Origin of the sequence: Shewanella sp. SM101 (assembly GCF_025654465.1) — a bacterium.
GTDB classification, from domain to species: Bacteria; Pseudomonadota; Gammaproteobacteria; order Enterobacterales; family Shewanellaceae; genus Shewanella; species Shewanella oncorhynchi.
In genome coordinates, this window is the sequence record NZ_JAKKRH010000004.1 from 57,672 (window position 1) to 115,342 (window position 57,671).

The 57,671-nt window shown below is 46.1% G+C and carries 43 protein-coding genes, 1 pseudogene and 1 riboswitch (2 of these 45 cut by a window edge); of the genes and pseudogenes, 17 read left to right on the forward strand and 27 right to left on the reverse strand.

The genetic code is table 11. From position 1 onward, the window contains the following. The 3 genes from L5M38_RS03310 to L5M38_RS03320 form a co-directional block, all read left to right on the forward strand. Positions 1-955, forward strand: partial view of an amino acid aminotransferase gene (locus L5M38_RS03310; protein ID WP_263178343.1) — the 3' portion only. 236 nt of this gene lie to the left of the window's left edge; the window shows 955 of its 1,191 coding nt (coding positions 237-1,191); the start codon falls outside the window, past its left edge; the stop codon is at positions 953-955. Positions 956-1,330: 375 nt separating this feature from the next. Next, positions 1,331-2,881 carry a YjjI family glycine radical enzyme gene (locus L5M38_RS03315; protein ID WP_263178344.1) on the forward strand — a complete coding sequence of 517 codons (1,551 nt, stop codon included), beginning with the start codon at positions 1,331-1,333 and terminating at the stop codon, positions 2,879-2,881. Next, positions 2,853-3,749 carry a YjjW family glycine radical enzyme activase gene (locus L5M38_RS03320; protein ID WP_263178345.1) on the forward strand — a complete coding sequence of 299 codons (897 nt, stop codon included), beginning with the start codon at positions 2,853-2,855 and terminating at the stop codon, positions 3,747-3,749. The genes L5M38_RS03315 and L5M38_RS03320 overlap by 29 nt, the downstream gene beginning before the upstream one ends. On the opposite strand, the gene L5M38_RS03325 is transcribed toward L5M38_RS03320, so the two are convergent. The 3 genes from L5M38_RS03325 to gyrA form a co-directional block, all read right to left on the reverse strand. After that, a complete protein-coding gene (locus L5M38_RS03325) occupies positions 3,746-4,666 on the reverse strand; it encodes a LysR family transcriptional regulator (RefSeq protein WP_263178346.1) in 921 nt (306 codons plus the stop codon). The genes L5M38_RS03320 and L5M38_RS03325 overlap by 4 nt on opposite strands. 357 nt (positions 4,667-5,023) lie before the next feature. Continuing rightward, positions 5,024-6,115: a 3-phosphoserine/phosphohydroxythreonine transaminase gene (gene serC, locus L5M38_RS03330; protein WP_105252556.1), complete on the reverse strand. Its 1,092-nt coding sequence runs from the start codon at positions 6,113-6,115 to the stop codon at positions 5,024-5,026. A 135-nt stretch (positions 6,116-6,250) separates the two neighbouring features. Further along, positions 6,251-9,001 (reverse strand): DNA gyrase subunit A, encoded by a 2,751-nt coding sequence (gyrA, locus tag L5M38_RS03335; RefSeq protein WP_028759867.1) that lies wholly within the window; start codon positions 8,999-9,001, stop codon positions 6,251-6,253. Between the two features lie 385 nt (positions 9,002-9,386). On the opposite strand from gyrA, the gene ubiG reads away from it, so the two are divergent. The 5 genes from ubiG to yfaE all read left to right on the forward strand — a co-directional run bounded on the left by ubiG (position 9,387) and on the right by yfaE (position 15,249). Then, entirely contained in the window at positions 9,387-10,097 is a 711-nt protein-coding gene (gene ubiG / locus L5M38_RS03340) for a bifunctional 2-polyprenyl-6-hydroxyphenol methylase/3-demethylubiquinol 3-O-methyltransferase UbiG (protein ID WP_263167338.1), read from the forward strand. Position 10,098: 1 nt separating this feature from the next. Next, on the forward strand, positions 10,099-10,770 hold the full coding sequence (locus tag L5M38_RS03345) for an HAD family hydrolase (protein ID WP_212600984.1): 672 nt from the start codon (positions 10,099-10,101) through the stop codon (positions 10,768-10,770). 502 nt (positions 10,771-11,272) lie between these two features. Further along, positions 11,273-13,561: a class 1a ribonucleoside-diphosphate reductase subunit alpha gene (nrdA, locus tag L5M38_RS03350; RefSeq protein WP_263178347.1), complete on the forward strand. Its 2,289-nt coding sequence runs from the start codon at positions 11,273-11,275 to the stop codon at positions 13,559-13,561. An 80-nt stretch (positions 13,562-13,641) separates the two neighbouring features. Next, positions 13,642-14,772, forward strand: coding sequence for a class Ia ribonucleoside-diphosphate reductase subunit beta (gene nrdB, locus L5M38_RS03355; protein WP_028759863.1), 1,131 nt, complete (start codon positions 13,642-13,644; stop codon positions 14,770-14,772). 48 nt (positions 14,773-14,820) lie between these two features. Next, positions 14,821-15,249: a class I ribonucleotide reductase maintenance protein YfaE gene (gene yfaE, locus L5M38_RS03360; RefSeq protein WP_263178348.1), complete on the forward strand. Its 429-nt coding sequence runs from the start codon at positions 14,821-14,823 to the stop codon at positions 15,247-15,249. Positions 15,250-15,551: 302 nt separating this feature from the next. On the opposite strand, the gene L5M38_RS03365 is transcribed toward yfaE, so the two are convergent. After that, positions 15,552-17,570 carry an NADPH-dependent 2,4-dienoyl-CoA reductase gene (locus L5M38_RS03365; protein ID WP_263178350.1) on the reverse strand — a complete coding sequence of 673 codons (2,019 nt, stop codon included), beginning with the start codon at positions 17,568-17,570 and terminating at the stop codon, positions 15,552-15,554. Between the two features lie 165 nt (positions 17,571-17,735). Between L5M38_RS03365 and sppA the strand changes: the two genes are divergently transcribed. Further along, complete coding sequence (gene sppA, locus L5M38_RS03370; RefSeq protein WP_263167333.1) at positions 17,736-19,583, forward strand: signal peptide peptidase SppA; 1,848 nt, start codon at positions 17,736-17,738, stop codon at positions 19,581-19,583. A 137-nt stretch (positions 19,584-19,720) separates the two neighbouring features. Continuing rightward, a complete protein-coding gene (gene ansA / locus L5M38_RS03375) occupies positions 19,721-20,734 on the forward strand; it encodes an asparaginase (protein ID WP_006086774.1) in 1,014 nt (337 codons plus the stop codon). A gap of 305 nt (positions 20,735-21,039) precedes the next feature. Here ansA and L5M38_RS03380 read toward each other — a convergent pair whose 3' ends face one another. The 11 genes from L5M38_RS03380 to L5M38_RS03430 all read right to left on the reverse strand — a co-directional run bounded on the left by L5M38_RS03380 (position 21,040) and on the right by L5M38_RS03430 (position 35,622). Beyond that, positions 21,040-21,321: a YeaC family protein gene (locus L5M38_RS03380; RefSeq protein ID WP_263178353.1), complete on the reverse strand. Its 282-nt coding sequence runs from the start codon at positions 21,319-21,321 to the stop codon at positions 21,040-21,042. Next, a complete protein-coding gene (locus tag L5M38_RS03385) occupies positions 21,318-21,635 on the reverse strand; it encodes a zinc ribbon domain-containing protein (RefSeq protein ID WP_263167331.1) in 318 nt (105 codons plus the stop codon). Before L5M38_RS03385 ends, L5M38_RS03380 begins: the two co-directional genes overlap by 4 nt. A gap of 12 nt (positions 21,636-21,647) precedes the next feature. Beyond that, positions 21,648-22,775, reverse strand: a complete 1,128-nt coding sequence (locus L5M38_RS03390; RefSeq protein ID WP_263167330.1) for a M14-type cytosolic carboxypeptidase — start codon at positions 22,773-22,775, stop codon at positions 21,648-21,650. Positions 22,776-23,000: 225 nt separating this feature from the next. After that, complete coding sequence (locus L5M38_RS03395; RefSeq protein WP_028759856.1) at positions 23,001-23,681, reverse strand: response regulator transcription factor; 681 nt, start codon at positions 23,679-23,681, stop codon at positions 23,001-23,003. A 223-nt stretch (positions 23,682-23,904) separates the two neighbouring features. Next, the gene (locus L5M38_RS03400; RefSeq protein WP_263167328.1) at positions 23,905-26,466 is read right to left on the reverse strand and encodes a TonB-dependent receptor plug domain-containing protein; all 2,562 of its coding nucleotides are present in this window, start codon (positions 26,464-26,466) and stop codon (positions 23,905-23,907) included. A 1,000-nt stretch (positions 26,467-27,466) separates the two neighbouring features. Continuing rightward, entirely contained in the window at positions 27,467-28,471 is a 1,005-nt protein-coding gene (gene ruvB / locus L5M38_RS03405) for a Holliday junction branch migration DNA helicase RuvB (protein ID WP_028759854.1), read from the reverse strand. 47 nt (positions 28,472-28,518) lie between these two features. Then, complete coding sequence (gene ruvA / locus L5M38_RS03410; protein WP_006081742.1) at positions 28,519-29,136, reverse strand: Holliday junction branch migration protein RuvA; 618 nt, start codon at positions 29,134-29,136, stop codon at positions 28,519-28,521. Beyond that, positions 29,133-29,654, reverse strand: coding sequence for a crossover junction endodeoxyribonuclease RuvC (gene ruvC, locus L5M38_RS03415; protein ID WP_006081743.1), 522 nt, complete (start codon positions 29,652-29,654; stop codon positions 29,133-29,135). The genes ruvA and ruvC overlap by 4 nt, the downstream gene beginning before the upstream one ends. Positions 29,655-29,774: 120 nt before the next feature. Further along, entirely contained in the window at positions 29,775-30,521 is a 747-nt protein-coding gene (locus tag L5M38_RS03420) for a YebC/PmpR family DNA-binding transcriptional regulator (RefSeq protein ID WP_131524073.1), read from the reverse strand. A 327-nt stretch (positions 30,522-30,848) separates the two neighbouring features. Continuing rightward, a complete protein-coding gene (gene aspS / locus L5M38_RS03425; RefSeq protein ID WP_263178355.1) occupies positions 30,849-32,627 on the reverse strand; it encodes an aspartate--tRNA ligase in 1,779 nt (592 codons plus the stop codon). Positions 32,628-32,811: 184 nt separating this feature from the next. Next, positions 32,812-35,622 carry a transporter substrate-binding domain-containing protein gene (locus L5M38_RS03430; protein ID WP_263178356.1) on the reverse strand — a complete coding sequence of 937 codons (2,811 nt, stop codon included), beginning with the start codon at positions 35,620-35,622 and terminating at the stop codon, positions 32,812-32,814. Between the two features lie 150 nt (positions 35,623-35,772). Here L5M38_RS03430 and cmoA point away from each other — a divergent pair, with 150 nt between their 5' ends. From cmoA to L5M38_RS03450, 4 genes are all read left to right on the forward strand, one after another. Further along, positions 35,773-36,504, forward strand: coding sequence for a carboxy-S-adenosyl-L-methionine synthase CmoA (gene cmoA / locus L5M38_RS03435; protein ID WP_173244719.1), 732 nt, complete (start codon positions 35,773-35,775; stop codon positions 36,502-36,504). Next, positions 36,501-37,493, forward strand: coding sequence for a tRNA 5-methoxyuridine(34)/uridine 5-oxyacetic acid(34) synthase CmoB (gene cmoB / locus L5M38_RS03440; RefSeq protein WP_263178358.1), 993 nt, complete (start codon positions 36,501-36,503; stop codon positions 37,491-37,493). The genes cmoA and cmoB overlap by 4 nt, the downstream gene beginning before the upstream one ends. Before the next feature lie 294 nt (positions 37,494-37,787). Further along, on the forward strand, positions 37,788-39,647 hold the full coding sequence (locus tag L5M38_RS03445) for a M3 family metallopeptidase (RefSeq protein WP_263178359.1): 1,860 nt from the start codon (positions 37,788-37,790) through the stop codon (positions 39,645-39,647). Positions 39,648-39,850: 203 nt separating this feature from the next. Next, a complete protein-coding gene (locus L5M38_RS03450) occupies positions 39,851-40,759 on the forward strand; it encodes a LysR family transcriptional regulator (RefSeq protein WP_113940376.1) in 909 nt (302 codons plus the stop codon). Between the two features lie 147 nt (positions 40,760-40,906). Here L5M38_RS03450 and L5M38_RS03455 read toward each other — a convergent pair whose 3' ends face one another. From L5M38_RS03455 to L5M38_RS03495, 9 genes are all read right to left on the reverse strand, one after another. After that, the gene (locus tag L5M38_RS03455) at positions 40,907-43,096 is read right to left on the reverse strand and encodes a putative metalloprotease CJM1_0395 family protein (protein WP_263178360.1); all 2,190 of its coding nucleotides are present in this window, start codon (positions 43,094-43,096) and stop codon (positions 40,907-40,909) included. 5 nt (positions 43,097-43,101) lie between these two features. Next, positions 43,102-43,365 carry a chemotaxis protein gene (locus tag L5M38_RS03460; RefSeq protein ID WP_263178361.1) on the reverse strand — a complete coding sequence of 88 codons (264 nt, stop codon included), beginning with the start codon at positions 43,363-43,365 and terminating at the stop codon, positions 43,102-43,104. A 102-nt stretch (positions 43,366-43,467) separates the two neighbouring features. Continuing rightward, positions 43,468-44,583, reverse strand: coding sequence for a 2-iminoacetate synthase ThiH (gene thiH, locus L5M38_RS03465; protein ID WP_263178362.1), 1,116 nt, complete (start codon positions 44,581-44,583; stop codon positions 43,468-43,470). Continuing rightward, complete coding sequence (locus L5M38_RS03470; protein ID WP_263178364.1) at positions 44,580-45,344, reverse strand: thiazole synthase; 765 nt, start codon at positions 45,342-45,344, stop codon at positions 44,580-44,582. Before L5M38_RS03470 ends, thiH begins: the two co-directional genes overlap by 4 nt. A gap of 1 nt (position 45,345) precedes the next feature. Beyond that, entirely contained in the window at positions 45,346-45,549 is a 204-nt protein-coding gene (thiS, locus tag L5M38_RS03475) for a sulfur carrier protein ThiS (RefSeq protein ID WP_263138807.1), read from the reverse strand. 1 nt (position 45,550) lies between these two features. After that, positions 45,551-46,453: a HesA/MoeB/ThiF family protein gene (locus L5M38_RS03480; protein WP_263178366.1), complete on the reverse strand. Its 903-nt coding sequence runs from the start codon at positions 46,451-46,453 to the stop codon at positions 45,551-45,553. Next, on the reverse strand, positions 46,446-48,368 hold the full coding sequence (locus L5M38_RS03485; protein WP_263178367.1) for a bifunctional hydroxymethylpyrimidine kinase/phosphomethylpyrimidine kinase: 1,923 nt from the start codon (positions 48,366-48,368) through the stop codon (positions 46,446-46,448). Before L5M38_RS03485 ends, L5M38_RS03480 begins: the two co-directional genes overlap by 8 nt. A 2-nt stretch (positions 48,369-48,370) precedes the next feature. After that, positions 48,371-50,458, reverse strand: a complete 2,088-nt coding sequence (thiC, locus tag L5M38_RS03490; RefSeq protein ID WP_263178368.1) for a phosphomethylpyrimidine synthase ThiC — start codon at positions 50,456-50,458, stop codon at positions 48,371-48,373. 201 nt (positions 50,459-50,659) lie between these two features. Next, positions 50,660-50,758: riboswitch (TPP riboswitch) on the reverse strand. A gap of 167 nt (positions 50,759-50,925) precedes the next feature. Beyond that, positions 50,926-52,317, reverse strand: coding sequence for a hypothetical protein (locus tag L5M38_RS03495; RefSeq protein ID WP_263178369.1), 1,392 nt, complete (start codon positions 52,315-52,317; stop codon positions 50,926-50,928). Positions 52,318-52,810: 493 nt separating this feature from the next. Between L5M38_RS03495 and trhA the strand changes: the two genes are divergently transcribed. Beyond that, positions 52,811-53,494, forward strand: a complete 684-nt coding sequence (gene trhA, locus L5M38_RS03500; RefSeq protein WP_263178370.1) for a PAQR family membrane homeostasis protein TrhA — start codon at positions 52,811-52,813, stop codon at positions 53,492-53,494. Next, positions 53,470-53,616, forward strand: a complete 147-nt coding sequence (locus L5M38_RS03505) for a hypothetical protein (protein ID WP_263178371.1) — start codon at positions 53,470-53,472, stop codon at positions 53,614-53,616. The genes trhA and L5M38_RS03505 overlap by 25 nt, the downstream gene beginning before the upstream one ends. A gap of 55 nt (positions 53,617-53,671) precedes the next feature. Here the strand turns inward: L5M38_RS03505 and L5M38_RS03510 are convergent, their stop codons facing one another. From L5M38_RS03510 to L5M38_RS03520, 3 genes and pseudogenes are all read right to left on the reverse strand, one after another. Further along, positions 53,672-54,235 carry a tRNA-uridine aminocarboxypropyltransferase gene (locus L5M38_RS03510; protein ID WP_411569298.1) on the reverse strand — a complete coding sequence of 188 codons (564 nt, stop codon included), beginning with the start codon at positions 54,233-54,235 and terminating at the stop codon, positions 53,672-53,674. 193 nt (positions 54,236-54,428) lie between these two features. After that, positions 54,429-54,959, reverse strand: coding sequence for an NUDIX hydrolase (locus tag L5M38_RS03515; protein ID WP_012089309.1), 531 nt, complete (start codon positions 54,957-54,959; stop codon positions 54,429-54,431). A gap of 285 nt (positions 54,960-55,244) precedes the next feature. Continuing rightward, a pseudogene (locus L5M38_RS03520) lies at positions 55,245-56,061 on the reverse strand (tRNA (adenine(22)-N(1))-methyltransferase). 267 nt (positions 56,062-56,328) lie between these two features. Between L5M38_RS03520 and L5M38_RS03525 the strand changes: the two are divergent. Then, positions 56,329-57,671: the 5' portion of a glycoside hydrolase family 97 protein gene (locus L5M38_RS03525; RefSeq protein ID WP_263178375.1), read on the forward strand. 820 nt of this gene lie beyond the right edge of the window; the window shows 1,343 of its 2,163 coding nt (coding positions 1-1,343); it begins with the start codon at positions 56,329-56,331; its stop codon lies beyond the right edge, outside the window.

The following is a 57,671-nucleotide window of genomic DNA, read 5'->3' on the forward strand; positions in this document are numbered from 1 at the left end:
AGAATTAGCCTTTGGTGCTGACCACAGTGCCATTATCGCTAACCGTATCCGCACCGTTTCAACACCCGGTGGTACAGGCGCGCTGCGCGTGGCGGGTGACTTTATCAAACGCTGCAACCCAAATGCCGTGTTATGGGTAAGCGATCCAACTTGGGCAAACCATATCGGTTTATTCGAAGCGGCTGGCATTACTGTTAAAACCTATCCTTACTATGACTACGATAGCAAATCATTGAAATTTGATGAGATGCTTGCTGCATTATCGCAAATAAGTCCTGATGATGTGGTGTTATTCCACGCCTGTTGCCATAACCCAAGCGGAATGGATTTAACCACAGAAGAATGGGATAAAGTGGTTGCCCTGACAAAAGATCAAGGCTTTACGCCGCTGATTGACATGGCCTACCAAGGCTTTGGTGATGGCGTTGATATTGATGCCTACGGCGTGCGTCATATGGCGGCAGCGGTCGATAATATGATCCTGTGCAGCTCATGCTCGAAAAACTTCGGTTTGTACCGTGAGCGTATTGGTTCATGTTCTGTGATTGCCAAAGATGCCAATACCGCCAATGTCGCGCAATCTGTACTACTTTATGTGGTTCGCTGCCTTTACTCTATGCCACCTGCCCATGGCGCGGCGATTGTTGAGACGATTTTAGGATCAAAAGAATTAACCCAAGAATGGCTTGATGAGCTGAAAGTGATGCGCGATCGCATCAACGGCAACCGCGCCATTTTAGTGGATAAACTTAAAGCCAATGGCGTAAACCGTGACTTTAGCTTTATCGCCCGCCAAAAAGGTATGTTCTCTTTCCTTGGGGTGGCTCCAGAGCAAGTGGCGCGCCTACAAAAAGAATTCAGCATCTATATGGTAGGTTCAAGCCGCATCAGTATTGCTGGGATCAGTGAAGATAACGTCGATTACTTAGCCCAATCGATCGCTAAAGTGCTCTAAGCGCCGCTGAGTTTATCTGCACCGCTCACTCTGCTGTATTCCCGCAATAAAGGAATACAGCAGAGTTCATTTACCGCCTCAAGTGTTAAATTTTTCAATCATCCCACCCGATCAGTTTTGGCAGTTCATTAACCTCAGTTTCATATCCACAATATGACAAGCAAGGCCACGTCTCACAGTTCAAGCATTTATTTTTAATTGTAAAACCACATTCTAGCGATTTTGACATCGCGGCGTTATCGCAATAAGCCACAAATTGTGACCTCGGTCGGCGGATTTCCATTTCATTAATCAGGACTGCGGCAATTTTCACTTTTTAAAGCCAAAGCCACTGAGTAGATTAGTGGTCATCATAGAACTTGTGGATATTCCGCCATGTTATTACCAGATAGATTAGTGCAAATCGTCACCAACCCGCAGCTTTCACCCAAGCAAAAATCCAACTATTTAGCATTAGAAGCGGAAGCCAGTTTGCCCTATATGCCGATATCGGCTGAAGTAAAAGCCGCGATGAATGACGGTATTATTTGCGACATGTTTGAAGGCCATGCGCCGTTTAAACCACGCTATGTGTTGCCAGATTATGCCCGCTACCTTCAACAAGGCTCTGAATACTTAGAGTTATCAGCGGCAAAAAACTTGGACGAAGCTATCAATGCCTTAACGATTATGTATCACCACGTGCCATCGGTGACCAATATCCCCGTGTATTTAGGTCAGCTGGATGACATTTTGATGCCTTTCGTTGAAGGAATAGATGCGGAAGTCCTTTATCGTAAATTAAAACTGTTCTGGATCATGCTCGACAGAACCCTGCCCGATGCCTTTATGCACGTGAATATTGGCCCTACAGATAACATCGTTTGCCGCACCCTATTGCGCATTGATGCCGAGTTAAAACAAGTTGCCCCCAATTTGACCTTTATGCACGACCCAGCCATCACGCCAGATGATTTGTTATTGCTTGCCACCACCAATATTTGTCACTGCAGTAAGCCGCACATCGCGAATGACCCACTGCACGCCAGTGCGTTTGATGCACGTGGGTTTGGTATTGTCAGTTGTTACAATGCCTTGCCGTTAGCGGGCGGCGCCAATACCTTAGTTCGGCTCAATCTTAAAGAGGTCGCGTTAAAGGCCGATTCAATCAGTGATTTTTTTGATGCTGTCTTGCCCTATTACAGCTCGCTCACCTTCGAACTTATCGAGGCGCGCTCGGCATTTTTGCATCAAGAGTCACACTTCTTTGACAGCTTTTTAGTTAAAGAACAATTGATTGATGAGTCGCGTTTTGCGCCTATGTTTGGCATTTACGGCATGGCGGAAGCGGTGAATATTCTGCAATCATTAACAGCAAGTGGAGAAGTTAAGCAAGCTAAACACGCTAGATATGGCCATGAAACGGATGCAAATCAGCTGGGCTATCGTATTTCTGCCACGCTCGATGCCATAGTGAAATCCACACCCGTCGCGCATGGTTACCATGGGCGAGCACTGCTGCATTCACAGGGCGGCATCAGTATCGATAAAGACGTGACCCCAGGCGTTCGCATTCCCTATGGTACGGAGCCCAATCCCATCGCTCATATTCAAGCCTTAGCGCAACATCATCAGTATTATACGGCGGGGATTAGCGATATTTTGACTATCGATGAAACCGTAAAATCCAATCCCCAAGCCATGTTCCAACTGTGTAAAGCGGCGCTTGAGTTAGGCTTTAGGGAATTTACCGCCAATGTGGCCTCTAACGATTTAATGCGCGTGACCGGCTATATGGTAAAACGCTCGGACATTGAAGCATTTAAGCAATGTGGCTCACGCCTCAATACCACAGGCTTAGCCGCAGAAGCGGCGGTTAATACGGGAATATTACAACGCCAAGCAAGAGTCATCGCCCATGAACACTCCCCTTGTGTCTTTGAATAGGCAAGTAATGGTCAGTCAGCTATTGCCCTTTTCCTGCGTTGACGGGCCTGGCAGCAGGCTCGTGTTATTCTTGCAGGGCTGCAACTACCAATGCAAAAGCTGTCATAACCCACATACCATAGGGGTGTGCGATGCCTGTGGCGATTGTGTCGCTGCCTGCCCTGACAATGCGCTGACATTGATAAACCTCAATAACAAGCCTCGCATTCAATGGGATAGTGAGCGTTGTAGCCAATGCGATACTTGTATTGCCGTATGCCCGAAACAAGCGAGCCCTAAGGTCACGCATTACACAGTTGAGGAGATACTGACGATTCTCCATAGTCAGCGTCACTTTATTAATGGTATTACCGTGAGTGGCGGCGAAGCGAGTCTGCAACTGTCATTTATTATTGCGCTGTTTCAAGCGATTAAGGCCTCAAAGCCGTTATCACACTTAACGTGCATGCTTGACACCAATGGCAGTTTGAGTCTAACCGGTTGGCATAAACTGCTGCCGTTTTTAGATGGCGCTATGGTGGATCTTAAAGCATGGCAGCAAGATACCCATAGGTATATTACCGGGCGAGATAACCATGCGGTATTCAAATCCATTCAACTATTGGCGCAGCAGCAAAAACTGTATGAGGTGAGATTGCTGCACATTCCGAGCATCACGGATTACGAGGACGAAATAGACGCGCTAGCGACCTATTTACTTCTGTTAGGCCCAGATACGCGAGTTAAGTTAAATGCCTTTCACCATCATGGTGTTGTCGATGACGCACTCAATTGGCCAAGCTGTAAACAAGCCGATATTGAACGCTTAGCCGCAACGCTTGCAAAGCGAGGCGTAACCAATCTCGTGTTACCGTCCATCTACCTTTAACGACTGCAAAGCAAAATTTGCTCATAAAGCCAGCGCAGTGCGGGATCTTTCATGCTTTGTTTATGCCAAACGAGGCTGTAAGCCACTTTGCCATATTCTATGGGTAAAGATTTAATCGTTAAGCCTTTGGCTTGGCTAGCGATGGATGCCCAGCGGCGCGAGCAGGTAAAAAGCAGCTCACTGTGGTGACACATTAACGCTGCGCTGCCAAAGTCAGGGACTGAAATGGGTACGGCGCGTTTTTTAGATTGCTGGGCGAGCAAAATATCAAAAAATGGCGTACTCAGATCTGTGTCCGTAATGCCGATATGGCTAAAACTCAGGTAGTCATCGAAGCTGATCTGCGACTGCTTAGCCAAGGGATGGGATGAATTCATCAGGCAGACCATTTCATCGCTGAACAAGGTTTCCCACACCAGATCGTCTTGAAGAGGATTAGGTTGACTCAGATCGTGGGGTAACAGCACAAAATCTAACGAGCCTTTAATAAGACCATCGAAACCGATATTGTCTTTGCTATAAATATCGAGATGGATATTAGGAGCCAAGCTCAGAATATGGGCACTTAATTTGGCGGCCAGCAGTTCAAAGGTGCTTTCGCGCATCGCAAGTGAAAAACGCCCCTCAAAATGTGCTGGATTAAACGCATCTTGACTCATGATCTGATTCATATCATTGATCATTTGCTGCACGCTTGGGCCCAATCGTCTTGCCAAAGGTGTGGCAACCAGTGAGTTGCCGTTACGGTAGAACAGTTCATCGTTCAAACTGTCCCTGAGCTGGCTTAAGGTTTTACTGACGGATGAGGGGCTAAGACATAATCGTTCGGCGCTGGCGGTTACGCTCAGAGTATCGAGCATCACATGCAAAGTGATCAAATGCTTCATACTAATCCGCGAAAGCTTGGCCAAATCCATCTGTAACATCCTATTGATTTATCGTGTATACACATCTAAAGATACGTTCTTTTAATTATGATAAACAATACCATACAACTAACACAGCATCTTACTCAGTAATGCGCGTCAGCTCACAGGCTTTCTCAAAACGAATGTTCTTGAAGGCATCTGGTCTCAACGTCATCTTGCTTAACGCCATTGTCGATAAATTAAAGTTAACAAAAAAACGAATGCATTTGAGCATTCGCTTTTGGGATGTCTCACTTGAGATGGCTAACTGATGATCAACATTCAATAAGCATAACGTTGATATTCAGGCAGCAAAGCCTAGACGCTAAGCGTCGCAAGCTAATGAGTGACTCAATACAGCTAAGCCTAGCTATGTTTGTTTGCAAACTCATTCATAAACTTGACCAAAGCAACTACGCCATCGAGTGGCATTGCATTATAGAGGCTAGCACGCATACCCCCTACGATACGATGGCCCTTTAAGGCAACGAGTCCAGCTATTTGGGCTTGCTTTAGGAACTCACTATCGAGCGCTTCGTTGACTAATTGGAAAGTCACGTTCATTTGTGAGCGGTTCGCTGCAACAACCCCATTACGGTAGAAAGCATTACCATCAATGCATTGATATAACATCTGCGCTTTTTGTTGATTAATTTTTGCAATACTCGCAATGCCGCCAATGGACTTAAGCCAAGCAAAGACTTCAGCGGCGAGATACCAAGCAAAGGTTGGCGGTGTGTTGAACATAGAGTCATGCTCAACGGCTAAACGATAGTCCATGATGGACGACTGCGGTAAACTCGGCAGTGTTAACATGTCATCGCGCACTATCACTATCGACAGACCCGATGGACCTATGTTCTTTTGTGCGCCAGCGTAAATCAAACCGTAGCGGCTGACGTCGATTTCACGTGACATAATGGTTGACGATAAATCGGCAACAATTGGCCAAGGTGAGTCTAATTCATCAAAAATTTCGATACCATCTACTGTCTCATTAGGGCAGTAGTGAACATAGCGATAATCGGCATCGATTTTATGTAAATCAGGCAAGACAACCGCATTGAGTCCATTGTGTTTTTCAACAATATTCAAGCTATCAATCTGCGCTTCACCCACGAGCTTTTGTGCTTCGGCTAATGCGGCAGATGACCATTGACCACTGACTAAATACAGAGCTCGGCCATGATTACCTAAAAAATTATTCACAACAGCGGAGAACTGTCCACGACCACCGCCGTGCATAAATAGCACATGGTAATTTGTGGGGATCTGCATCAGTTCACGTAAATCGGACTCGGCTTGTTGTGTAAGCGCGATGAACTCTTTACTTCGGTGGCTGATTTCCATCACGGAAACGCCTTGGCCATTCCAATCAAGTAATTCCTGTTGTGCTTTTTTCATTACCGCTGCGGGTAACATTGCAGGTCCAGCACAGAAATTATAAATCGCGCTCACTGACACTCTCCTTAATCCCAACCATGATGTAGGTATTGATAAATACGAAACCATTCTAAAACGAACAATGCTATCAACATCAATGCCATTAAAAAAACGAGCGTCCAATTGGACGCTCGTTAATATGACACTTAATTACTCTTCGTCTTGCTCATCATCAGCAAGCTCGTCTTCATCTTCGTCCAACTCTTCTTCGTCATCCAGCGCTTCTTCAAGAGCCTCGTCGGCTAATTCACCTTCGATAATGACAGGAACAATCGGTAAACCGTTTTCATCCAGCTCGACTTCATCTTCTTCAGTTTGGATTTCGTCGATACGTTGTAGGCCGACCACTTTCTCGTCGCCCGCAGTACGGATAATCGTTACACCTTGAGTGTTACGGCCAATGATAGACACGCCACTCGCAGGTGTACGCACTAGAGTACCTTTATCACTGATGAGCATCAGTTCGTCGTTAAGACCGACTTGAACAGCCCCAACAACAGCGCCGTTACGTTCGCTCACCTTGATTGAAACTACACCTTTAGTCGCACGGCTCTTCGCAGGATATTCAGACAGTTGCGTCCGTTTACCGTAACCGTTTTCAGTCACAGTCAGAATCGCGCCATCGCCTTTGGGTACGATAAGCGACACGACTTTCTGACCTTCTTCTAAACGAATACCACGAACGCCTGTTGCAGTACGGCCCATAGGACGTAAGGACAAGACTTCTTCGCCGGTTTCAGGATCGGTTTTCACTTCGCCTGTTTCAGAATCACGTACTTTCTCACCAAAGCGAACCACTTTCCCTTCGTTCGAGAACAACATGATTTCGTCATCACCGTTAGTGATATCGACACCGATCAGTTGGTCACCGTCTTTGAGGTTAACGGCGATAATGCCGTTTGCACGTGGGTTGCTATAAGCAGTTAGTGCGGTTTTCTTCACAGTACCGTGAGAGGTCGCCATGATGATGTACTTGTCCGCAGCGTATTCACGTACTGGCAGAATCGCAGTAATGCGCTCGCCATCAGATAACGGCAGCAAGTTAACAATTGGACGACCACGGGCCGTACGGCTCGCTAATGGCAATTGATACACTTTGAGCCAGTACATCTTACCAAAATCAGAGAAGCACAAAATGGTGTCATGGGTATTGGCAACTAACAGCTTCTCAACGAAATCTTCGTCTTTCACTTTAGTTGCCGCTTTACCTTTACCACCACGGCGCTGAGCTTGGTAATCGGTCAACGGTTGATACTTGGCATAACCTAAGTGCGACAGTGTTACTACAACGTCTTCTTCGTTGATCAAGTCTTCAAGACTCATATCAACTTCGTTGGCATTGATCACTGTACGGCGCGCATCACCATATTCTTCAAGGATTTGAACTAATTCTTCCTTGATCACTTCCATCAAACGCTCAGGACTGCGCAAAATAAACAGCAGACCCGCGATAAATTCGAGCAGTTCTTCGTATTCGGCGATGATCTTATCGTGCTCAAGACCGGTCAAACGGTGCAAACGCAGTTCCAGAATGGCCTGAGCTTGTTGCTCAGTCAGGAAGTATTGACCGTCACGAATACCGTATTGTGGCTCTAACCACTCTGGACGCGCGGCGTCATCGCCCGCTTTTTCCAGCATGCCTTGAACGTGGCCTAATTCCCAACCTTGCTCAACCAATTTCACTTTGGCATCCGCAGGCGTGGGTGAGGCTTTGATCAGTGCAATAATCGGGTCAATGTTAGCCAGTGCAACCGCCAGCGCTTCCAAAATATGGGCACGCTCACGGGCTTTACGCAGTTCGAATACGGTACGACGCGTCACGACTTCACGGCGATGCAGAATAAAGCATTCGAGCATTTCTTTAAGGTTAAACAGTTTAGGCTGACCATTGGTCAGGGCCACCATGTTAATCCCGAAAGAACACTGCATTTGCGTTTGAGCATAAAGGTTATTGAGTACAACCTCGCCCACTTCACCGCGCTTAATTTCGATAACGATACGCATACCGTCTTTATCAGACTCGTCGCGTAGACCGCTTATCCCTTCAAGCTTTTTATCTTTAACCAGCTCGGCAATCTTCTCGATTAAACGGGCTTTGTTCACCTGATACGGGATTTCAGTGACGATAATGCGCTCACGGCCATTATCTTCGGTTTCCACATCTGCCAGAGCACGCATGATCGCGCGGCCACGGCCAGTTTTATAGGCATCAATAATGCCTTTACGGCCATTGATAATCGCTGCAGTGGGGAAATCCGGACCAGGAATGTATTCCATCAACTGTTCAATCGACAGTGAAGGTTCTTCAATCAATGCCAAACAGCCTTTCACTACTTCCGTTAGGTTGTGTGGTGGGATGTTGGTTGCCATACCCACGGCAATACCCGATGAACCGTTAATTAACAGGTTAGGTACGCGTGTAGGTAATACAGCTGGGATCTGTTCTGTGCCGTCGTAGTTAGGGACGAAATCCACTGTCTCTTTTTCAAGATCGGCCAGTAATTGGTGCGCTAACTTATCCATACGGATTTCGGTATAACGCATTGCCGCCGCTGAGTCACCGTCGACCGAACCGAAGTTACCTTGGCCGTCTACTAAGGTGTAACGCAGTGAGAATGGCTGGGCCATACGGACGATAGTGTCATAAACAGCAGAATCACCATGGGGGTGATATTTACCGATGACGTCACCGACCACACGGGCAGATTTTTTGTAAGGCTTGTTCCAATCGTTCTTCAATTCACTCATGGCAAACAGAACGCGGCGATGAACCGGCTTTAAGCCGTCGCGCACGTCTGGTAATGCACGTCCCACGATAACGCTCATGGCGTAATCAAGGTACGAATTCTTTAGTTCGTCTTCGATATTAATTGGCGAAATAGATGATGCCAGATCAGTCATAAACTGCTCGTTCCCCTGAAAAATAGCCGACAACGTATAATCCGTATCATTGCCTAGCCCAAAAACGTGATTTGGCATTCTAACACAGTTATTTAATGTCGCCAGACCTATCATTATCGAATTGAGAGTCTGGTGGCTTAATAGATGAAAACACTGTCAATTTGGTCGTTTGTGCGATAAACAAGCGTTGAAATTCACGGCTTACGATGAGGAAAAATCGTCAAAGGGATAAAGTAAAAGGTCGATACGGAGCACAACAATTAACATAAAAGCAGATAACTGCTGAAAATTCACTCAACCACAAGGGCTTAGCTCAGTCGAGCACTTTGTTTATCAAACATAGTCGTTATAATAGCCGCACAATACAGCTTCTTCAGGTAATAGCATGCATCAGAATACCAATGTAGACCCACAGGAAATCGCAAAGTTTGAACGTATGGCCGAAACTTGGTGGGATCTCAACGGCGAATTTAAGCCGCTGCATCTATTAAACCCGCTGCGCTTAAACTATATCGATCAAACCGCTGGCGGTATTTTCGGGAAGAAAGTGCTCGATGTCGGCTGTGGTGGCGGCATTTTGTCTGAAAGCATGGCCCGCATCGGCGCCGAGGTTGATGGCTTAGATATGGGTGATGAGCCCTTAGAAGTCGCCCGCCTACATGCCCTCGAAACGGGTGTGAGCATTAATTATGTAAAAAATACTGCCGAGGCCCACAGCCAAGATCATCAAACCTATTACGATGTGGTGACCTGCATGGAAATGCTCGAACATGTACCCGATCCACAATCTGTGATTAAAGCATGCTGTGACATGGTCAAACCCGGTGGTCATGTGTTTTTCTCCACCATCAACCGCAACATTAAATCCTACGTGCACACCATTTTAGGTGCGGAATATTTGCTAAAAATGCTGCCAGTTGGCACCCACGAGCATAAAAAATTCATTAAGCCTTCGGAGCTGATTGAGCTAGTAGATAATACCGATCTTATCTGTACCGATGCCTTAGGGGTAAGCTACAACCCATTGACGGGCATTTTTCAGTACACGCCTAAGGTTGATGTGAATTACATGATAGCGACGCGTAAGGTTGATTAATATGAGTCTGGCACAGATCAAAGGCGTACTGTTCGATCTCGACGGCACCTTAGCCGATACCGCGCCGGATCTGGTGCAAGCCCTCAATTTAAGTCTTCAAGATGTCGGCATCGCCGCGCAGCCGTTAGCGGCCATGCGCTACGCCGCATCCCACGGCAGTTTTGCCTTAGTCGATGCCGCGATCCCTGATGCGGCAGAAGATCTTCGGTCTCAAGTTCAGCAAGGGCTACTCGCCCACTATCAGCGTATAAATGGCGATCACTGTGCGCTATTCACAGGCATAGCGGCATTACTCGACTGGCTCGAGTTAACTCAGCTGCCGTTTGGGGTGATCACCAACAAGCCTGCGCGCTTTACCCGTCCCTTATTGCGAAAACTGAATTTACACTTGCGTATGCCCGTTATCATTAGTGGCGATTCTACAAAACACCCAAAACCCCACACTGCACCTATGCTGTTAGGCGCACAACAGCTGAACTGTGCTCCAGAATACATTTTGTATCTTGGGGATGCCGAGCGAGATTTGCTCGCGGCCAAGGCTGCTGGCATGTTAGGCGGCGTGGCCCTATGGGGTTATCTGGGCGTGAACGACAAGCCGTTGCAATGGCCAGCGCACGCGCATTTTGCGAGCCCAACTGAGCTACATCAAGCACTAATCGAAGCATTGGCTTAACAACATCAACCAAAAACAGCGCCTACAATGCTCACGAATAAGGCATCCAATACGTAACTTCACTGACGAACATCAGTGTGTCAGCATACTATTTATGACCCACGGAAAAAGTCAGGCGGATAAAAGATCGGCACTCGTGAGCGATCGCGATCTAAAGAAAAGATCGCCTAAAAATCCCCCATGAGTGCGATACACTAACCTGAAATTGAGCTTCAAGGTTAGTCGTTACTAACGCGAAAGCTTATCCTCAACTTATCCACAAGATGTCCCCTGAATTCAGACTTGCAAATAGGGGCAAACCTCACTATCTTGTATCCCAGATAATTTAAAACACCATATCTTGTGTATAGGTAGCAATCAGACACACTAAAAGCTCGCCGCTTAATTGACTCGTTTTCAACCAGTCAGCAGTATTTAAGGGACGGTTATTGATTGTTTTACAAGGATACGTACGGTGAACTTGCTCACCTAAATAGATATAAGAACCAAGGCCTATCTCCAAATGAATAGCACTATGACAGTCACAAAACGCTGTGGCGATCGTGAAAATATCGATCTCGAAAAAATACACCGCGTAATTACTTGGGCAGCCAAGGGATTAAAAAACGTTTCTGTTTCTGAAGTTGAACTGCGCTCGCACCTACAGTTTTTCGATGGCATCCCAACCGAAGCTATCCATGAAACCATTATCAAAGCGGCTGCGGATTTAATTTCTCCAGAATCATCGGACTATCAATTCCTCGCCGCCCGTTTAGCGGTGTTTCATTTGCGTAAGAAGGCCTTTGGTCAGTTCGAGCCGCCAGCACTGTATACCCACGTGACTAAGTTAGTTGAGCTTGGCAAGTATGATATGCACATTCTGCAAGATTACAGCCGCGAAGAACTCGACGTGATGGATACCTATATCGACCATTGGCGCGATATGGACTTCTCTTACGCTGCGGTAAAACAGCTTGAAGGCAAATATTTAGTTCAAAACCGTGTGACGCACGAAATCTATGAGAGCGCCCAGTTCCTTTACATTTTGGTCGCGGCCTGTTTGTTTGCCCGTTATCCAAAAGAAACGCGCCTGAAATATGTTAAAGATTTCTACGACGCGGTATCGACCTTTAAGATTTCGCTACCGACGCCAATCATGGCCGGTGTGCGCACGCCAACACGTCAGTTCAGCTCTTGCGTACTGATCGAATGTGGTGACAGCTTAGATTCAATCAACGCGACAGCTTCGTCTATCGTGAAATACGTCAGCCAACGTGCGGGTATCGGTATTAACGCCGGTCGTATTCGCGCCTTAGGTAGCCCAATCCGTGGTGGTGAAGCCTTCCACACAGGTTGTTTACCTTTCTATAAGTATTTCCAAACCGCAGTGAAGTCTTGTTCTCAAGGCGGCGTGCGTGGCGGTGCTGCGACCCTGTTCTACCCTATTTGGCACTTAGAAGTCGAATCTCTGCTGGTATTGAAAAATAACCGCGGCGTCGAAGACAACCGTATCCGTCATTTAGACTACGGTGTGCAGCTGAACAAAGTCATGTATCAACGTCTGATCAAAGGCGAAAACATCAGCCTGTTTAGCCCATCTGACGTACCTGGCTTATATGATGCTTTCTTTGAGGATCAAAACGAATTCGAACGTTTATATGTGCAATATGAGCAAGACAGCAGCATTCGTAAGAAAACCATAAAGGCAGTTGAGCTGTTTTCACTGATGATGCAAGAGCGTGCCTCAACTGGCCGTATCTACATTCAAAACGTGGATCACTGCAACACTCACAGCCCGTTCGATTCAAAAGTCGCACCGATCAGACAGTCTAACCTTTGTCTTGAAATCGCCCTACCGACTAAACCATTGAACAACATCGATGATCCAGAAGGTGAAATCGCGCTTTGTACGCTGTCAGCACTTAACTTAGGTTCTATCAAAGAATTATCTGATATTGAGCCATTAGCCGACCTCGCCGTACGCGCACTGGATAACCTGTTGGATTATCAAGATTACCCTATCAAGGCCGCTCAAATTGCCTCGATGAATCGCCGTACCTTAGGCATAGGCGTGATTAACTTTGCTAACTACTTAGCAAAAAATGGCATGAAGTATTCCGATGGCAGCGCGAACGACCTGACCCACAGAACCTTCGAAGCGATTCAGTACTATTTACTGAAAGCCTCGATGAACTTGGCCAAAGAGCAAGGTGCGTGTCCGTTATTCCACGAGACCACTTACTCTCAAGGTATTTTACCAATCGATACCTACAAACGTGACCTAGATAAAATTTGTGCTGAACCATTGCACTTAGACTGGGAATCACTGCGTAGCGATATCAAGCAATATGGCCTGCGTAACTCGACGTTGTCGGCATTAATGCCATCAGAAACCTCGTCGCAAATCTCCAATGCGACCAATGGTATCGAGCCACCACGTGGTCTTATCAGCGTGAAATCGAGCAAAGACGGACAGCTAAAACAAGTTGTACCTGATTTCGATACGCTGAAAGATAGCTATGAATTGCTATGGAAAATGCCAAGTAATGACGGTTACTTACAGCTAGTGGGTATCATGCAGAAGTTCGTTGACCAAGCGATTTCGGCTAACACTAACTACGATCCTTCACGTTTTGAAGGCCGTAAAGTACCGATGCAAACCCTGCTGAAAGATTTGCTCAATGCTTACAAGTTAGGTGTTAAAACGCTTTACTACCATAACACTCGCGATGGTGCGTCGGATTCACACGATGACATCACCAATTTAGAGAAAGAAGATGACGGTTGCGCCGGCGGCGCATGTAAAATCTAGTCTTTAACTTTAACGTTAACGTTAACGGTTTTATAGGGATCCCTATTTAGTGGATCCCTATCCATTGGAAAAATAGCACCATGGCCTACTCTACCTTCTGTCAAACACCCAACGATGCCACCCGTGAACCTATGTTTTTAGGTCAATCGGTCAACGTGGCTCGTTACGATCAACAAAAATATGAAGTGTTCGAAAAACTGATAGAAAAGCAGTTATCTTTCTTTTGGCGCCCGGAAGAAGTAGACGTCAGTCGTGATAAGATTGACTACGGTGCATTGCCTGATCATGAAAAACACATCTTTATTTCGAACCTGAAATACCAAACCCTACTCGACTCGATTCAAGGCCGCTCGCCCAATGTGGCCTTTTTGCCGCTGGTGTCACTGCCTGAATTAGAAACCTGGATTGAGACTTGGTCTTTCTCTGAGACGATTCACTCGCGCTCATACACCCACATCATTCGCAATATTGTTAACGATCCTTCAGTGATCTTCGACGATATCGTCGTGAACAAAGAAATCTTAAGCCGTGCGACCGATATCGCCGCTTATTACGATCACTTGATCCAACTGACTCAGATATTCCATTTACTCGGTGCAGGAACCCATGTTATCGATGGCAAAGAAGTCATAGTCAACACCCGCACCCTGAAAAAAGCCTTGTACCTGTGCATGATGTCAGTCAACGCCCTGGAAGCCATTCGTTTCTATGTTAGCTTTGCCTGCTCATTTGCCTTTGCTGAACGTAAGCTCATGGAAGGTAACGCGAAAATTATTCGCTTAATCGCCCGTGATGAAGCCTTACATTTAAATAGCACTCAGCATATTTTAAGCATCATGCAAGGCGGTAAAGACGATCCAGAAATGGGTGAAATTGCTGCAGAATGCCAACAGGAAGCTTTCGATTTATTCTTCAAAGCCGCAGAGCAAGAAAAAGAATGGGCAAAATACCTATTCAAAGACGGCTCTATGATAGGTTTGAATGAACAGATCCTGTGCCAATACGTTGAGTTTATTACTAATCAACGCATGAAGTCGGTGAATCTACCGCAACCATACCCAGAAATAACCAATCCATTACCTTGGATGAAAAACTGGTTAGAAAGCGATGCAGTGCAAGTTGCACCACAGGAAGTTGAAGTCTCTTCATACCTTGTCGGCCAAATCGACTCCGCGGTTGATGGTGATGAGTTCCTCGACTTCGATCTATAACGATATATAAGACGCTTAAAAGTGACGTTACAAAATGGCATTAAAACAGTGACATCAAAAAAACGGCCACAAAACCTGTTTGCGAAGGCGCCGATCGTGCGCCTTCAAGGTCAACCTGTGTTGCTCTTTACCGAGCAACAAGGCACCTTGCTGCAAGCGCTCGAAGCTAAAAAAGTTAAAATCTTCTCAGAATGTCGCAACGGTTTCTGCGGCGCCTGCAAAACACGCGTCATCAGCGGAAAAGTCAGCTACTTAAACGAACCCTTAGCCGAACTCAAACATGATGAATGTTTGCCCTGCTGCTGTGTTCCAACCGAAGATTTAGAGCTGGATCTATCACCTGAAGGTGCAGCTGTGGTCACCTATGCGTGTCAATCTCATCAGAATAAAGCCAGTTTGGCTACTAAGCCAAAGCAAACACAAAATGTAGCAAGTGACACACGCACGCAGAAACAGGCAGTGTTTGAAGACTCATAACGGCAAAACTCGATTGTTCAATAAGCTGCTTTAAACAAGATGTGGCGTTAAAACCCAAAATCGCTTTAAAACAAAAATGAGCTTTTAAACAAAGAGTAGCTTTAAGACAGCCCCTTTCAATACAGCCTTATTCAATCCGCGCCATTAGATACCAAACATTTTAAAACCCACTATTCTCCCGTTTCTCTATTTACAATGCATTCACACAAACAAACTAAAACAAAAAAGCCTGAACACAAGTTCAGGCTTTCAGGATCTAAAATTGAATACTTAAGGTTTAAAACGTACGACTTATCGACTTTCTATAAACGCATTGCCAGCTCAGCGCCTTGGCGGATTGCACGCTTAGCATCAAGCTCTGCCGCGACATCTACGCCACCAATCAGATGCACAGGCAGGCCCGTCGCTTTCATCTCATCCACTAACGTGCGATTCGATTCTTGCCCAGCACACAAGACGACGTTATCGACGGCCAGCACTTCAGTGGTTTCACCTACGCGAATATGCAGTCCAGCCTCATCAAACTTGTCGTAACTCACGCCCGTTTTCATCTTCACATCATGTTGCTTAAGCACAAGACGGTGGATCCAGCCGGTGGTTTTGCCTAAGCCTTTGCCCATCTTCGACGTTTTACGTTGCAGTAAAAACACCTTACGATGATCAGTATTGTCGGAATGAGGTTCAGTTAGGCCGCCCGCATGCTGGTAAGTTTTATCTATGCCCCACTGTTGTAGCCATTTATCGGGGTTCAAGGTGCTCGACTGGCGCTCACACAAAAAGTGCGCCATATCGAACCCTATACCGCCGGCGCCAATCAAGGCCACCGTATTACCGACAGTCACTTCACCCGAGAGCACTTTTTGATAATCGACCACCCGTGGGTCGTCAAAACCGGGTAAGACTAAATCACGCGGCACAACGCCTGAGGCGATTACCACTTCATCAAACGTTTCCGTCGCCAGCACACTGGCATCGAGACGAGTGTTTAATCTCAGCTCCACCTTATGCAACTTAATTTGGTTTATGAAGTAACGAATAGTCTCGTTAAACTCTTCTTTCCCAGGGATTTTACGTGCGAGATTAAACTGGCCACCCACCTCGGATTTCGCTTCAAACAAGACAACGTCATGGCCACGCATGGCGGCATAAACAGAAAATGCCATGCCCGCAGGGCCTGCCCCCATCACCGCAATACGCTTTTTATTTACTGTGGGTAAGAAGTTGATTTCAGTCTCATAACAGGCGCGAGGATTCACTAAGCAAGTTGCGCGCTTGAGGGAAAAAGTATGATCAAGACAAGCTTGGTTACAGCCAATGCAGGTGTTGATAAGCTCCGGCGTGTTCGCCGCAGCCTTATTCACAAACTCAGGATCAGCAAGGAAAGGCCGCGCCATCGACACCATGTCAGCTTGACCAGAGGCGATAATCTGCTCACCAATCTCAGCGGTGTTAATGCGGTTAGTCGCAATTAAGGGAACAGAGACAGATTGTTTGAGCTTTTCAGTTACCCACGCAAAGGCGCCACGGGGCACGCTTGTCGCAATGGTCGGTACTCGCGCTTCATGCCAACCAATACCAGTATTTAAAATAGACACGCCAGCTTGCTCTAACCACTGGGCGAGCTGCACCACTTCATCCCAAGTCGAGCCGTTATCCACTAGATCGAGCATAGATAAACGGAAGATAATGATGAAGTCTTTACCGACTTTTGCCCGTATCGCGTTAACAATCTCAATCGGGAATTGCGCCCGCTTTTCAAACGCACCACCCCATTCATCGGTGCGGGTGTTGGTGCGCGCACTGACAAACTGATTGATCAAATAGCCTTCAGATCCCATCACCTCAACGCCATCGTAACCGGCTTTCTTGGCAAGAGCGGCTGAGCTGGCGTAATCCTTAATGGTCGAGCGCACTTGGCGACTAGACATAGCAGACGGCGTAAAAGGTGTAATGGGTGATTTAATTTTGCTCGGTGCTTGGGAAAAAGGATGATAACCGTAGCGGCCCGCATGCAAAATTTGCATGCAGATCTTACCGCCGGCCTCATGTACAGCCTGCGTGACCACGCGATGCTTACCGACTTGCCAAGGAAAACTCAGCTGACAGGCATGGGGAGTAAGGCGACCGCGAAGATTGGGGGAAATACCGCCCGTTACAATCAAACCCACGCCGCCCAGAGCGCGTTCTTTGTAGAACGCTGCCAGTTTCTCAAATCCGCCCTTTTCTTCTTCCAAACCTGTGTGCATTGAGCCCATAAGCACGCGGTTTTTGAGCTGGGTGAATCCCAGATCTAAGGGTTCTAATAAATGGGGAAACGACATTCAAACATCCTTTTAAAACAAGTGATTTAAATCAGCATACCTTGAGTCAAATCTAAGCTCAACCGTTGGATCGAGGCCATTAGTCAAAATCCTTTACAATTGTGTTTAGCCTGTAGCGCCATTTTCAGTTAGCATGGGCAGATTGGACTTATAAAGGAGTGGAAAATGTCCGCTAACCCATCGTTTTTCAAGAGAATATGTTTGTTTATTTGGCACACCCTCAACGGGACGCGTAAACTGATACTCAATCTGATCTTTTTTGGCATCTTAGCCGCCATTATCATCTCCATTGGCAGCAGCGAAGATATTCAAGTTGAAGATAATTCAGCACTGGTGCTTAATCTGGCTGGTTCGATTGTCGATCAGAAGCAACAGGTCGATCCCTTAGAAGCCGCATTCAAGCAAGGCAATAATGGCAATGCCGATGGGGAAATCCTGCTCGCCGATGTGTTATATGTGATTGATAATGCCGCGCAAGATCAAAGGATAAGTACCCTAGTACTTGATCTAGCCGATTTGAAACGTGCCGGGATCAGTAAGCTGCAATCTATCGGTGATGCGCTCAATCGCTTTAAAGAAAGCGGTAAAAGAGTGGTCGCCATAGGCAACTACTACGAGCAAAATCAATATTTCCTCGCCAGTTTTGCCGACACTATTTACCTCAATCCCCAAGGTGGTGTCTCGCTTGATGGCCTGAGTATGTACAACCAGTACTTCAAATCGGCCTTAGATAAACTCAAAGTGAAAGCGCATATTTTCCGCGTGGGAACCTTTAAATCTGCGGTTGAACCCTACATGCGTGACGATATGTCCGATGCTGCTCGCGAAGCCAGTAGCGCACTTTTAACCGATGTATGGCAAAGCTATACCCAGATAGTCGCTGGTAATCGCAATATTGAGCCTAACTCGCTAGTGCCCGATGCAAGCACTTATTTGGCCGAGCTCGATAAAGCTAATGGTGACTCTGCGGCAATGGCCATCAACATGAAATGGGTTGATAACTTAGCCACGACGGAAGATTTTCGTCAAACCATGCTAGAAACCGTTGGCAAAGCCAGCAGCGGTGACAGTTTCAAGCAAGTGAGTTTTTACGATTATTTAACCTTAGTGACGCCATTGCCAAGCTTTGTTGAACAAGACAGTGTCGGCATTATTGTCGCAAGTGGCACGATTCTGAACGGCACTCAACCTGCGGGCCAAATTGGCGGCGAAAGCACTGCCGAGCTGCTACGTAAGGCCCGTTTCGATAAACACGTTAAAGCCTTAGTGCTGCGCGTCGATAGCCCAGGCGGTAGCGCCTTTGCCTCGGAGCAAATTCGTCAAGAATTACTGGCACTTAAAGCGGCTGGCAAACCTGTTGTCGTCAGCATGGGCAGTTTGGCCGCATCGGGCGGTTACTGGATTTCGGCCAGTGCCGACTACATCTTCGCAACGCCAACTACGCTCACGGGCTCAATTGGGATCTTCGGCATGATCACCACCTTCGAAGATTCTCTGGCCAGTATAGGCGTGCATACTGATGGCGTATCAACATCGGAATGGGCGGGATTGTCTGTGACGCGCACGCTGTCACCGCAAGTTGAAGCGATTATCCAACGTCATATTGAACGTGGCTATTTAGACTTTATCTCGCTGGTCGCTAAAGAACGTAAAATGACCATAGAACAAGTCGATAAGATTGCCCAAGGCCGTGTTTGGAGTGGTAAAAAAGCCCTTGAGCTTGGCTTAGTCGATGAACTGGGTGATTTAGATGAGGCGATTGCTAAAGCCGCTAAACTCGCTGATATGACACTATTTGACACCCGCGTTATCGAACAAGAGCTGACACCCGAGCAACGCTTTATGCAACAGATGTTTGCCTCAGTATCGAGCTACCTGCCCGCCTCACTGAGCCAATCATCGATGTTAGAGCAAATGCTAGCGCAATGGACCAGCAGCTTGAAAACGTTAACCTCTTTTGATGATCCAAATAACGTCTACATCTACTGTGATAGTTGCAATATGATGAACTAAATCTGCCAGCGTCTAGGTTGCAGCTCGCAACTTCAAGATGATGACAAAGACAAAGCCCGGATCTCCGGGCTTTTTTATTGGGTTTATGTCAGTAAAATCGTATAATTCGGCCACTTGAAGCTAAGAAAACGACAAGAATGACTAAACGCTCCATTTATGTTGCCTATACTGGCGGCACCATCGGTATGCAAAAGACCGATAACGGCTTTGTCCCCGTCGCGGGATTCCTGACTCAGTGCGTGCAATCTATGCCTGAGTTTTACCATGAAGAAATGCCGACATTTGTGATCCACGAATACTGCCCGCTTATCGACTCTTCCAATATGGCACCAACCGATTGGCAGATGATCGCCGACGATATACAAGCCAATTACGATAAGTACGATGGCTTTGTAATCCTTCACGGCACAGATACCATGGCGTACACGGCTTCGGCACTGTCGTTTATGCTGCAAGGCTTATCAAAACCTGTGATAGTGACGGGCTCGCAAATTCCCCTCGCCCAGTTGCGCTCAGACGGCCAAACTAATTTATTGAACTCACTCTACATAGCGGCGAATTATCCAGTTGCGGAAGTGTGTTTATTCTTCAATAACAAACTCTTTAGGGGCAATCGCTCGACTAAGGCCCACGCCGACGGTTTCGATGCTTTCGCCTCACCCAACTTCCCGCTACTGCTTGAGGCGGGGATCAAAATCAATCTGCGCGCAGGCAAAATCACGGTCGCCAACGATACCCCATTAGAAGTCGCTCATATCAGCCCACAACCTGTCGGTGTGGTGACCTTGTATCCTGGGATATCAACACAGATTTTTGAGAACATTCTGCAACAGCCAGTTAAAGCCCTCATACTGCTAACATTTGGTGTGGGTAACGCGCCGCAGGATGCCGCCTTACTCAAAACCTTAAGGCAAGCAGATGAACGTGGCATAGTGCTGGTGAATCTAACCCAATGTTTCCAAGGTAAGGTGAATATGGGCGGCTACGCCACAGGCAATGCATTAGCCAAAGCAGGCGTGATCAGTGGCGCCGATATGACCATAGAAGCGGCCTTAGCAAAACTGCATTATTTGCTATCTAAAAATTTGCAGCCAGCTGAGATAAAAGCGGCCATGTTACAAAATCTAGTCGGTGAACTGAGCATAGATTAAAGATAGTGTCTTCTAATCTGTTTGTTGCCCTCAAACGCTAGCAACAAAAAAAGCCCATATTTGATGGGCTTTTTTGATTTAAACTCAGACTAGATTTTAGTTCAGACTTAACAGCACTAAATGAGCGTTTATTTTAAGACTTTTGCGGACCAAGAGTTGCATTGAAGTTATTTGATATCAAATCAATGTTAGCATTGATATCACTAACAAAAGATAAAATGCTAGCTCCCCTTGCCAACCTCAGACTTACACCTAATTCCTAATAAAGCACACCTTGCAAGCCGATCTGCGCGGCCAGTCAGAAATTATAAACCCTGCGCTTTAAAGCCAGCAATCGGCTCACCGCGGAATTGCTTTTTCAGCTCGGCCTTAGACAGCTCATTTATTTTACCGTCAGATGCAATAGTGAAATGCTCTGTTTGCTCAAGCTTACGCGCTTGATACAACATCACCACCTGCAGAGTCGATTCACGCTGAGTCTCACTCAACACAGTACCATCCTCCCACTTACCCAGCTCAGCCGCACTACGAAGCCTTTCATAAACTTCAATGGGCATTTGATCGATCACTTGATTGATATCCGTCATACACTTTTCCGCTTATGTAACACGATTCTGACTCGTGTAATGAGATAACCTACAAAACCAAACACAAAGCATATTCCGGCGATATTCGCACGCATACCTTCGGCGGGTTCCCCACCCCAAAACCAAATCACCACACCAGCAATGAACAAGGTCATAGCAACGAAACTCTGATTCATTAAGCTGCTGGACTTTTGAATATGACTAATACGCGATAAGGACTCATTGTCGCCATCGGTTTTTGCTTGGCAATGGGGGCATGAAGACGCTTTGCTCGACATACGTTTACGACACACCGAACATTCAATTAATGCCATATCAGCCTCGCCCTAACGTAACTTATCAACAACGGCGAGCATGGCAATTAGCGATGCTTCACCTAAATAAATACTGCGTTCTGGTGACCAACCCACAAAAGGATCGGCCAGATTGTTATTGTCTTTAAACGGCATCTCAAGGGTATTTGATAAACACTTGAAGGTCTGGGCAACCCAATTAGACGCTACGGTCAGATTCGCTTGACCGGGCTCATCTTTATCATACCCATACTGAGTTTGAAAATCGGCACTGGCTAAGGTCAATGCTTGACTAAAGTTCGCTTGCAGCTGCGCGAGTTTATCATTATAAGCGGGGACGCCTTCACAACCCGCTAGAAACACATAAGGTAAGCCTTCATCACCATGCACATCATAAAACAGGTCAACACCCGTTTGCTGCATCTTATTGACGACGTGATATACCTCAGGGCTTTTTTCTAAACTCGGAGTTTGCCACTCGCGGTTAAGATTAATCCCAATAGCGTTGGTGCGCAGATGGCCTCTGATACTGCCATCGGGATTCATGTTGGGCACTATATAGAAATTGGCCTTATCAAGCAGCGCCTTTGCCGTGGGACAGTCATTATCGAGTAAACGATTCACTAGGCCTTCAACTAACCATTCAGCCATCGTTTCACCCGGATGTTGTCTGGCGGTGATCCAAATATTGCGTTTAGAAGGATCACCATTCCCCACTTTCATCAGAGTAATATCGCGGCCATCTAAGGTCAGGCCTAAATGCTCTAAATTGACATCTGGGTGTAACTGGGCGCCGCTGAGTAAATCTAAATGACGCTCATAGCTGTAGGGTGCAAAGTAAGCGATTTGAATGGCATCGCAATCTAACTCTATGCTAATGCTCAGTTTACCATCTTGATATTGAGTCGGAATACGGAACCAATGCTGGCGATCATAACTGGCCACCGCCTGATAATCTTCCCATCCCTTGGTATAAGAAGCGGTTCCCGCATTGATAATATTCAAGGTGTAATGGTTACCCACTTCACCTTCAAATCGAAAATTGAACCATTGATAAAACTCACCACCCGCATCAGGGCGGATAGCAAGTTGAATATCGTCTTTATTATCAAGATTGACGACTTGGATATTTCCGCCATCAAAGTTGGCACTGATCCGCATAATGATTCCTAATAGGTTGTTAAAACTAAGGGCAATTTAATGGCGTGCGACAGATAGCACACGTCACATTTTATTATATGGCCGATAGAATAAACCAAAACATCCCAAGGGGAAAACGAAAGCCATTAAATTCAGTCAAGACACTTGCAATCGGCCTTTAATTAACCAGTTAACACGCCTAAAATCCACAAGAAATGAGCCTTTCGCTATAAATTCATGAAGATATTAGACCATAAAACTATAACCTTGGCCTCGTACTGTATTTATCAAATTACGCGGCAAGCTGATATTGGCTAGCTTGCGGCGAGTGTTACTAATATGCATGTCCAGATTACGGTCAAATCGGCCCAAATCTTTCTGTAGCACTGAGCGCTGCAACTCTTGCTTAGTGATGACTTGGCCTTTTCTTTCAAAAAGATATTTAAATAATTTAAACTCGGTTTGGGTCAAATCGACATAGCGGGTGCCAATAGTGATCCTATAACTCATTTCATCGAAGTTAATCACTTTAGCCGCCACAGTCGCCATTTGCGGCGAGTGAGAGTGACCAGCACAGAGACGCCGCTCTAAGGCTCGTAAGCGGACAAAAATCTCTTTTATGCTAAACGGCTTACTCAGAAAATCATCTGCTCCCAATTCATAACCAGTGATGCGATCATCTTCATTATCACGTGCTGAAATCATCAATACTGGCGTTGAACATTCACGCGCTTTTAGCAACTCAAATCCATTCATCTGTGGCATCACTAAATCAAGCACTATGATGTCTGGAGCAAAACTTTCAATGCATGCCAGACCCTCAATGCCATTAACCGCACACTTAACCTCATGCCCTTGCGTACATAAGGCATCAGCTAACCACACGCTAAACAATGGATCATCATCGACCAAGAGTATTTTACTCATCCTTAAAGCCCAAACGAGAATCTATATCATTTATATTACCATGCGAATCGAGACGACTCTAGCGCTATTACATTAGTTAAGAAGTGTGATGTTGAAAACTGTGAACAAAATACGATATTAACAACCAATCAACGGATGATTAGCGACTCTAAAATCATCTCATAAACTCCCAATAAAAAAGCGCCCTAAGGCGCTTTTTAGAAACTAAGAGTCTGAACTTAGCTTAGAATTTAACAGTTACACCACCGTAAATGGTACGGCCGATAGTGTCATAAACTTCAGGAACCGTACCAGCATCACTACCGTTAGTAACGTATAGAGGCTTCTCGTCAGTAAAGTTCTTAACACCTAAGCTAACTGTGGTGCTGTCATTTACGTGATAAGTCCCAGAAATATTGTGATATAAAATAGAATCAACACCTCTTACAGCAGCAAATGGTTCATCATTCGCATCATAGTCTGTGTAATGATCATTCATAGATCGGATATAGCGGTTGAAGTACATTACACTCCAATCATCTTGACCCGCAGAAATGCTGAAGTTGTTACGAACACGAGAATACGCACCGAAGTTCCCATCGATAGTGCCTGTATAGTTTTCACCATCTTGCTCATAATTAATGAGGTATGTAGTATCATTACTGACTTTCCAGTCTAACCCAAACAATGCAAAGCTATAAGCTAAGTTGAAATCAACACCGCTAGTATCCTGTGATCCAACATTTGTTAATGCGCTTGTTAAATTAAACAAATCACCGTCAGCAGTAATATTGAATGTACTACATGCTTCAGCATCACCTTTCTGACAAGCATCTAAACCAACTTGAACATCTGCACGAGCAATAGCATCAGTTACTTTGAAACGCCAGTAGTCCAAAGTAAGAGACATACCATCGATATAGCTTGGTGAATAAACTAAACCAGCTGTATATGACTCAGATTCTTCAGGTTTCAAATTTTCATCAGATGTGCGGTTGACTAAAATCTGCCCCGTTTGCTCATTCTTAGGTAACCAAGGGTTCGTTAAATAATCAAAGGAACCTGAATTACCACCATATAATTCGGCAACGCTAGGAGCACGGAAGCCTGTAGCTGCAACAGTTCGGATCATTAAATCATCGGTAGCAGTATACGTTAAACCAATTTTCCACGTAGTTGCTTTACCAAATGTTGAATAATCATCTAAACGTAGTGCAAATTCACCCGTTAATTTGTCTGTGAATGGTACGCTCACTTCTTGGAAAATAGAGATAACGTTATAGTTACCACTTGTTGGATCTTGCTGAGCAGCAGTACTATCGCCAGCAACAACAATAGGATCTGGATTATAGAAACCACTTTCACGACGATACTCTGCACCTATGGCAAAACCCACAGCACCCGCACTTAAATCGAAGAGTTCACCATTTAAGCCAGCAGATAAAGTTTGTTGTTCATTGCCACCAGTTGATTTCTCGTCATAAGAAACGTCTTTCATCTCATTTGTCAGTGGAGAACCTTCAAACCAAGCATATGGATCAGCATAAATAGAAGCGGCCATCAATGTGGCGTTAATTGAGTTATCAACGCCTGTTTTAGCCTCGTTCTTACCAAATGTGTAGTCCACATTCCAGTTCATACCAGTATGAACATCCAAAGACCCCGCTAAGCCAGTAGATAAACGCCAGGTATCGGTATCTTGGTTATAAACACGAGGTCCAACATCATTCATACGTCTGTTATATTGCACTTGTCCGCGAGCGTCAGCTTTAATCCCAGCATCAACCATGCTTTGGTCAAGATTAAGGCAACCAGCAGTTGGATCTGTCACTCTTGGGTCACCGCAAACATTTAACTTGATTTGCGCAGGCTGTGCCGCAAGTTGTTGGTTAGAACGACGATTGGTATAGATAGCATCGGCCGTCAATACCACATCATTACCTAACTCTTGTGTCATATTTGCAAATAGGCTGCGACGCTCACTTGGCGTTTGAAAATATACGTCATTCGAATAATCATAACCTGTGGCTCTGTTAACCCAATTACCATTTGCATCAATTACTTTCTGGTTTAATGCACCAGTTGGAATAATTGAACTCGTATTATCGAGTGGGTCATACCAATCTCGATCACCTTGGATCACGCCACGACGGTCAGCATAAGCAGCACCAAAGGTATAGTTACCACCCTCTGTGTTGAAACCGTATAATGCACTTACATCACCACTTTCACCGTCACCTTTGTCAGTGCCACTGCCGTTAAAATCTAGCTGGAAACCTTCAAAGTCTTTCTTAGTGATAATGTTCACTACACCTGCAATGGCATCTGAACCGTAAACCGCTGAGGCACCGTCTTTCAGAATTTCAACACGCGCAATCATAGCCACTGGAATCGAGTTCAGATCCACAGAACTATTGGCACCAGAACCTGAGTTCACCATACGACGGCCGTTCAGTAACACAAGCGTACGTTGTGAACCCATGCCACGTAAGTCAACTTGGGCAACACCGTCAGCACCGTTGTTTGTGCTTGAACCCACTGCCGCACCCGCCATCGAAGTCTGCACTTGTAACATTTGGTCAACAGAAGTAAAACCTTCCGCTTTAATCGCAGCAGCATCAATAACGGTCACTGGAGATGCTGTTTCCATGTCTTGGCGTTGAATGCGTGAACCCGTGACTTCAATACGTTCAACTTTTGCTTTTTCTTCAGCAGCAAATGCACTTGACGTAACAAATGCACCAGAAGTGATAGATGCAACGATAGCTAAGTTAATAGCCGACGCTACTTTGGTTCTTTTGATCATGTATGAATGCTCCCTAGATCTTACTATTATTTTTATGCTTACAGCTTGTACAACTATTGATGTACTAGTGTTGCACTCGATACTGAGGATTCACTTTAACTCCGTCAACACTCAAAATATTAACCAACACAGAATAAATGTTAATAAATTTGAGTTAATTTGTTTTTTTGATGGTCGTTATTTTCAATAAAACTTAATATTCATAATTTATCAGAAGTTAACCCTCAACCTTAATAAGTAATTAGTGATTAACACTGTTAATAAATTACTTTTATGAAACATATTCAATGGCAAAAAGTGTGATACAAGTCACAATTATTTGGTGTGGCGAGAGACTTGAATTGGAATGAAGTATTGATTAACTACCACTTAAACTGCATATCTATAGACGTGAGCAATTTGAAATAGCCATAATTATTAAGATAATCTTGCTAAATCAGTACATAACAAAGGATACAATTAGCATCAATTGTGTTATTTATGCATAAAAACAAAGCCACCAATAAAAACAAACCAATATCATTACAAGTTATTCCATATGAAAACCTAAAAAAGGGTAACTGTAGCGACTATTTGTTTTGAGAATTTAATGGCCTAAATCCAATTTGTTGAATTAAATTAATCTCAGATAAAAATCAATCTTAATAGTAAAGATCTCAGATTTCAGCTCAACAAACACACCACACTGATACACTTGTTGATAAATAAAAGGCATCAGTAAATAGCTGTAAATATATAGATTTCTATATATTTACAGCTATTATTAATGTCTAAATAACGAGCTGAAAACAGCCATAATACTTTGGAGTTTTGATACAATTTAATAATGAGAATTTATACCTATCAACTCATAAAAGCTCATTATCCCCTCCAATTACCGCCCTTAATTTGTTTAAATATCGCTTTTACTTCACCCAAATTGTATGCAAAGGTAAATTTTTCCCATAAAAAAGGCGACTCTCAGGTCGCCTCTTAATCATATAAATCATCAAACTGATATTTACTCGGGTTTGATCAACTCAAAATGTTGATATGCTCGTGCGGTTGCAATACGGCCGCGGGGCGTGCGTTGGATAAAGCCTTGCTGGATCAAAAAGGGTTCTAGCACATCTTCAATGGTTTCGCGTTCTTCGCCTATGGCTGCGGCTAAGTTATCGAGTCCAACTGGGCCACCCATAAACTTATCGATAATGGCGAGTAGTAACTTGCGGTCCATGTAATCGAAACCTTCATTATCGACATCCAGCAAGTCTAGTGCATGGTCGGCAACAAACTTAGTGACAGCGCCATCATGCTTCACCTGCGCGTAATCCCGCACGCGGCGAAGCAGTCGGTTAGCTATCCGCGGTGTACCACGTGAACGGCGTGCGATTTCAAATGCACCTTCAGCATCAATATCCAGTTCCATCACCTGCGCCGAACGCGTGACTATGGTGCTTAAATCTTTGATATTATAGAATTCAAGCCGTAGCGGGATCCCAAAACGCGCCCGAAGTGGTGAAGTCAAAGCCCCTGCCCGTGTTGTCGCCCCCACTAGAGTGAACGGCGGTAAATCAAGCTTGATAGAGCGCGCTGCCGGCCCTTCACCTATCATGATATCCAGCTGATAATCTTCCATCGCTGGATACAAAATCTCCTCCACCACAGGGCTTAATCGGTGGATTTCATCGATGAATAACACATCACCGGATTCGAGATTGGTCAAAAGTGCGGCGAGATCGCCCGCTTTTTCCAGCACAGGCCCAGAGGTGGATTTAATGTTCACCCCCATCTCGTTCGCAACAATCATGGCTAAGGTGGTTTTACCCAATCCCGGCGGACCGTAAATCAACATATGATCTAAGGCTTCATTACGATTCTTTGCCGCTTGAATAAACACCTTAAGCTGTGCCCGAGTGTCATCTTGACCCGTGTATTCATCGAGCATTTTAGGGCGCATCGCCCTGTCGATGGATTCATCTTGAGCTTGGATCTGCGGCTGGATGAGTCTGTCTGCCTCAATCATTATTATTCCTTATCGCAGCTTTCATCTTAATTATCATCATTGTTCAATTAAAGCATCGATTTAAGGGCGGCTTTGATCAGAGTTTCTGAATCCATGCCCTCTTTGTAGGCTGCAGAAACCGATTTGCTCGCCTGCGGTGGTTTATAACCCAGCGAAATTAAAGCTGAAATAGCATCTTCTTCGGCGCTATTGACTGTCGGTGCGGGTGAGTAATTGGATTGCAGCACGAACTCACGCTCTGAGCCTGCTGAGGCTTCCATCAAGCTCTTGAGCTTATCGCGCATTTCTACCAGTAACCGCTCGGCGGTCTTCTTACCAACACCAGGTAATTTCACTAAGGTCACTATGTCATCGCGCTCAACGCAGCCCACAAATTCTCCGGCTGTCATGCCTGATAAAATGGTCAGTGCGAGCTTGGGACCGACACCATTGGTCTTGATCAGTAAGCGAAATAACGCCCTTTCCTGCTTAGTGATAAAACCATAGAGTAGCTGTGCATCTTCACGTACCACAAAGTGGGTGTAGACCATAGTTTCATGATTAACTTCAGGCAGCTCATAAAAGCTAGTAAGCGGCATCTGTAACTCGTAACCAACACCATTAACATCGATCAAAATTTCTGGTGCTTGTTTCTCAACGAGCACGCCCCGTAAACGACCTATCATCTGTACCGTCCGTATGTTCTTGCCGTTGCCCGGCCACTCAATGCAATTAAACTCTGGCTGGTGTGATAATGACACACAGCAACTCCGAGTGCATCTGCGGCGTCAGCTTGTGGGGCTGCGGGTAATTTAAGTAGTTGTTGGATCATGTGTTGTACTTGGGCTTTCTGTGCTCGCCCCGTACCCACGACTGCGCTCTTAATTTGAGTCGCACTGTATTCGGCCACAGGTAAATTGGCGACTGTGGCAGCAACAATGGCCGCGCCGCGTGCTTGGCCTAACTTGAGCGCAGAATCGGCATTTTTTGCCATAAATACCCGTTCAATCGCAAATTCGTCCGGTTGATACTGACGAATAATTTCAGTGATCCCATCAAATATTTGCTTAAGCCTGCCAGGAAGCTCTTCAGACGAAGTGCGAATACAGCCACTGCCGAGGTAAATCTGATGCCGTCCCTGACATTGGATCACGCCGTAGCCGGTGATCCGTGAACCTGGGTCAACACCTAAAATAATTGCCATTTAATGCCTTATATGGGATCTGAATGTTCGTCTCAGTTCCTGGATTAGCGAGTGTCCTACGTTAGCGTGTGCGAACTGAAATTGGTCTAGATTGACGCCCAAATCCAGCTCACAGTTAATCTAACCTAGGCTTGCCATCACGTCATCGGAGATTTCCGCATTATGATACACCTCTTGCACATCATCGTGATCTTCAAGGGTGTCGATAAGGCGCATAAATTTTTCGGCGGTTTCTAGATCAAGCTCAGCTTTCGTCGAGGCTATCATCGCGATTTCGGCATTATCCGCCACAAAATGGGCGTTATCGAGCGCCTCTTTCACCGTATAGAAATCAACGGGATCAGTAAAAACATCCACAGCACCATCATCATAGCTGACAATATCTTCCGCGCCCGCTTCAAGCGCCGCTTCCATCAATGCATCTTCATCAGTTCCCGGCGCATAGGATAACACCCCACGCTTAGTGAACAGATAAGAAACCGACCCATCCGTGCCTAAGTTACCGCCCGATTTACTAAACGCATTACGTACACCACTCACAGTACGATTACGATTGTCCGTCATGGTTTCAACCATCACAGCGGTGCCGCCTGGGCCATAACCTTCATAGAGAATGGTTTCGAGTTGCTGGCCTTCTAATTCACCGGCGCCGCGTTTAATCGCACGCTCAACCGTGTCTCGGGTCATATTGCCACCAAGGGCTTTATCGATGGCGACACGTAATCGTGGATTAGAGTCGGGATCTGAGCCACCTTCACGGGCTGCAACGGTTAACTCGCGAATGAATTTAGTAAAGAGTTTACCGCGTTTAGCATCTTGAGCCGCTTTACGGTGCTTAATGTTGGCCCATTTACTGTGACCTGCCATGGGAAGTCTCCTCTACTTAGGTATCATCTAGGTGCCATCGCAAAGCTTATCAAGAGCCGAAGGTGGAATAAGACTAAATAACGGCTATTTACTTAAAGGATTGAACTAACAGATATTGATAAGCGGTGGAATGACGGTTCACTAAAACAAACCGAGGCTCATGCCTCGGTTTTCGGTACGACTAAAAATAACTGATAAGGACTAATGCTAATAGACTAACGCCAATCGACTAATGCCAATCGCCTTTCACAAAACGAGTTACACAACGTCGACTTGAATAAGATCAATTTGCATAAGATCAATTTACAAAAGCCCTGTTACGAAAGATCAGTCTTCCGTTTTAACGGCTTTCTCAACCACGGCAATGCCAAGTTCAGCTAACTGCTGCGGATTTGCAAATCCTGGCGCGTTAGTCAGCGGACAAGCGGCAGTGGTGGTTTTAGGGAACGCCATCACATCGCGGATTGAGCTTGCGCCCGTCATCAGCATGATGATGCGGTCTAAACCAAACGCTAAACCTGCATGTGGCGGTGTGCCGTAACGCAGCGCTTCTAACAGGAAGCCGAATTTCTCTTTAGCTTCATCGTCAGTAATACCCAGAATACGGAATACCGCAGACTGCATTTCTTGGTTGTGGATACGCACTGAACCACCGCCTAATTCGCAGCCGTTTAATACCATATCGTAAGCATCAGAAACGCGATTTGCTGGGTTAGCTTCAAGTTCAGCTGCCGTTACGCCGCGCGGTGCGGTGAACGGATGGTGAACCGCGTGGAAGTTGCCGTTGATTTTCTCAAACATTGGGAAGTCAACTACCCACAGTGGACGCCATTCACCTTGCAATAAGCTGAAATCTTCGCCCGCTTTAAGACGCAGTGCGCCCATAGATTCGGCAACCACAGTCGCCTGATCTGCACCAAACAGGATAATGTCACCAGTTTGCACGCCAGTGCGGCTCACGATTTCATTGACTATGCTTTCGTTTAAGAATTTCAGCACAGGTGATTGAATGCCTTCTAAGCCAAGGCTTAGGTCATTAATCTTCATCCACGCTAAGCCTTTAGCGCCATAGATGCCAACAAACTTAGTGTAATCATCGATTTGCTTACGAGACAGTGCAGCGCCGCCCGGAATACGCAGTGCAGCAACACGACCTTCTTCATCGTTCGCAGGACCAGAGAATACCGCAAATTCCACTTCTTTGAGTAAATCGGCAATGTCCACCAGCTCTAATGGGTTACGTAAATCTGGCTTATCTGAACCAAAACGACGCATCGCTTCGTTGTAGGTCATGCGCGGGAACTCGCCGAGATCGACGTTCAGCATTTCAAGGAACAGACCACGCATCATCTCTTCGGTTTTCGCCATCACTTGCTCAGAGCTCATGAAAGACGTTTCGATATCGATTTGGGTGAATTCTGGCTGACGGTCGGCACGTAAGTCTTCATCACGGAAGCATTTTACGATTTGGTAGTAACGATCAAAGCCTGACATCATCAGTAACTGTTTAAACAGCTGTGGCGATTGTGGCAAGGCAAAGAACTGACCTTTATAAGTACGGCTTGGTACTAAATAATCGCGGGCTCCTTCTGGGGTTGCCTTGGTCAGGATCGGTGTTTCTATGTCTAAGAAACCGTTTGAATCGAGGAAACGACGCACAGAACTGGTCACTTTAGCGCGGAAAATTAATCGCTGCGCCATTTCTGGACGACGTAAATCTAAGTAACGATACTTAAGACGTTGCTCTTCGCTGTTGTTCTGGTAGTTATCCATGCTCAATGGCAGTGGATCGGCAGCATTGATAATCGTCAAGGCTTGACCTAAGACTTCAATCTCACCCGTCTTCATTTGACCATTGACTTGGCTATCAGGACGGGCACGAACTAAGCCTTTGACCTGAACGCAAAATTCGGCGCGCAGCGTGCTAGCGACATTGAACACCTCAGGTAAGTCTGGATCATAGACCACTTGGATGAGACCTTCTCTGTCTCTTAAATCTAAAAAGACAACGCCACCCAAATCACGGCTACGATTAACCCAACCTACCAAGGTAACTTCTTGTCCAACGTGAGACTTATTGACGTCTCCACAATAATGACTGCGCATCTAACTCTATCCTTTATCCGGAAACCGGTGCTTTGGAAATAATCAAAACGAGATAAAAGCGGCATTATAGTAAAATAATGCCGATTACCAAAGTACTTCACACTTAGGCGGTGAAGTATCAAACAGTTTTACGCCCTTGACTAGAGGCGAACGCACTATATGAGCATGAGCGTTCAAAAAAACATCAAGCTGAGCGATAACAACGCCCGCCGCAACTTTTTGCTTGGTACATCAGCTGATCGGCTTTTTTCAATAAACCTATTGCGGTATCACCATCGCGGGGATAAATCACCACGCCAATACTAACCGCTATGCTGACACTGACGCCTTGAATAAGTAAAGGGCTCGACAGTGCCTGTAGAATATTATCAGCAACTTGGGTTGCAGCATCGAGATCTTGCACACGATTTAGCAGGATAACAAACTCATCGCCGCCAAATCGCGCAACGGTATCTGAGCCACGGATAACCTTGGTTAACTTTTGGGCGACCAGTACCAGTAATTCATCGCCAATAGGATGACCGTGTTGGTCATTGATTTGTTTAAAACCATCGAGATCGATGAATAACAAAGCGAAATGTGCCTGTTCTCTGCGATGAGATAGCAAAGCTTGGGTTAGTCTGTCATCAAGTAAGGCACGATTGGGCAACTGAGTTAAAGCATCATGATTAGCCACATGCAACAAACGTTTTTCAGCCACCAATCGCTGAGTGATCTCACGATTTAAGCGACGATTCACTAACAACACAGCCACCATCACTAAGCACAAGATTATCACGCCAAACACGATATAACGCAGCCATTGCAGATATTTAGCACTCTCTGTCGCCACAGAAAATGACACCCAGCGCGTATATATTTTTTGCTGATGTTGAGCATCAACCAAAGCCAAAGCTTTATTAATCAGCGGCACCAGTGGCGCAAATTGAGGATAAACACCAATATGACTATGCTGATCGGCGAGATCACTGAGCAGCGACATTTTCAGTGTCGGATAGTGGCTGGTTTTAAGCTCAGAAGCTAAAGTCACCACTTTATCGATAAACACATTCGCATTGCCATTCGTCACGGCCGCTAATCCGGCCTGCGTATTTGGCACTATGACTAACTTGAGCGAAGGCTCCAGACTCATCAATTGGGCCACCAAATGATATCCCTCAACCACAGCCACCCTTTGACCTGCGAGCTGAGCAATATTAAAAACCGAGACTTGTTCCAGTTGCGATACTAAGGCCCACGGCGATGGCCAATAGGCTTCACTAAACGCTAAACGCTGCTGGCGCTCCGCCGTTTGCGCGACACTGCCGGCTAAACTCACCTCGCCCTTTTGCAATGCCTCGATTAACGAATGCCAATCATCAAAGGCAACGGGCGTGAGCTTAAGTTTGAGTTGTTCCTTGAGCAATTTGACGATATCGCTATTGATCCCCGCAAACTCACCCTGCTCATCCATAAACTCCATCGGTGGCCATTGCTTTAAATAACCGACTTTGAGTTCGCCTACACTTTCCACATAGGCCTGTTCTGCTGGGCTTAGGCTGACATGGCGCTCAGCTTGGGTAAAAACATGATCTTTAGGATTGAGCATCCATTTATGTTCAATCTCAGCAAATTCTTGATTGCTAATACTGTTAAACCCATTGGCTATCCTCTGTGTAAGGCCAGCATCATCGCTACGGGTCAGCACATAAATGTTGGTGCTAAATTCGAGATCAGGATACTGGCTAAAGTCAGACCAGCCTTTATTGAGCAGTAAATAATGGGATGTCCATGCACCCGCGGCGATAAAACCGACAACTTCTCCAGACCTCGCCCCCGCCACCATGGCATCCATACTGTCGTAATAACGCAGTGACACTTGGGGTAATGCTTTACGCAACTCCACCAAATAAGGCGCTGTCGGCACCACACCAATACGTTTACCTTTTAAGCTGTCTAAATCGGTTAACTGTTGCTGATAGAGAAAGAGTCGACTCTTCACCGTATATAAATGCCAAGCCTGAGTAAGGCCCGTTTTAACATCATCACTTTCAGGATAACCTATGTGGGCATCGGCGAGACCGCGACGAACATCGTCCACGCTGGAGTTCATATCACCAGAAATAAAATCAACGGCAATACCCGTTTTCTCAGACCAAAGCTGCCACATGTCCACATACAAACCATGGGGTAAACCATCGACCCCTAAGTCCACAAAAGGCTCGGCGCCCAGTTGCATCGAAATAACAATCCCAGCTTGTTGACGTTGATAGCCAAGCCAACGTCGCTCCGTTTGCTGAATAAAGTGCGCATCGAGCGCAGTGAAACCTTTATTGATTTTATCGACTAATGCAAGATTGCCCTTTTGAACTGCGGGTACAAACTGCATCGCCTTAATTTGAAGGCGGGCAGTATTGGGAAAGTTTGCGGCAATCTCTTGGGATGAGTCGGGATCTTTCAAATAGCCTTCTAACCCCGCAAAGACTACGATCTCGCCCGCGGCGACCCCTACCAATAATTTCTCACGACTTTCGTAGCGTTTAAACACAAGCTGCGGTTCGATACGGTGTAATTCCGCTTCATGGGATGAAGCCGCTACCACACCAATTTGAAAGGGGATCAGTTCTTTGATGGATTTTTTGCCCTGCAAGGATTTATGCAAATACAAAAAAGTGCCCACATCCGCAATGGGCACTGCAAAATCAAATTCTTGCTCTCGCTCTGGGGTTTTCCCCATGCCGATATGCACTTGCGCCTTACCTTGCCGCAGTTGATCAAGGGACTCATGCCAGTGGCGCGCCACAAAAACCACTTGGGTATGGCTGTGTTTAGCCCACACTTTCCATAAATCAACCAGTAATCCAGTCGGCTCGCCATCGTTGTCGACATATTGATAGGGAAAGCTATCCTCACCCATAACGATGATTAATGGCTCAGAGGACAACGGACTTGCCTGCCCTGTTATGCTCAAAAAACAGCTGCACAAGATCACAATTAAGTGGATCACAAACTTCAAGTTGAGCCCTTAGTACTTGATGTACATGTAACGATTTTGTTATCTATTAAGTATTAGACAAAAATTTATCGCAAATTACTAGCATGAGACTTGCTGCTAATCGCTCTGATTCGTTAAAATGCGCAGTTGAATTCCCATGAAAAATCTCAGATGAACGTTTCTCAAGACACTATCTACGCTCAAGCGAGCGAGCATATTAGCGATTTCCAGTTTGATAACCGTGTAGCAGGTGTGTTCAGTGACATGATCCGCCGCTCAGTGCCTGGATATGCGCAAATTATCAATACCATAGGCGATTTTGCAGATCGTTTCGTCATGCCAAATACTCAAATTTACGATTTGGGTTGCTCACTCGGTGCCGCGACCTTAAGTATTCGTCGCCAAATCCAAGGCCGCCAATGTCGCATTATTGCTGTAGATAACAGTGAATCTATGGTCGCACGCTGCCAAGAGAACCTGAATGCCTATGTCAGCGATACAGACGTCGATCTGGTTTGCGGTGATATTCGCGATATCGATATTAAAAATGCCTCACTAGTGGTACTCAATTTTACCTTGCAATTTTTACCACCAGAAGACAGAGAAACCCTGATAGCCAAGATTTATCAGGGTCTTAATCCCGGCGGGATTTTAGTGCTGTCTGAAAAAATTCGCTTCGAAGATGCCCCGATCCAAACCCTATTGGAAGAGCAACATTTGGACTTTAAACGCGCTAATGGTTACAGCGAACTTGAGATCAGCCAAAAACGCAGTGCGCTGGAAAATGTCATGAAGCCCGACACCTTAACCACGCATCAACAACGACTCACCAGCCAAGGCTTTAGTCACTTTAGTCTCTGGTTCCAATGCTTTAACTTTGCTTCTATGGTGGCCATCAAGTGATCAGCTTTAGCTCGTTTTACCAACAAATCGCCGATTCGAATCTACAACACTGGCTCGAAACCCTGCCGAGCATTTTAGGCAAGTGGCAACGAGATCATAAACACGGCAACCTGCCAAAGTGGGAAAAAGTGCTCAACAAGCTGCACTATCCTGCACCAGATCAAATAGATTTTATCGATAGCGTGACCGTCGGTAGCGGCGAGCAACTCAGCCCTGGTGAAAAAGAGAAGCTAGAAAACCTGCTGCGCCTTTTTATGCCATGGCGTAAAGGCCCCTTCCACATTCATGGCATCCATATCGATACCGAATGGCGCAGTGACTGGAAATGGGACCGCGTTAAGCAACATATTTCGCCGCTGAAAAACCGCACTGTGCTCGATGTCGGTTGTGGCAGTGGTTATCACATGTGGCGCATGTTGGGCTCAGGTGCCAAACGTGTCGTCGGTATCGACCCTTCGCCGTTGTTTTTATGTCAGTTTGAAGCCGTCAAACGTTTAGCGGGCACACATCACCCTGTACACCTGTTACCATTGGGTATTGAAGAGCTGCCACCGCTCGATGCATTTGACACTGTTTTCTCCATGGGCGTTTTATATCACAGACGTTCGCCTATCGATCACTTGTTACAACTGCGTGATCAATTGCGCACCGGTGGTGAGCTCGTGCTAGAAACCTTGGTGATAGATGGCGACGAAAATGCCGTACTCGTGCCTCAAGATAGATATGGCAAAATGAATAATGTATGGTTCATTCCATCTGTTGCCGCGCTCATGCTCTGGTTAAAGAAGTGTGATTTCACTGATATCCGTTGTGTCGATACCGATGTCACAGCCCTTGCCGAGCAACGCCGTACCGACTGGATGCCCAACGAATCACTGGTTGAATACCTAGATCCTAACGACATCACCAAAACGGTTGAAGGTTATCCTGCGCCCAAACGCGCCACGATTATCGCAGTAAAAAATCAACCTAATCAGGATTTAAACTAACCTTTTCAGTCTGAAGTAAGCGAATATCAGTCATTGCGTCCTCAGGGTTTGAGTTAGTAATGGCTGATATCAAAAGCCGAAAGATCACCATTCCTCTAGTTCATCTGGAATATGTAAGTGTTCAGCAGCTCAGTGTAACTCCTTCCTTGAATAGCAATACATTTACGACTCCCACCTTATCGTTGACATCCAGAACAGAACAGGGTTTCATGCATAACAATGAATTGAAGCTAACTCAATTGGATACTAAGTCAAAGTTAACTCATTCCATCACAGATGCAGAACACATAACCCATGTTAAAACCCACTTTACTGGTTAGCCTGTTTGGCTTGAGCCTTTATGTTACGAATGCCGCCTATGCGGCGCCAAGCCCTGTTCCCCTCTTAGTTGAACAATGCCTGCGTTTGCCAAGTATTGATCTTGCGACTGTGTTCGCCAATGCGCGTTTAACGGCATCTGAATTAACCTTGGCCCAGCGCGCGCTTATTTTTGAGCAACAGATGTTAGGGCTTAATAATATCAACGACAGACTCAACTATTACCGTGGGTTTAACTTACCAAGTGAGGAACGCGAGGGTCTACTGCAATGCCAGCTACACCTCGCCGACACCCTGTCGCAACTTCTCAGCCAAACTGAATTGAGCCAACTAGCCTACGCCTTAGCCCAAGGCAATGCAGAACAAATACTGCTGAGCCAACAGCTTAAACAATTGCTACAACAACATTGGCGCGCCGAGGAGAAAGCGAAATTACATACGGCGCAGGCTAGCATAGGCCAAGGGTTAGGCAGCCAGCAATTTAGTCTTGCCTTCAATGACAGCCAATGCCAACCTGAAGTGACTCAGCAGCAACATCTGCATAAAGAAGGTGATAAAAGTGACGAGCCGAAGCGCAGCAGTGCAAAGCAGAGCGATTTTGCTGGCACTATCGTCAGTTACTTACTGACGCAAGAAAACGCCGTATGTCGCCAAAATGTATGGCAGGCCTACCAAGCCAGAGCCAGTGAAACCAACCAAACGGCATTAGAGCGAATTGCTGAGCAGCGCCAACAAGCCGCCACTGCTGCAGGCTTTACCGATTACAGCGCATTAGTGCTTAGTTCGCAGCAGTTATCGTCCCCTGAATTAGTCAAAGCCTTTCTCGATAGCCAAACCCAAGATCTGCAAGTGGCTCCCTGGGATATTGGGCGAACCCTGTCACAACAAGCATCAGCCAAGGGGCCGACATGGCAAACCTCTGACGTCTTGAGTCGCAGCTTTACTTATCTGCAAGTGTTTGGTTTACACTTTGAGACCATAGAAACCGCTAAGGTCGAGAAAATACCTGCCGTTCCCAATCGGCCGCATATCGTTAGGGTCTACCACCAGCAAAGATTGTTAGGTGAAATCTATGTGGCGTACAACCAAAATCCACAACAAGGTAGTCAACAGCAGACATTGCGCCAAAGTGTACTCGGCCAGCAATTTGGACAACAGGCGTTGGATCTCAAGCCACAGCTGAGTAACTACAAAGACATTGAGCAATTAACCGAATCCATCGCAGAGGCGGTCATTTCCCTTGCTAAAGCGAGTCATTTCTACCTCAACAATGCCATGGGACAGAGTCAAGATAGCTATTTTGTGGCGAGTCTTTGGTTAGCTGAAGTGCTGCGCCATCAACTCTTTCCGCGGTTTGAGCACACTTATTTACAGGAGCGTGAAACACTGGCTAAAGCTTATTCGAAGCAGCTTAAAGTTTTTCGCGCTAAAGTTGCAGTCAACTTTTACCAAAACTCAAGTGCACAAGTCTATCCGGATCTCGGTGCGGAGTTTAATGCGAGCTTTGGTCAAGACTGGCCACAAACACAGGATTATCCTTATAGCTTCAATGCTATCGCCAACGAAGGACCGCTCTACTACCAATCACTCTGGCAAGCATCGCTAGCCCAGCTGATAGCTCAATCCACATTCAACTGCCAAGACAAACTAAAATTATTCAATGTATTAGTCATCAATGAAGACGCTTTAAGCTTCAGTGACCAATTAAAAGCGGTCATTGGCGCCCCCGTTGATAGTGCTGCGCTGATCCAAAGGATCTCAAATAGCGCCGCTTCAGAACATGCTGACAGCTCCAACACCCAAGCTTTCGACGCAATAGGTTCTTGTGCGTTTTAAGTGTGAATGCTTAGGATGTGTTTGTGACTCGCTCGGGCGCAAACACAGCTAATTGTCATTATTCGCCTATCTATCCCCTCAATAACTTAGCGCGACATAGTTAGCTGTATGTCGTGAAAATGACTGACTCTATGATATTTAATTGAAAAAGTCGTAAGAAGTGGCCACTATAAGCCCCAATCTATCGTTTTTTTGAGATTATAATGACTCGAGCTAAATCTACCTTAGAACAATGGCGTATTTTGCAAGCGGTGGTCGATTTTGGCGGCTATGCCCAAGCGGCCGAAAAACTCAACAAGAGTCAATCGTCACTTAACCATGCCGTTGCCAAATTACAGCATCAATTAGGTATCGAGCTACTCGAAGTCAAAGGCCGTAAAGCCTATCTCACCCCGCAGGGCGAAGTGCTGCTGCGCCGCTCACGGCATGTCACCCAAGCCGTCAACGAGTTAGAACAACTTGCGAGTAATCTTGAACAAGGGTGGGAGCCGACACTCACGATTGCCCGTGAAATTATCTATCCGATGGAAAGCTTAGTGTGTGCCCTCAATGCGTTTCTGCCCCACAGTCGTGGCACTCGAATCATCATGCTGGACTCAGTGATCACCGGTACTCAAGAGCTCATTCTGCAGAGTAAAGTCGATATTGCTATCTGTGCAGGGGTGCCGCCTAAAGGGTATTTATCCGAACCCTTATGTGAACAAGAACTCTACCTCGTCTGTCATCCAAATCACCCACTCGCTGATTTAGGCACAATTGAAGACGATAAACTATTGGCACAATATTTACAGTTAGTGATTAAAGATACTGGTGTACAATCCAACATTGATATCGGCTGGCTCAAAGCTGAGCAGCGCTGGACAGTCTCTAACTTCCATGAAGCTAAAGTCATTTTAAATCAAGGTATTGGTTTCTGTTGGATCCCCTCTTTCTTAGTCCAAGAAGAATTGGCTTCGGGTAATCTAGTACGTTTACATCTTGAGGGTAGCCAAAAACGTCGCATCATGTTGAGCTTAGTTATCCCTAATAGGGATCAACAAGGGCCTGCATCAAAACTGCTTGCTTCCTTGATTTTAAAACAGCATGGAATTGAAACGACGAATAGTCATTAACAGCAAGATACCAAACGAGTTATCAATTCGAGTGAGCAAAACGATAAGTGCTAACTGCTGATTAAATGGTTAGTTCTTAGTGGTACTGAGAAGTTGTTTCGAAAAAGATGATGAACAGCGAATCATGGGAATAGTTAAAGCCTAATCTTACACACTAAAGTCGACATAGCGCGCTTGTTGATCACCCAAATATTGCGGCTGAATAAATCCCGTCTCCTGTAAAAGGTCATCCTTCACATATAACTCGCTCTGCAAAGACACATTCGTATTCGCGCTAGCACTGATATTTGAAGACTGCTCATTTACATCGTTTGCGGACAAAACATCCGTAGATTGCAAATTGCTAAGCAGCTCATTTGAAGATGCCAGATACGAAGACTGAATATTGGCTTGCGACGTCATATCGACACGAGCTGAAGGTCCAGCACTGGCTTGTGCAACCGCGACATAATAACGGCTTGCAGCACTATCGGATCTTGAGATAAAACCCGTCGCTAAATCCGCTGAAGTTGAAGCTTCTCCAAATGCTAAAGTTGCGGTCGGTGGCTCAATCGTTTCCACTGTGGTCGATGTAGTGACTGAGTCACTGATATCAGAAGAGGTTTTCGAACCAGTATCAATGACTCTCGTGTTGGCCGTTTGCGCCTCGATCGCTTGTTTTAGCTTATCAAGCGCAGTAGAGGCGGGGGTGAATACAGCCTCTTGGGGCTGAGCAATATTACCGGACTCATCAACGTCTCCCGTCACTACAGGTGTATGTTTTTCTAACGGTGGCAACTCTTTGATTTGTGCATCTGCGTCTATTAATGTTTGAGTCGTTTGCAAGTCAACAATTTGTTTTTGTCGCTCCTCTGCCAGCATCACCTTAGCTTCATTCATTTTTTGCAAGGCTTCCGCGGCAACACGGATATCCGCTGATGACGGGTCAACAGGAGCCATTGCTGCGGCATAAACTTGCTTCATTTTGTTTATCGTTGCAAGCGGGTCGCCTCCCACTGGAGAGACATCAATCTGCACTTCGCCATCGGTGGCGTAACGTTGGCCATCAGCACCCTTTTCATACTTAAAACTCGGGCTCTGAGCGTATTGTCCTCCGACGGTTGCGTGGGCATGCTCATGGGCTTTAACCTCTGAATCTCGAGTTTTAAGCTCATCGACTTGCTGTTGCTGTTGAGCCTGCACTTTTTCTTGGGCTTGTATCTCTTGTTCCTGAGCCTGTTGAACCAGTGATTGCTGCTTTGCCTCTTCCGCTGCTGCAATTTGCTGTTTCTGCGATTCTTCTTCCTGTACTTGCTTTTCAAGCTGATTATCATTTGGGGCAAAGACAGCAGCTAAGACTTGTTGACTATCATCTGGATTAGACGCTGTCGCAGGAGCATCTACAGGACCAGCTTGAGCCTGAGCTTCACCGAAAACTTGAGTAAATTGTTCTAACACAGTCGGTTGAGCAACATCATTGCTAGCTGATTGATCTAAGGCTTGCGCAGAGTTTGACTGACCAACAGGCCCTGCACTCGTTGCTATACTCTTATTTACAGCACTGTTGATTACAGAATCAGACGTAGAGGGATCAACTAACGCAGCTCCAGTAAAGACAGTTTGTGGTCCAAACACTGCAGCTAAATCAGGCATTATTGGAGAAACATCACCCGTGCTAGATGGATTGAAAGCAGGAATATCAGTACCACTAGTGCCAATTGATGGACTCAGAGGCGTAAAAATATCAACGGGAATATTGCTCGTTACACTGAGATTTGGACTTATTGTAGCCAAGGAATTTACCCCAAGTCCGCTATTACTCGTACCCGCGACTGGCGAAAATACCTGAGTAGAAATAGGTGCCGCAATCTGTCCCCCGCGTACACCAGAAATGGATCTTGGTCCTGTTAACAAACTAAAACTCGCATCGGCATGTAAGCTAGCTCGATCATTTAACGTATTTACCTGAGGATTGCTCCTTGGCGTTGGTACGGAAAAAGGATCGATCTTGGGTGCTTGGCTTGCACCATTCAGTACAGGAAGTACAGATGCAGCAGTTGATGAAACAGCACTAGAAGCAGCAAAAGACACATTCGGTGATGAGTGGAGAGATTGAGAAACGTTAGCAGCTAATGAAGTAATAGGCGTGGCTTGAACTGGAGCAAATGAAGTTCCAGTAACCTGTAGTTCATGGACACCACTCGCTTCAATTTTTGAGGAGCCTGCAGTGTGAGCGCTGGCTCCTTGATAAGTGCTATTAGCGTGACTCTGGCTTAGATTCGAGCTGAGCATCTTATCATGTGCCGAAAATGAAGAGGATGGCGCTCCAACCTTAGGTGATAGCGCCACAACCGACATGATATTTACACCTTAATATTAATGATCGAACCTATCGTTTCAGAATCAGTTTCAATCACTTCTGTTGATGCTTCCCCTTGTCTTAATGACTCATTAGCGGTAAGTAATGCCGAGGTTTTATCGGGCTGGGCAACATCTTTTGCAGGCTCTGCCGGAGATGCACTTTGCGTCGGTGTCGGTTTAGCCACATCTATTGTTGCTTGAGTGAGCCCAGATTGAGCACTTTGCAAGCCTTGCAGACCGGATGAATAAGCAGATTGGATTTGCATAACGGTATTCCTGCACGCTGTGATTAATGGGTCAATTATTGACCAGTTACCTGCAAAAGTACAGGTTTTATCCGCATTCTCACCATTTATTTACGGTCTTATTTATCCTGTGATCCAATTGGCTTCCCAATCCTTAAATACGGGATTAAAACCCTGCCGTTGCATCTGTTCGATGACTTGCTCGACGCTGCGATCATCGCTTATCTCAAATTGATCGAGTTGACTGTCGGGTGCTTGATAGCCGCCCGGTTGTGTCGAACTACCCGCACTGATGTGAGTAATTCCAAGTGGTAAAAGATTATCCCTCAGCTCAGGGCTTTCCCTTGTCGACATACTGATATCAAGCTGATGATTAAAAAGTCTAAATGCACAAATCATTTGTACTAAACCTAAATCCGATAGCATAACTTTTGGGGTGATCCCGCCAGTACAAGGCCTTAACCTTGGCAGCGAAATACTAAAGCGAGTGCGCCAATAGCGACGCTCTAAATAGTCAATATGATATCCCATCATTAACGCATCTAAACGCCAATCATCCAGCCCCAGTAATACCCCAAGACCAATTTTATCGACCCCCGCCGCCGCAACTCTGTCCGGTGTTGCTAAGCGATAGGCAAAATCCATTTTTTTACCTCGGGAATGGTGACGAGCATAAGTCTCGGGCTGATAGGTCTCCTGATAAATCATCACAGCATCTAAACCTAGCGCGACTAACTGGCGATAATGGTCCTCACTCATGGGTTGGACCTCTATCGCCACATGGCTAAATTGCTGCTTTACCAATGGTAAAATTTGTTTGAAGTAATCGATACCAACCTTAGTTTCATGCTCACCCGACACCAGTAAAATAGAATCGAACCCCCTATTTTTGATAATGACCATCTCGGCCATCAACTCCTGCTCATTCAAGGTCTTGCGTTTGAGTTTGTTACTCATGCTAAAACCACAGTAATCACATTCATTAGCGCACAGATTCGAGACGTATAGCGGTAAATACATGCCCAGATTCGCGCCAAATCGCTGCCGCGTAAGCGCCGCTGAATGTTGTGCCATGGTTTCGATATAAGGTTCCGCCGCAGGTGATAACAAGGCCAGTAAGCTGCGTAAATCCCCTGCTGGACTCACTAACGCCCGCTCGACATCTTGGGCTGTGCAAGAATACAAATCGAGTAACAGTTTATCCCGTGGAATGTTGGCAAATTCAGCTACAAAATTCATTGGTTTAAAAATCCCGTCAGAGGACTGGTCTGTACCGCGCCCGTTTGTACTCGGCCAAGCCCAGCTTCAAAGGCTCGCCGACCGCATTGCACCGCCTCCTTAAAGCACTCGGCCATCACTATCGGCGACGCGCTGCTGGCGATAGCTGTGTTAACGAGCACCGCATCGGCGCCCAGCTCCATTGCTCGCGCAGCCTGTGAAGGCGCGCCAATGCCGGCATCGATCACCACTGGCACCCGCGCCTGCTCTATGATGATTTTTAAAAAGCTTTCAGTGACTAAACCTTGATTACTGCCAATCGGACTCGCCAGTGGCATAACAGCAGCGCAGCCCACTTCTTCCAAGCGGCGACAGAGCACAGGATCGGCATGCACGTAGGGCAACACGATAAAGCCTTTCTCACAGAGGATTCTGGCCGCCTCTAAGGTTTCAATCGCATCGGGCATTAGGTACTTAGGGTCTGGATGGATTTCGAGCTTAATCCAATGAGTTCCCAGCATTTCACGGGCAAGCTCTGCCGCAAACACCGCTTCCTTGGCGTTTCTCGCCCCCGAAGTGTTAGGCAATAGCCGGACACCCGCTTGACGTAACGGCGTGAGTAAATCATCAAGCCCCATTTTAAAATCAATTCTTTTCATCGCGACTGTGACTAACTGCGATTTTGAAGCCGTTATCGCCTCAAGCATCACTTGGCTATTGCTGAATTTTCCCGTTCCGGTAAATAACCGTGATTCAAACTCCACATCGGCAATCGTTAACATATTAGCCTCCCGCCACTGCTGAAAAAAGTTCTAATTTATCTTCATGTTGGCAGAGAATAGATTGCCAGCGGTTGCGCGGAACCACCTCTGCATTCAACACGATAGCAACTGAGTCGAGGGCAATATCTTGCGCGAGGATCACAGCCGCGAGTGACGTCGGTTCAGTCAACGACTGTGGGATATTATTTATGTGAATTAAAATCATATCAAACCTCAAGATTATCTTTATTTGATGATAGATAAGCCCCTTTGGGGCCACATATGTCACAATGGGGATCCCGCGTTAATATCGCCGCAGTCCATGAAAGTGATTTAGCGTCGAAGCGCCAAAAACGCCCCAACAAGGCACTTTTCGATTCATTACAACTATCCATATTCAACAAAAGTTGCATAATAGCCACCAAAGATTGCATTGACGCCATCACGCCCACGCTCGGACCAAGTACGCCTTGGGTACTGCAGCTCTGTGACACTCTCGTCTGTGCGGGGAAAATACAGTGATAACAACCACCAGAGGGGAACTGCACTTGATCGACTGCAAACAATTGGCCGCTAAATGCTGCGATTGACGCGCTGACTAAAGGTAAAGCAGCTTCGATACAGCTGCGATTAATGGCTTGGCGGGTCGCAAAGTTATCAGTGCAGTCAAGCACGAGCACTCTTTTACCCTGTTGTTTTAATTGTAAAACCTCAGCGAAGTGATGAGCTGATGTCTCAGCACTAAATACTGTTTCATGGGCAGTAACAGTGCACTGCGGCGCTAAGCCTTTGAGCTTTTGCTTGGCAACTCGCGCCTTATTGAGTCCAATGTCGGCATCGGTGAATAGCAATTGTCTTGGTAGATTCGAAACTTCAACCTTATCCATGTCGATTAAGGTCAAGTTGCCAATGCCAGCACAAGCCAGATACTGCGCCGCCAATTGCCCTAAGCCGCCAAGCCCTACAATAACAACGCTGGCGTCGACCAATTGCAATTGCCCTGCCTCACCGACCTCTGGCAATAAGACTTGCCGAGAATAACGCATGAAATCTGAATCACTGAGTGTATGAGCGCTTTGTGTACCGTCGCAAAGAACCTCTGCGTGAGCAAGCGGTTGGTTTTTACTCATGCTTAGCAACCAACTCATGCTTTACAGCCAGTTCTTCAGACAAGTTACATTGCTCCCACGCTTGGCTCAACTCTGCAAATGCTGCGACTGGATCCTGAGCCTCGGTTATTGCGCGCACCACAGCAATATTGCCGACCCCAGTGGCTTTCACCTTTGCCAGATTAGCTAAGTCGATGCCGCCAATGGCGACCAAGGGATAGTGGTCTTGGAGTAACGCCACATAATGTTTAAGTTTTGCGAGCCCTTGGGGCGCCGAAGGCATTTGCTTCGTCGTGGTTGAGAATATATGCCCAAGCGCTATGTAGGATGGCGAGTATTGATGCGCCAGTAGCAACTCAAAATAACTGTGGCTGGATATACCTAATGCGAGCCCTGCCGACTGAATGGCCGCTAAGTCGGTAACGGCGAGATCTTCTTGGCCTAAATGTACCCCAAAGGCATGGTATTTTATCGCTAACTGCCAGTGATCATTAATAAAAAGCTGTGCATTAAAATGCTTACCTAAGGCAATGGCCGTTTGAATTAGTGCTTCTAATTCAGAGCCAACCAACTCAGACTTACCTGACTCACATTTGCCTAAATCAGATTCGGCTAGCGCTGCACTAGATAACTCGCTGATGTCGGTTTTTATCCGTAACTGCAAGGTTTTAACGCCTGCAGCTAACAAACTCTCCAGCATGGTTAAGTCACTCACAACAGGGTAAACACCAAGATCGGCATCGAGCACTTTAAAACCGTGGGATAAAATATTTTGAGGTGGCGTCGAGGCTATTCTTACCTGAGCGGTTGCCTGATCTGTTGCAGATAAAGCTGTTGCAACTAAATCACTTATAATATCAAGGTGTTGGTTGAGTTGATGACTAATAAAATTGCCATCACACAGCCTTATCTTTGCATAGCGGGACAAGTCATTGGGCCACCCCGTACGGGCCAACGGCCCTGGACCTTGCCCTAAACCAATCGCCGCGCTTAAGCCTTGACTCACGTAGGCTTTGGCAACCACCACCGCATCTTGTAATACAAAACCCTGCGCTAACACGGTGGCAATGGCCGATGACAAAGTACAGCCGCTACCATGGTTATGACGGGTATTAACCCGCGGGCTTGCCAACCAGAAACGCCCATTTTGATGCAGCTCAGAGCTAGCGCGTACTTGATGGCAAACCAGATAATCCTCGGCAAGCTCAAAATCCCAGCCGTTGCTATCGAGAGTGCTAACATGAACATTAGCCTGAGTTTGAGCATGAGTGTTATCGTGAGTTTTAGCATGAGTATCAGCAAGAATGTCAGTGCTGCCAAAGCTCACATCGCCCCCTTTAGCGAGCACACTGCAATCTAAACTCTGGGATAAAGCCTGTGCTGCAGCAACGAACTGCGATTTGGTCGAAACATCACTGTGAGTTAACCGCCTAAGTTCAAGCACATTGGGCGTGATAAGTTCGATTAAACCTTTGAAAGGCCTAAAATCTAAGGCTGATTTGGCCGCACTTTTTATATCCTGACAGTTATCTACTGCTAATGCATCGCCACAACTGGCGACCATCACTGGATCGACAATCACAGGCACAGATGGATACTGGATTTTAAAACTCGCGATCCAATCTGCCAGCAATGCCACTTGAGTTTGATCTGCCAGTAAGCCGATTTTAATTGCTTTGGGTGGCAAGTCGGAAAGTAGAGTCGTCAGCTGAGCCATTAACATCGCCGCTGATACGGGCTCAACTAAAGTGACCGCCACTGAGCTTTGCGCCGTCACTGTGGTGATCACGCTGCAACCGTGACAACCCAAATCTTGAATCGTGGCCAAGTCCGCCTGAATACCGGCACCGCCGCCGCTGTCTGAACCGGCTATGGTCCAAACAAATGCGGGGCGAGCGGTATTCATGGGCGAATTACCCCCATGAATACCCGACATAATTAGGCTTCCTCTGCTTCGGCGACAAGCTTGTCTTTCACGTGATAGATCTCGGCGCCCGAAGCAGCAAATTGTGCCGATTTTAGCGCCATTGCCGCTTCCAACTCCTGCGGCGTCTTGATTGTGACTTGCATGGCTTGGGCAGCCGCTTCAACTTGCTCCGCTTTCGCTTGTGCCGCCTCTAAGCCAGCGGCATAGGCACGTACATCTTGGGTGATTTTCATCGAACAAAATTTAGGGCCGCACATAGAGCAAAAATGCGCGACTTTAGCGGATTCCTGCGGTAAAGATTCATCGTGATAAGCACGCGCGGTTTCAGGATCGAGTCCTAAATTATATTGATCTTCCCAGCGGAATTCGAACCGCGCCTTTGCCAGCGCATTGTCACGAATTTGCGCACTCGGATGACCTTTGGCCACATCGGCGGCGTGGGCAGCAATCTTATAAGCAATCAAACCTTGCTTAACATCTTGTTTATTCGGTAATCCTAAGTGTTCTTTTGGCGTGACATAACACAACATAGCGCAGCCGTACCAAGCGATCATGGCCGCGCCTATGCCGGAGGTGAAATGATCATACCCAGGGGCGATATCGGTGATTTGCGGGCCAAGCGTGTAAAACGGCGCTTCATCGCAGTGAGCTAACTGCTTGTCCATGTTCTCTTTAATGAGCTGCATCGGGATATGTCCCGGCCCTTCGATAATGGTTTGTACGTCGTATTCCCATGCGATTTTGACTAGCTCACCTAAGGTTTCAAGCTCTGCAAACTGGGCGGCATCATTGGCGTCGGCAATTGAGCCTGGACGCATACCATCACCTAAAGACAGGGATACATCGTAGGCAACGCAAAGCTCACAGATCTCACGAAAATGGCTGTAGAGGAAGTTTTCCTTATGATGGCTCAAGCACCATTTGGCCATGATTGAACCGCCGCGGGAAACGATCCCAGTAACGCGTTTAGCCGTCATCGGCACATAACGTAGCAGTACACCAGCATGAATCGTAAAGTAATCAACACCTTGCTCAGATTGTTCAATCAAGGTATCGCGGAACACTTCCCAGGTTAAATCCTCTGCCACGCCGTTCACTTTCTCCAGCGCTTGATAAATCGGCACAGTGCCGATGGGCACCGGTGAGTTACGGATGATCCACTCACGGGTCTCGTGAATATAACGACCCGTGGATAAATCCATGACAGTATCTGCGCCCCAACGGGTAGACCAAACGAGCTTTTCCACTTCTTCCTCGATGGAAGAGGTCACCGCAGAATTACCAATATTGGCATTCACTTTCACCAGAAAGTTACGCCCGATGATCATAGGTTCGGCTTCGGGATGGTTAATATTCAGCGGAATTATCGCGCGGCCACGGGCAACTTCGGCGCGGACAAATTCAGCGGTAATCGGTTCGCCGACTAAGGCACCAAAAGCTTCGCCCTTGGCTTTACGATTGAGGATTTCATCCTGTACTTGCGCAAGTGCCATGTTCTCGCGGATCGCCACATATTCCATTTCGGGCGTGATAACCCCTTGACGGGCATAGTGTAATTGACTAACTCGTTTGCCCTGCAGTGCTCTGCGTGGGCGGACAATGGCACTCGAACCCGCCTCAAAACGCAGATGGTCTAAACCGTCGTCAGCGAGTCTTTGTTGGGTAAAATCTGAGGTGGCACAGGGTAATTGCTCTGTGTCGTTGCGGGCTAGGATCCAGTTTTGTCTTAATTTACCAAGACCTAGACGTACATTGATGTCGGCCTCAGGATCGGAATAAGGTCCGGCGCAATCATACACTCGAATTGGCGGATTTTTTTCCATGATAGGCGCATCATCTGTGCCGCCGACAAGGGTGTCAGTCTGCAGGATTTGCCGCATGCCAACGCGTATATCGACACTGGAACCTTCGAGGTAAATCTTTTGTGAATTAGGATGTTGCAGCGGCGCTAACGTATCGATAAAGGCTTGGGCCTGCGCGCGGGTTTCGCGGCGACTCGGTGCCTTAGGCACGGTTGATTGACTAGGCACTGTCACTTCTAGCGATGTGCTTTCTCTAGAAATAGCAGCTACAGCTGGGTTTGGGTTTGAACTGGACATAAGCAATCTCACGTTAAAAAATGGAGTTGCTTGTCTGGAGAATTGAGTTGTTGATAGCTGGACATGGCAATCAACTTTTGTGGCCAACACTGGCTTCAAAAATTGAGTTACCCTGCTCAATAACGATTAAATCTAAACATTAAGGCTTAAAACACTGCTGAGTTAACAGGTGTTCAAGCCGTCTATTTTGGCGATTTAATGTGTGTTATTACGCTTGTTTCCTTCGCAGGTTTTAACCTGATCAGGTTCAACGGATCCCGAATAAACGGTCTCAGCCAAGAGGCACTCCGACAAGATGAGTGCGCAGTATAGACAGAAGCGGCAGCAACAAACAAGGAAAAAAGCAATTAAAAATCTTAACCACCAATCCAAAATAAAGATTCATAATTAATTGTTTTTAATTGATTAAATAAAATGAAACCAAAAAATCTATAATTAGCATGAAAATAAATCATAAAAGAAAGTCACTATTTATGGGGTTTGAGCATCATTTTGTTTAATCGAGATTGAATGGCATCATCAATAGCTTGATTGATTTTTTTGCCACTGCAGTTAATGGGAAAACCTAAATTTTCGGCGTTAGGATTAACTTGAGTGCCGACTTGTACCACGCGATAACAAGTATCCCCTTTACGCACAATACGATTTGGGTCTAAGGGTAAGTCTAGACTCGTTGTGCCACCGAAATCATCAGCATTAGGGACAAATAGCACCTCCATCTCTGGGCTCATTTCACTCATATTCGATTTCCGGGTGAACTTATCGGCCTGTTCAATGACGAGAGCATCGAGCGCTTGCTCGCGCTGACGTTCAAAATATTGCTGGGTGAATAAACTCATGCTTGAGCTTGTCGCTATTGTGCTCTCACCTTCTGCTGCAGGCGAGCTCTTAGCGCCAAGCTGCGGCTTTAATTCTGAGGTATCCAACGTATTCGTTGGTTTTGTTGCCATCGTTTCAGTGGGTTGTTCATCACTTGGGGCAATTGATTGAGTTTTCTTTGATTGAGATTGGCTCGATTGAGTGATGTTCGGTTTAACCGTATCTGGGTTCACTTTTTCCGACTCTACTTTTTCAGAGACGGCCTTTTCGGGTGCTATTGTTTCAGGCATGACCTTTTCAAGTATTGGCAGAGGCTTCACTTGAGTTTGAGGTGTGGGAACAATTGTAGGCGTAACAGAACTTGTCGCTTCAGTCTTATCCTCGGCCTTGATCTCAGTTTTGGACTCCGAGGTTTTGGACTCCGAGGTTTCGGCTTTCTCTACCACGGGAGCATAAATAAAGTAAGCCTTGATCGCTGTCACTTTAGGGCCACGGCTTTCTATTTCCTTCAATCCAAAGGGATTTAACTGCGGGCGCCACAAAATGCAGATAAGTAAAAATAAACACGCATGCACTAAGAGCACAAAAAATAACAAACTGAATCCTTTGAAATACGGCTGACGAGCACGCAAAACGGATCCCGTCCCCAATCCCTGAGCACTAGTTTGTATCGTCCTAGACAGTTCAGGTTTGGATTCAGATTCAGATTCAGAAACCAATTTATCTTGATCTTGATGTTCAGCACGGATTTCTTGCAGTACCAAATCTTGGGCTTGCTCTTGGTCTATAGCTTGGGTGTCATGCTCAGTGACTAAAAAGCCTGCACCGCTATTGAACGCTAATGGCTCCGCATTAGTGGTAAAAACAGGCGTTTGAGCAGCATCCAGTTCACCGAGCTGATGATCAAAGGCGATAAAAGTCTCACCTTCTGGCGATATGGCCGAAATCAGCAAAGCACTATCGACATCATCTCCAATCGCTATCGCTGTATGAGATGCTGTCAATAAAGGCGCGGCCTTGGGTTGATGTTGAAAAGGCAAAATCCATCCTTAGGTTTTGTATAGTATCCATTGATTTCAATGATGCTTAACGTGGAACGATTGCACTCTAATCAATATCAATCCAATATCGGGTTGGTGAATATTGAAAGCGAATTATCTATTGATTGCATTTACTTACGAGTGCTCAACGCAGATTAGAGGAGGCAAACAGAGCAAAGTTCAATGCGAATGCAACCTGCTACAAGCACAGTACTTTACGCCAGTGCTTGATAAGCCACTTGCCAGTTAAGACAAATAAGGCTGGGAATTGGGATCATAATCGCGCTAAATTGAATGTTAAATCTCACGTCTTGAAGCGAGTAGCATCATCAATGCGATGCACTGATGGGAGTGCAAGACAGCATTAAAAATCTAAAAGATGAAAAATAGAAGCCAACCATAAACTTAAGCTTACAAGTGTACGCTTAAATATGGTGATTTATTTTTCTAACTGATAGACTCAGTCATTATCGTTTACGAGTGTGTATCTACCATGTCGAGTCAAAGTGTTACCGAACAGCCAAACACAGTTAAAAACCCGGTAAAATCTAGACCATATAGTATCAAAGAAGAGATCGCTAACAGTGTATCCCATGGCCTAGGTGTCATTGCGGGGATTGTGGCATTGGTGCTCATGCTGCTTAAAGGTCAAGATCACCTAACGCCAATTCAACTTACGGGCGTAACCATTTATGGTGCGAGCATCATAGTGCTTTTCCTATGCTCGACGTTATATCACAGCGTTAGCCATTCAGGCTGGAAACATAAACTGAAGATCGCCGATCACTGCGCTATTTACTGTTTAATTGCAGGAACTTACACACCTTTGATGCTGATAAGCTTACAAGGCACGCAGTCGATAGTGATTTTAACGGCCATTTGGTCGCTTGCAATTGGTGGGATCCTATTTAAGACGTTATTTATTCACAAATTCAAAAAGTTAAGCTTAGTCTTGTATCTCGCTATGGGTTGGCTATGTGTCACTGTGATGGGCGATTTAACGGCGGCGATGTCAGAGGTAGGCTTTAATCTATTAATCTTAGGCGGGTTATTTTACACCTTAGGAGTGGTGTTCTACGTCGGTAAACGCATTCCATTTAACCATGCCATTTGGCATTTGTTCGTGCTTGGCGGTGCCATGAGTCACTTTCTGTGTATATATCTGACTGTTATTTAAATGATTATGATTTAACTGATGGTGATTTAACTGATGGTGATTTAACTGGCTCTGATTTAAATGACTATGACTTAACAGATGGTGATTCAACTGACGGTGATTTATCTATGGGTCAAAGCTAAAAGTCGTTAATTATCTATTCATGCACTTCCTCGAACACTCTCTCAAACACTGCAATCAAGTACGGTTATTCAATTCAGCAAACAGCGACGCTAATAGCGTCGCTTGTTCTGCTCTGCCACACTGGCGCCAAAGCGCAATAATACATTCTGCGGTACACAAGCCCCCTTCTTGCTGATTACGCCGCAATATAAAAGCGGATTCAGGCATAAGTGGTGGCAAACTGACTCGTGCAGCCGTTTTCAGATAGGGGCTCTGGCGCAGCATCTTACGTGCCTCCTGCCAGGTTGCATCTAAAATCACCACTTGGCTCGGCATTCGCTGTTCTGCTATCACTGTAGATTGTGCTGCCGCTAACAACATTTGTGCATTCGAGAGCACTGGCTCAGCTAAATCCGTATCTAAGTAGTTATGTTCAGTGGGCAAAGCGGGCTCAGTTTCACTTGCTGGAAACAACAGTTTAGCCTGCTGCGATGCCAGCATAGCCACTAAATCGTTATCAGGTGCCGTTCTCGACCAGACGATACTTTTCACCTCTTCAGGGAATGCGGCTAACGCGAGTTGACCAGTATTTGTTTTGCGGCTTAACTCGCGTTCGTGGGTCAATAAAATAATCTGCATTGCCTTCCTTGCTGCGGCAAAAGAATGAGAAATAGCATTAAACATCTACTGTTGTCAGCCACAGGCTCGAAGCAGTATCAGCTTAAAAGATCAGGTTGAAATAACGACGTTTAATCGCTAACCAAACCCTGCTCACTCAGTTATGTGTGAAATAAAATCATATATTAAACACATGATTTGAAAGTGATATAACTTACAAACATTCCAACACTATCTGTTTTAGCAGAAAAGTTTCACGCTCTATTGATTGGCCTTTATGGGGATGATTACGCTGAATATCTTCGTTATGAGCGATAGCTTGATGAATATTAAGCCATTCAGGCCGCATGCCATTTTTTATCTCATGGGCTTCTAATCGAGTCTCACCTAAACCACGCTCGCCCAGTGAGGTGTCGATACGGCACACGTAACAGAATGACTCCATGTGCACTACGTTCGCCCCTTCACGATACCAAGGCCGAAACTCTTCGTAACGACCAAAGGGGGCTAACACTTGAATGTCTAGGGCGCCGGTTTCTTCCTGTAGCTCGCGGATCAGTCCATCTTCGAGACTCTCGCCATCATCAATTCCGCCTCCGGGTAAGCTGTAGTCGCGGTATTTTTGGGTATAAAGTAGCAAAATGTCTTCACCCGATAACACTATCGCGCGGGCAGCTCTGCGATAAAAAACGCGTGCCGTCTGTAGGTTAACCGCAGGATCTTGGGTAGTTCTCAATAAACGCATCGTCGTAGCCATTTGCCGAAAAGGAGTCGAAGCATAAACGAAAATGCGCCAAATGCAGATCAAAAACTGCCACAGAGGCAATAATCGCACTCAGTCCAGTCCGAGTGATTAATAGGTTTTAACGATTACAAGATTGATTGTTAACGGTTTATGCTAAAATCGTTTTACCCATAATATTAACAACGAGATCGCGATGCATCAGCTCTTTCGCCTGATCCTCATCTTTGGTGCTCATCTTTGGTTCTCATCTTAGTTCTCAGCGTAATGCCCAAGCGGCAAAAATGCTCAAGCGCATTCAAGCTCACTCATACTCACTCAAGAGCTGGGCCAATTGCTGCTGATAGGCGTGAATAATTTCAGGAGTTTGCTTGTGCGCCGGCATGCGTTGGTAATGGCCAATCAGCTGCGACAGGTAGTGGTGTGCTCGCGGCAGGTTTGCTTCATCTAACGTCTGCCATATTAACGACCCCGTAGTAGTGATAGGCAGACCATTTGGATCTATGATTGTGCTGACGTGGAGGATTTCGTAGAAACGTTGATTCTCTTCCAATAAGTGTTCCGACTTAAGCCCTAGCCCTAAGGCCGAAAGTGATTGCCTGACATAGTAATTATGATGCACGGGACACAAAATAAACTCGAGGTGCCGCAGTGGGTGTTGAGCTAGAATTGCCCGCACTAATTCCACCAGCAATTCACCACCCACGCCAGCGATGATAATCAACTGTTTATCTTTGTCACTGGTTTGCTCGAGCGGTAAAGCCGCGACATCGAGGCAATGCACTTGCCACTGAGTATGACGATATAAGTTTGAGTTTGGTTCTTGGTTTGACTGTGAGTCTATGTCTGGGTTTAAGTCTGGATCTGAGTGTGGCGCTAAATTGGGATTAAGGCCTGATATCTCTGCGGGAAAGAAACGCTGCAACCGCAGTTCAAGCGCCTGCATTAGCGAAGGCACACAATCGACAAAATGCACTTGGCGAGCAACATTCCTTTTTAACAACAGCATACCGAGCAAACCATGATCGCAGCAGCAATCCCAAATATGATCGTAATGACCAGTGATCATACTGTCTATCTGTTGTAAACGTTGGCTAATTTTCACGGTTTGACCTTACTGCTGCGGCTTTTAACACTGTAAATCCCACGCTAAATCCCACGCTAAATTGCATTTTTAAGCAAAAAGAAAGCGCGCAGTTTACCCGAGTCAAAAGCAAACCACATCTTTTGTTCGTGCCCTCGCAATGCTTCACGTCACGTCTGTTACGCCACGCCTTAATATGGTGAATACGTATGCAGGCCGTTGCGGTTAAAAAGCCATCGCCACTAGTATGCTGTGAGTCACATTCGTTATAAAAACAAGGATCAAGGAATGTTCATCAAGACCAACCCTATTCAGTTCACTCGCAGCGACTTAACTGCCCATCACGTAACAGACTGCCACTTAACAAACAGCCACACTCGCCAGAGCTCATCGTGCCAAAAGCGATCGCAAGCGCTATTAAGCCCTACAGCCATCGCCCTTGCGGTCACGAGTCTTTTTAGTGCCAACGTATTTGCCAAAACCGTTACCGTCAGCTCACCCAACCAACAAATTCAAATCAGCTTGAGTGACGATACTGGCCGCCCCGAATATAAAATCGATTTTCACGGCAAAACAGTCATAGAACCGAGCCGCTTAGGCTTAGTTTTTCAATCCCTTGGCGAACTCGGTCAAGGATTGCAGATTAATAGCAGCGAGAAAAAAAGTGCCGATGAAAAGTGGCAACAACCTTGGGGCGAACAGGAATGGATCCGCGATCAGCACAATCAACTGACTGCAGTATTAAGTAATGGCAAGGTGCAACTCGAAATCGAATTTAAAACCTTTGACTATGGGATTGGCTTTCGCTATCACTTAGCCGATCAAGCTGCCCTGCCCGCCAATTCGCCGCTATTAATCACTGACGAGTTAACCGAGTTCAATGTCGGCAAAAGCGATAAAGCTACAGCATGGTGGATCCCTGCCCGCAGCTGGAATCGCTACGAATATTTATATCGCACCACAGCGCTTAAAGACGTCGATAGAGCCCATACCCCCTTCACCTTTAAACTCGCAGACGGTACGCACTTAAGTATCCACGAAGCCGCCTTGGTGGACTTTGCCGCCATGACCTTAGATCAACAGCGCGATGGCAAACTTAAGGCGGATCTCACGCCTTGGTCCGATGGCATTCGCGTCAAAACCCAAGTGGGTTTTTATACGCCATGGCGCACCATTCAAATTGCCGACAAAGCAACTGGGCTGCTCAATTCGCACCTCATCCTAAACCTCAATGAACCCAATAAACTCGGCGATGTTACTTGGGTAAAACCAGGGAAATACGTCGGTATTTGGTGGGGAATGCACTTAAACGAAAATACTTGGGGCTCGGGCCCAACCCATGGAGCAACCACCAGTGAAACAAAGCGTTATATGGATTTTGCCGCTCAATATCAGTTTGATGGTGTATTGGTAGAAGGTTGGAATGAAGGTTGGGACGGCGACTGGTTCCACAATGGCGATCAATTTAGCTTTACCAAGGCCTATGCTGATTTCGATCTGCCCGCCATCGCAGCCTACGGGGCAAAACAAAATGTACGCTTAATCGGCCACCATGAAACCGCAGGTTCAGTCACGCATTATCGCGAGCAAATGGCAGATGCCTTCGCCCTGTATGAGCAGCTTGGTGTTAC

What these genes read in the sequence shown, in the direction of transcription:
- thiH (WP_263178362.1), bottom strand. Translation starts at nt 44,583, where the DNA reads ATGAATTTTGTAGCTGAATTTGCCAACATTCCACGGGATAAACTGTTA.
- L5M38_RS03385 (WP_263167331.1), bottom strand. Translation starts at nt 21,635, where the DNA reads ATGGCATTAATTGAATGTTCGGTGTGTCGTAAACGTATGTCGAGCAAA.
- L5M38_RS03460 (WP_263178361.1), bottom strand. Translation starts at nt 43,365, where the DNA reads ATGCAAATCCAATCTGCTTATTCATCCGGTCTGCAAGGCTTGCAAAGT.
- L5M38_RS03345 (WP_212600984.1), top strand. Translation starts at nt 10,099, where the DNA reads ATGAGTCTGGCACAGATCAAAGGCGTACTGTTCGATCTCGACGGCACC.
- L5M38_RS03420 (WP_131524073.1), bottom strand. Translation starts at nt 30,521, where the DNA reads ATGGCAGGTCACAGTAAATGGGCCAACATTAAGCACCGTAAAGCGGCT.
- ubiG (WP_263167338.1), top strand. Translation starts at nt 9,387, where the DNA reads ATGCATCAGAATACCAATGTAGACCCACAGGAAATCGCAAAGTTTGAA.
- L5M38_RS03485 (WP_263178367.1), bottom strand. Translation starts at nt 48,368, where the DNA reads ATGTCGGGTATTCATGGGGGTAATTCGCCCATGAATACCGCTCGCCCC.
- nrdA (WP_263178347.1), top strand. Translation starts at nt 11,273, where the DNA reads ATGAATAGCACTATGACAGTCACAAAACGCTGTGGCGATCGTGAAAAT.
- ruvB (WP_028759854.1), bottom strand. Translation starts at nt 28,471, where the DNA reads ATGATTGAGGCAGACAGACTCATCCAGCCGCAGATCCAAGCTCAAGAT.
- L5M38_RS03515 (WP_012089309.1), bottom strand. Translation starts at nt 54,959, where the DNA reads ATGCGTTTATTGAGAACTACCCAAGATCCTGCGGTTAACCTACAGACG.
- sppA (WP_263167333.1), top strand. Translation starts at nt 17,736, where the DNA reads ATGTCCGCTAACCCATCGTTTTTCAAGAGAATATGTTTGTTTATTTGG.
- cmoA (WP_173244719.1), top strand. Translation starts at nt 35,773, where the DNA reads ATGAACGTTTCTCAAGACACTATCTACGCTCAAGCGAGCGAGCATATT.
- L5M38_RS03455 (WP_263178360.1), bottom strand. Translation starts at nt 43,096, where the DNA reads ATGTCGGTTGTGGCGCTATCACCTAAGGTTGGAGCGCCATCCTCTTCA.
- L5M38_RS03470 (WP_263178364.1), bottom strand. Translation starts at nt 45,344, where the DNA reads ATGTTAACGATTGCCGATGTGGAGTTTGAATCACGGTTATTTACCGGA.
- L5M38_RS03480 (WP_263178366.1), bottom strand. Translation starts at nt 46,453, where the DNA reads ATGAGTAAAAACCAACCGCTTGCTCACGCAGAGGTTCTTTGCGACGGT.
- thiC (WP_263178368.1), bottom strand. Translation starts at nt 50,458, where the DNA reads ATGTCCAGTTCAAACCCAAACCCAGCTGTAGCTGCTATTTCTAGAGAA.
- nrdB (WP_028759863.1), top strand. Translation starts at nt 13,642, where the DNA reads ATGGCCTACTCTACCTTCTGTCAAACACCCAACGATGCCACCCGTGAA.
- L5M38_RS03365 (WP_263178350.1), bottom strand. Translation starts at nt 17,570, where the DNA reads ATGTCGTTTCCCCATTTATTAGAACCCTTAGATCTGGGATTCACCCAG.
- L5M38_RS03395 (WP_028759856.1), bottom strand. Translation starts at nt 23,681, where the DNA reads ATGAGTAAAATACTCTTGGTCGATGATGATCCATTGTTTAGCGTGTGG.
- L5M38_RS03445 (WP_263178359.1), top strand. Translation starts at nt 37,788, where the DNA reads ATGTTAAAACCCACTTTACTGGTTAGCCTGTTTGGCTTGAGCCTTTAT.
- L5M38_RS03380 (WP_263178353.1), bottom strand. Translation starts at nt 21,321, where the DNA reads ATGACGGATATCAATCAAGTGATCGATCAAATGCCCATTGAAGTTTAT.
- ansA (WP_006086774.1), top strand. Translation starts at nt 19,721, where the DNA reads ATGACTAAACGCTCCATTTATGTTGCCTATACTGGCGGCACCATCGGT.
- L5M38_RS03390 (WP_263167330.1), bottom strand. Translation starts at nt 22,775, where the DNA reads ATGCGGATCAGTGCCAACTTTGATGGCGGAAATATCCAAGTCGTCAAT.
- trhA (WP_263178370.1), top strand. Translation starts at nt 52,811, where the DNA reads ATGTCGAGTCAAAGTGTTACCGAACAGCCAAACACAGTTAAAAACCCG.
- L5M38_RS03325 (WP_263178346.1), bottom strand. Translation starts at nt 4,666, where the DNA reads ATGGATTTGGCCAAGCTTTCGCGGATTAGTATGAAGCATTTGATCACT.
- L5M38_RS03400 (WP_263167328.1), bottom strand. Translation starts at nt 26,466, where the DNA reads ATGATCAAAAGAACCAAAGTAGCGTCGGCTATTAACTTAGCTATCGTT.
- gyrA (WP_028759867.1), bottom strand. Translation starts at nt 9,001, where the DNA reads ATGACTGATCTGGCATCATCTATTTCGCCAATTAATATCGAAGACGAA.
- ruvC (WP_006081743.1), bottom strand. Translation starts at nt 29,654, where the DNA reads ATGGCAATTATTTTAGGTGTTGACCCAGGTTCACGGATCACCGGCTAC.
- thiS (WP_263138807.1), bottom strand. Translation starts at nt 45,549, where the DNA reads ATGATTTTAATTCACATAAATAATATCCCACAGTCGTTGACTGAACCG.
- ruvA (WP_006081742.1), bottom strand. Translation starts at nt 29,136, where the DNA reads ATGATAGGTCGTTTACGGGGCGTGCTCGTTGAGAAACAAGCACCAGAA.
- L5M38_RS03315 (WP_263178344.1), top strand. Translation starts at nt 1,331, where the DNA reads ATGTTATTACCAGATAGATTAGTGCAAATCGTCACCAACCCGCAGCTT.
- L5M38_RS03510 (WP_411569298.1), bottom strand. Translation starts at nt 54,235, where the DNA reads ATGCAGATTATTTTATTGACCCACGAACGCGAGTTAAGCCGCAAAACA.
- L5M38_RS03320 (WP_263178345.1), top strand. Translation starts at nt 2,853, where the DNA reads ATGAACACTCCCCTTGTGTCTTTGAATAGGCAAGTAATGGTCAGTCAG.
- aspS (WP_263178355.1), bottom strand. Translation starts at nt 32,627, where the DNA reads ATGCGCAGTCATTATTGTGGAGACGTCAATAAGTCTCACGTTGGACAA.
- L5M38_RS03450 (WP_113940376.1), top strand. Translation starts at nt 39,851, where the DNA reads ATGACTCGAGCTAAATCTACCTTAGAACAATGGCGTATTTTGCAAGCG.